The following is a 57671-nucleotide window of genomic DNA, read 5'->3' as shown; positions in this document are numbered from 1 at the left end:
TCTTTCAACTGTATTAGATATTGTTGAAAATCCGAAAAAATTAAACATCACTGAAGTAGATACCTCTGTTGCGGCACGTGCATTAGACGATGTTGATTTAGCTGTAGTAAACAATACTTATGCGGGTCAAGTGGGCTTAAATGCACAAGATAACGGTGTATTTGTAGAAGATAAAGATTCTCCATATGTGAACATTATCGTTTCTCGTACCGATAACAAAGACAGCAGAGCTGTTCAAGACTTCGTAAAATCTTACCAAACAGAAGAAGTTTACCAAGAAGCTAAAAAACACTTTAAAGATGGTGTTGTAAAAGGTTGGTAATTTCTACCGCACTTTCACGCATTACGAAATCCCTTGCTCTGCAAGGGATTTTCTTATCTAAGCTTGGGATATTTTTATGTCTTTTTTTACTTATTTCTATTTAGAAAACCGTATGTATTTTCAAGATTATTTTAAATACATCGCAATTTTTACTTTACTTGGTGCGCTTCTATTAGTCACAAGTTTATATCTGCGCCATCGTTTAGAAACCAAATACCGAGATCTCAGTATTATTTTTCTGCTCTTAATTATTCTCTTACTCGGTATTCAGTATAATCAATATGAACAAAATCAAGTATATGCAAATGATACTTCTCGCATTGTTACATTTTTGAACTCAGTAAAAACATCACAAAATTTACAATTTGAGGATCTACGAGTAAATAGCCAGAAAATTACAAATGGTATGATCTTAAATATTAAGGATAAATACTATCAGGTAAATTTTAATAATGATTTTACTGCTTATACACTCTCTGAAATCAATTTAGTCAACCCGAATATCAATATTATTGATAAGGAAAATAAATAATGGAAAGTTATTCATTTCTTGCTATAAAACTTACAATGGGCATTATTGGTCTTGTTTTACAGATTAATTTAATGGGTAAGGGAAACCTTGCTCCAACATCAGCCATGGATCAAGTACAAAATTATGTACTGGGCGGCATTATTGGCGCTGTCATTTATAATGACAATATTGGCATACTACAATTTTCCCTTGTTCTCATTTTATGGACATTATTAATTTTTACGCTACGTTTTATCAAAAATCATAACCGATTTGTGAAAAATATTATCGATGGAAGCCCAGTTTGGGTAATTTTAGATGGCAAAGTACAAACTAGTGAATGTATGAAAAATGGTATCTCAGCCCACGATTTAATGTTTAAACTCCGTGCAGCAGGCATATATGAAATCTCTACTGTAAAACGAGCTGTACTTGAACAAAATGGGCAACTCTCAATCATTCAATACGGAGATAAAGATTTACGCTATCCATTAATTATTGATGGGCAAATTGATTACGATATTCTTGATATTATCAACCGAGATGAAAATTGGGTTCATGCTGAATTAGATACTAATAAACTCACTGTAAATCAGGTATATATTGGTGAATATTTGAATGGTCAATTAATTACACACCTTTATGACCCAACCTAATCCACTGATGAAAGTCACGACCAATAATTTAAGTTATTGGTCTTTTTTTAAAATTTCTGTCTCAATATTTGACTTTTTTTCAGGCTAGCCCTACCAATGCTATAAAATTTCGTTACAATGAAAGCTCAGACAAAAATAATAAAAGACCCGGAAACAAACACAATGACAGGTGCACAACTCATCATGGAGTGCCTGAAAGCACACCATGTCACGACTCTTTTCGGCTATCCAGGCGGAGCAATCATGCCAACTTACGATGCCCTTTATGACGCAGGCTTAGATCACTTACTTTGTCGTAATGAACAAGGGGCTGCCATCGCAGCGATTGGTTATGCTCGTTCCACAGGAAAAGTAGGCGTCTGCATTGCAACATCAGGCCCTGGCGCCACCAATTTAGTCACTGGATTAGGCGATGCCATGATGGACTCCATTCCAGTTGTAGCCATTACCGGTCAAGTTTCCTCTCCATTAATCGGCACGGATGCGTTCCAAGAAGCTGATGTTCTAGGACTATCCCTTGCTTGCACTAAACACAGTTTTATCGTGCAAAGTACGGATGAATTAGCCGATGTTTTTGCGGAAGCCTTTGAAATTGCTCAAAGCGGACGCCCCGGCCCAGTTCTTATTGATGTGCCTCGCGATATTCAAGTTGGTAACGTGCCTGAGAATGTAAAAGCCTACGTTAAAACACTAGAAAAACCAACCGCACTTTCGGCAGATAAACTTGCTGAAGCAAAAGAATTATTAAAAAATGCTAAAAAACCTGTGCTTTATGTGGGGGGCGGCGTTGGTATGGCGAAGGCTGTTCCTGCCTTACGCGAATTTTTAGCTCAGACCCAAATGCCATCAGTCTCCACTTTAAAAGGTTTAGGTGCAATTGATCCAAACGATGATGTGTATATGGGAATGATTGGTATGCATGGTACAAAAGCTGCTAATTTTGCCGTGCAAGAATGTGATTTGTTGCTCGTCTGCGGTGCGCGTTTTGACGATCGTGTAACTGGTAAACTCGATACTTTTGCGCCTCATGCCAAAGTGATTCATTGTGATATTGATGCGGCAGAAATCCATAAATTACGCCGTGCAGATGTTGCATTACAAGGGGATTTAATTCAAGCACTTAATGCACTCAAACAATATCTTGATATTGAACCTTGGCGTGAACAAATCAGAAATTTCAAAGCAAAATTAGATTTCACTTATGTTGAAAATCAAGGCAACCGTCCGATTGATCCTTGGGCATTACTCAACACCCTATCTAATCGCAAACCAAATAATGCGGTAATTTGTACCGATGTAGGGCAGCATCAAATGTGGTCAGCGCAACACATGAAGCATTTTGCGCCAGAGAATTACATTACATCAGCAGGTTTCGGCACAATGGGATTTGGTCTGCCAGCCGCAGTGGGTGCAAAAAAAGCACGTCCGCAAGATGAAGTCATTTTGGTTACGGGTGATGGCTCACTCATGATGAATATCCAAGAATTAGGTTCTATCAAACGTGGCAATTTACCGGTAAAAATTTTGCTATTGGATAACCAACGCTTAGGTATGGTTCGTCAATGGCAAGATTTATTCTGGAATAAACGTCGCAGTGAAACCATTTTAGATGACAACCCAGATTTTGTGATGCTTGCTAATGCGTTCGGTATTCCTGCAGAACGTATTGAGTCAGCTGATGATGTGGATGCAGCACTCAACCGATTATTAAACAGCAAAACAGCCTATTTATTACAAGTATGTATTCCACCTGATGAATGTGTATGGCCACTTGTTCCACCGGGTGCATGTAACGCGGATATGGTAGAGGAGATGAACTAATGAATGAATATAAACTGGAACTCGTCGCTCGCCATCGTCCTGAAGTACTAGAACGCATTTTACGCGTAGCACGTCACCGTGGATTTACCGTTACAACAATGGACATGACACTGATTGAAACCCAAGTGCGCTTAAAATTCACCGTAAAATCCGACCGCACTTTGGATTTGTTGGTGAGTCAGTTGGAGAAGTTGCCTGATATCTTCAATATAGATAGAGTATTAAACTAATGGATAAATATTTACGATGTATTACCCAAGCGTTAGGGCTTATGATAATACTTGGCGGCTTTTTTAATAATGAGCCTATTTATTTGTTTATAGGGACACTCGTTGTAGTAGTGTTTGAAATATTATCTATTTATTATAAAGAAAACAGATTTATGTGGGCGACCTTATACGGTTCCGCAGTTGCAGTATTTTTTATTTCTTATTTTGCTCTTACATCTAGTTCAGATAACCTAATACAAGAAGTATTAGGTTATGAACCAGAGTTATTTCCAAAAACCCAAAAAGCCCTAACTATACTACTTATCTATGAATATGTTTTATATTTTTTAGGGATTATCTTTTCAATTCAGGCTCTATTCTGTGGCCTTGACCTATTACCAGTATTATATGATAGATATAAATTAGGAATAAAAGAGAGCTGTGAAGAAATGACCATTAAGCTAATGAACGTCTTTTATCCATTTATTTCTTTGTTTGCTCTTTATAGCTTATACATAACTCTATTTCCTACACAAATTATAAAAAATGAAAGTTTCTCGTATCTATCTTATCAGGAGCCAGAGACTAAAATTTCCTTGCTTAAAACAAAGGTTTATTTAATTTCAAAATATTTTGATTTATTAACATTTGATAAAAATAATGGGAGATGTCAAAACCTTACCCAATCAAAAGAAATGAATAGACTTTCGGGCAAATCATTTATCTATATTAGCAAAAGCAAAAATAATGATGAAATTAGTATTGATAAAAACAAATTAGATATACCTGAAGGATTTAAAGAAAAATTTGATTTTTTTGTAAATTTTGGAAAGATCGACAATAACCATCCATTTAGGATTAGAACTTATGAAATATATAAGCCTGACTGGGAAAGATATAAATGTAATTCTATTTAAAACTTGGAGAGATTATCAATGCCAAAACTACGTTCAGCGACCAGCACTCAAGGTCGTAATATGGCAGGTGCACGTGCCTTATGGCGTGCCACAGGAATGAAAGAAAATGACTTCGGCAAACCGATTATTGCGGTGGTGAACTCATTCACCCAATTTGTGCCGGGGCATGTTCACTTAAAAGATATGGGGCAGCTCGTCGCCAAAGAAATTGAAAAAGCCGGCGGTGTGGCGAAAGAATTTAACACCATCGCGGTGGACGATGGAATCGCGATGGGACACGGCGGAATGTTGTATTCACTGCCTTCACGCGACTTGATTGCGGACTCGGTGGAATACATGGTGAACGCCCACTGCGCGGACGCGATGGTGTGTATTTCCAACTGCGACAAAATTACTCCGGGAATGCTAATGGCAGCAATGCGTTTAAATATTCCGACGATTTTTGTTTCAGGTGGTCCGATGGAAGCAGGTAAAACTAAACTTTCCGATCAATTAATCCGCTTAGATTTGGTTGATGCGATGATTGAGGCAGCCGATCCGAATGTATCAGATGAACGTATTGATGTCATTGAGCGTAGTGCGTGCCCAACTTGTGGTTCTTGCTCTGGTATGTTTACCGCAAACTCAATGAACTGCTTAACTGAAGCCTTAGGTTTATCTTTACCTGGCAACGGTTCCATGTTAGCCACTCACGCAGACCGCAAAGAATTATTCTTAAAAGCTGGTCGTCAAATTGTTGAGCTGTGCAAACGTTATTACGAACAAGATGATGCAAGCGTATTGCCTCGTTCAATCGGTACTTTTGATGCCTTTGAAAATGCAATGAGCCTCGATATCGCAATGGGTGGTTCAAGTAATACTGTTTTACACTTATTAGCGGCAGCACAAGAAGCAGGCGTAGATTTTAAAATGGAAGATATTGACCGTTTATCGCGCAAAGTACCTTGTTTAAGCAAAATTGCACCAAACACCAATAAATACCACATGGAAGACGTACACCGTGCAGGCGGTATTATGGGATTATTGGGTGAATTAGATCGCGCTGGATTAATTCATAAAAATACACACACCGTGCTTGGAATGAGCATGGGAGAACAACTAGACCAATACGATATTATTCGCAATCAAGATGAAGAATTACATAAATTCTTCCGTGCAGGCCCTGCTGGCATCCGCACAACTCAAGCATTCTCACAAGATTGCCGTTGGGATACCGTCGATAATGATCGTGTAAACGGTTGTATTCGCAACAAAGAAAACGCAATTTCGCAAGAAGGTGGCTTAGCCGTATTATTCGGTAATCTCGCTGAAGACGGATGTATCGTTAAAACCGCCGGTGTAGATGAATCTATTTGGAAATTCACTGGCACTGCTATCGTATTTGAAAGCCAAGAAGATGCGGTTGCAGGCATTTTAGGTGGCAAAGTCAAAGAAGGGCATGTTGTTGTTATCCGTTACGAAGGCCCTAAAGGCGGACCAGGTATGCAAGAAATGTTATACCCAACCAGTTACTTAAAATCGATGGGCTTGGGCAAAAAATGCGCTTTATTAACGGATGGCCGTTTCTCTGGTGGTACATCAGGCTTGTCTATTGGACACGCTTCACCAGAAGCTGCTTCTGGCGGTGCAATTGGCTTAGTACGCGATGGCGATATGATCAACATTGATATTCCAAATCGTGCAATTAACTTAGAAATCAGTAATGAAGAACTCGCAGCACGCAGAACTGAACAAGATCAAAAAGGTTGGCAGCCTGCTAACCGTGAACGTGAAGTATCTTTCGCATTAAAAGTATTCGGTCACTTCGCCACCTCTGCGGACAAAGGTGCGGTACGCGATAAAACATTATTAAAATAATTTAATGGTTCCCCCTCCTTTATAAGAGGGGGATAAAACAAAGGAAAAACTAACCGCACTTCATCATCAAAACAAACACTATGAAAAACCTACTCACCAATCCTCAACCTTCTCAATCAGATTATATCAATGCCATTGTTAAACTTGGTTCACGCGTATATGAAGCCGCACAAGTGACCCCTTTACAAAAAATGGGAAAACTTTCTGAACGACTGCACAATAATATCTGGATTAAACGAGAAGACCGTCAGCCAGTAAATAGTTTTAAACTACGCGGTGCTTACGCAATGATTTCTAGCCTTTCAGCAGAACAAAAAGCAGCAGGCGTAATAGCGGCATCTGCAGGTAACCATGCACAAGGCGTGGCATTATCAGCGAAACAATTAGGCTTAAAAGCATTGATCGTCATGCCACAAAACACGCCAAGCATTAAAGTGGATGCAGTGCGTGGTTTTGGTGGTGAGGTGTTGTTGCATGGTGCTAATTTCGATGAAGCCAAAGCAAAAGCTATCGAGCTTTCAAAAGAAAAAAACATGACATTTATTCCACCATTCGATCATCCATTAGTGATCGCTGGACAGGGCACGTTAGCGATGGAAATGTTACAACAAGTGGCAGATTTGGATTATGTGTTTGTACAAGTCGGCGGTGGTGGCTTAGCTGCGGGTGTGGCAATTTTGCTTAAGCAATTTATGCCAGAAATTAAAATCATCGGTGTAGAATCAAAGGATTCAGCATGCTTAAAAGCCGCTCTCGATAAAGGCGAGCCAACAGATTTAACCCATGTTGGATTATTTGCGGATGGCGTTGCCGTAAAACGCATTGGTGACGAAACATTTCGCCTATGCCAACAATATCTTGATGATATGGTATTGGTCGATAGTGATGAAGTTTGCGCGGCAATGAAAGATTTGTTTGAGAACGTTCGTGCTGTTGCAGAACCATCAGGTGCGTTAGGTTTAGCCGGTTTGAAAAAATATGCCAAACAAAACCATATTGAAGGCAAAAATATGGCGGCAATTTTGTCTGGTGCAAACTTGAATTTCCACACATTACGTTATGTATCTGAGCGTTGTGAAATTGGTGAAAATCGAGAAGCTTTATTAGCCGTGACCATGCCTGAACAACCCGGTAGTTTCTTAAAATTTGCTTATGTATTAGGTAACCGAGCAGTAACCGAATTCAGTTACCGTTATGCGGATGATAAACGCGCTTGTGTGTTTGTTGGGGTAAGAACGACAAATGAGCAAGAAAAAGCAGACATTATTGCAGACCTCACTAAAAATGGTTTTGATGTTGAGGATATGTCTGATGATGATATTGCGAAAACGCATGTTCGCTATTTAATGGGTGGTCGTTCAGCCAATGATAATGAACGCTTATATACGTTCGAATTCCCAGAGCAAAAAGGTGCGTTATTGAAATTCTTGGAAACATTACAAAATCGTTGGAATATTTCATTATTCCACTATCGTGCCCACGGCGCGGACTATGGAAATATCCTTGCTGGTTTCCAAATTGAAGAACACGAACAAACAGAATTTGAACAGACTCTTGCCCAACTCAATTATGTTTTTGAAGATGTAACAGAAAGCAAATCTTATCGTTATTTTTTACGTTAATCTTATAAAAAAGGCGTGATATTTTTCACGCCTTTGTATTATTCAAATTCTAATTCCACCGCACTTTCGCCAAGTAAATTCACCAATTCCGTCAGAATTTCATCTGTTGGAATAATCGACCATTGCACGCCCAAACGTAACAAAGCACGACCTTTCAGACTTTGGTAATACACGTTAATCGGCAACGTTCCACCACTCACTGGCTCAAGTAATGCTTTAAGTTGTTTAATGAAACTTGGTGTAATTTGATGCTCAGAAAGGCTGATAGCTAAGGATTTGACATAACGAGAACGAGCCTCATCTAAGGCCATTAACTCTCGCACCGTCATTTTTAAGCCACCTGAGAAATCATCAACACTGATCTGTCCAGAAGCAATCACTACTGTATCTTTTTGTAACTTTTCACCAAATTGCTCTAAACTTTCACCAAATAAAGTTAAATCTAAACGACCAGAACGATCATCTAATGTTGCAATACCGAGTCGATTACCTTTTTTAGTCATAGCTATACGAGACGAAACTAATAATCCTGCGGCAGTACTTATTTGCCCACGACGATTTGGAGTCAAATCTTTTAAACGTATTGATGTGTAATGAGATAATTCTTTTAAATATCGGCTTACAGGATGACTACTTAAATAAAGCCCTAGTGTTTCACGCTCACCATCAAGAATTTGTTTTTCTGAGTAAGGTGGGGTATTCGCATAGGCATTCTCAACTTCTTCATGGGTTTCAGTCAGCACCCCAAACATATCCGTTTGTCCCATTGCTTCATCTTTAGCATGTTGATCAGATGCTTTAAGGGCATCTTCTAAATTCTTAGAAAGTGCGGCGCGATGTGGACCTAATTTATCAAAGGCACCTGACATAATTAGGCTTTCAAAAGTCCGGCGGTTAATTTTCTTCAAATCTACTCGAGCACATAAATCAAATAAGTCTTTGAAAATTCCCCCTTCATTTCTAGCAGTCACAAGTGCCTCAATAGGGCCTTCCCCCACACCTTTAATTGCGCCAATACCATATACAATTTCACCTTGGTCATTAACACTAAAATGATGCTTACCCACATTAATATCTGGTGGAGCAACCTTTAATCCCATACGTAAACATTCATCATATAAACCCACAATTTTATCCGTGTTATCCATTTCAGATGTCATTACCGCTGCCATAAATTCTGCAGGGAAATGAGTTTTGAGCCAAAGGGTTTGGTAAGACACCAAGGCATAAGCGGCAGAGTGAGATTTATTAAAACCATAGCCAGCAAATTTTTCCACCAAGTCGAAAATCTTCATGGAAAGCTCACCATCAACACCGTTTTTTACCGCCCCCTCTTTAAACACAGAACGCTGCTTTGCCATTTCCTCTGGTTTCTTTTTCCCCATCGCTCGACGCAATAAGTCTGCTCCACCCAACGTATAACCTGCCAACACTTGCGCAATCTGCATAACTTGCTCTTGATACAAAATAATACCGTAAGTTGGCTCAAGAATAGGCTTCAAGCTTTCATGTTGATATTCTGCATCAGGATAGGAGACTTCTTCTCGACCATGTTTACGATCAATAAAGTTATCCACCATGCCTGACTGCAAAGGACCAGGACGGAACAATGCTACCAACGCGATAATGTCTTCAAAACAGTCTGGCTGAAGGCGTTTGATCAAATCTTTCATACCACGAGATTCTAGCTGGAATACAGCTGTAGTTTCAGAACGTTTAAGCAGTTCAAAAGATTCATGATCATCTAGAGGGATCGCAGTAATATCAACAAGTGGCTTACCTTCTCGAGCCATGCGAGCATTGATCATATCTAATGCCCACTTAATGATAGTCAGAGTACGTAATCCCAAGAAATCAAACTTCACAAGCCCAGCATATTCCACATCGCTTTTATCAAAATGGGTAACAGGGTGAAGCCCTTCATTATCGCAATAAAGCGGCGCAAAATCCGTAATTAAAGTTGGAGAAATTACTACGCCTCCCGCATGTTTACCCGCATTACGGGTTACACCTTCCAACTTACGCGCCATATCTATTAATGCTTGTACCTCTTCATCACTGTCATACGCCACTTGCAATTGTGGCTCAACTTCAAACGCTTTTGCGAGCGTCATTCCTGGATCTGGAGGAATCAATTTCGAAATACGATCAACAAAACCATAAGGATGCCCCAATACGCGTCCTACATCGCGAATCACCGCTTTTGCCGCCATGGTACCAAAGGTGATAATTTGTGATACTGCACCGCGTCCGTAAGTTTCAGCAACATGCTCAATAACACGATCTCGACCATCCATACAGAAATCCACGTCAAAGTCAGGCATAGATACCCGTTCAGGATTTAAAAAACGCTCAAACAGCAAATCAAACTCAAGCGGATCTAAATCGGTAATTTTCAATGCATAGGCAACTAAAGAACCAGCCCCTGAACCTCGTCCTGGTCCCACTGGAATATCGTTATCTTTTGACCACTGAATAAACTCCATCACAATCAAGAAATAACCAGGGAATCCCATTTGGTTGATAACACCTAATTCTACTTCTAAACGTTCATCATATTCTGCCCGTCTTTCGGCCCTAATTTTCTCATCCGGAAATAGAAATGCTAAACGCTCCTCTAGTCCTTCTCTGGCTTTTTTTATTAAGAAATCCTCCGTGCTCAATTCACCCGTTGGAAATTTTGGTAAAAAATATTGACCAAGACGAAGCGTTACACTACAACGCTGAGCAATTAAAAGCGTATTTTCTAAAGCTGAGGGAATATCTGCAAATAACTCACACATTTCCTCTTCTGAACGGAAATATTGTTCGGAGGTATAACGTTTTGGGCGCTTAGGATCATCTAAAGTATAACCATCTCTAATCGCTACACGAATTTCGTGGGCTTCAAAATCATCTTGCTTGAGGAATACCACATCATTTGTAGCAACTAACGGTAAATGGTAATGTTCAGCTAATTTTAGTGCTGCTTGGATATAACTTTCTTCATCCGCTCTTCCTGTGCGGCTAAGAGCAAGATAAAAATGCTCGGGAAAAAATTCTTGATAAAATGCGACCGCACTTTCAATCTCATCAGCATTATCTTTTAATAATTTCTTTCCCACATCTCCCTGTATACCACCAGATAAGATAATCACCCCTTCTCGATAATCAATAAGCCAATCTTGATCAATATAAGGTAAGTCGTTATAACCTCGCTGGTAAGCCTTTGATAACAATAAAGTAATATTTTTATAGCCTTCATTATTTTTAGCCAACAAAGTCAGATCAAAGTATTCATCGCCACATAATGTACTTTTGACTTTTACATCTGCCCCGATAATTGGCTTCATCCCTAAAGAAAGCATCTCGCCATAAAAGCGCACCACACCGCAAAAATTTGTAAAATCCGTTAGTGCCATTGCAACCATTTCATTAGCAGCACAGGCTTTTACTAACGGTTTCACTTTGACGATACTGTCAATCATCGAAAAATCTGTGTGCGTGCGAAGATGGACGAAACGAGGCTGGGATGACATTGAAAATCCTTAAAGTGCGGTTAAATTTTGCCGTAAATATTTAGGCGGTATTATAGCGAATTTTTCAAACAAATGCCTATGCAACAAACGGCTTTCCTAATTAGCTCGGATAACCGATTGCGTGAACAAAAAATGTTAAGTAGATCAAAATTTTGATAATTATCCGTTCCCATTTTTGGTGATTTCGGCTAGTCTAGCAGCGATTTATTTATTTCAAGAGAATAAGGATGATCCTATGACAACTCTTTTTCATGTAGCGCAAAATTGGTTAAACCAAGACCCTGACGCAGAAACTCGTGCAGAATTAACCGCACTTTTAGATGCGGCAAAAGGCGGAGATAAAGCGGCAGAAGCAGAATTGCACGCACGTTTTGATGGTCGCTTACAATTTGGTACGGCTGGTTTACGTGGCCGTTTACAAGCTGGCTCAATGGGGATGAACCGAGTTTTAGTTTCTCAAGCTGCTGGCGGTTTAGCGGAATATTTAAAAGATTACGATAAAGAACCATCAATCGTAATTGGTTACGACGGCCGTAAAAACTCTGATGTTTTTGCCCGTGACACAGCTGAAATTATGGCGGGTGCAGGTGTAAAAGCTTATTTATTACCACGCAAATTACCTACGCCAGTTTTAGCTTATGCTATCCAATATTTTGATACCACTGCAGGTGTAATGGTGACAGCAAGCCATAATCCACCGGAAGATAACGGTTATAAAGTGTATTTAGGTAAAGCAAATGGCGGAGGTCAAATCGTTTCACCAGCGGATAAAGACATCGCAGCATTAATTGATAAAGTTGCGGCAGGCAATATCCAAGATTTACCACGTAGTGATAATTATGTGGTGTTAAATGATGAAGTGGTAGATGCCTACATTGCAAAAACAGCATCATTAGCTAAAGAGCCAGCTTGCGACATTAACTATGTTTATACCGCTATGCACGGTGTTGGCTATGAAGTTTTAAGTAAAACGCTAGCAAAAGCTGGCTTACCACAACCTCACGTGGTAGCAGATCAAGTTTGGCCAGATGGCACATTCCCAACCGTGAACTTCCCAAATCCAGAAGAAAAAGGCGCATTAGATTTAGCAATTAAAGTGGCAAAAGAAAAGAATGCTGAATTTATCATTGCTAATGACCCAGATGCAGACCGTTTAGCCGTTGCTGTGCCTGATGCACAAGGCAACTGGAAATCACTACACGGCAACGTGGTAGGCTGTTTCTTAGGTTGGTACTTAGCAAAACAATATCAAGGCAAACAAGGCACATTGGCTTGCTCACTTGTTTCTTCTCCTGCGCTCGCTGAAATTGCGAAAAAATACAGTTTCAAATCAGAAGAAACCTTAACCGGTTTCAAATATATCGGTAAAGTATCTGGCTTATTGTTTGGTTTTGAAGAAGCATTGGGCTATTTAGTTGACCCAGATAAAGTACGCGATAAAGACGGTATTTCTGCAGCAATCGTGTTCTTAGATCTTGTACGTAACTTGAAAAAACAAGGCAAAACTTTAGCAGATTATGCTGATGAATTTACTAAAGAATTTGGTGCTTATGTGAGTGGACAAATCTCTATTCGAGTAAGCGATCTTTCAGAAATTGGAAAATTAATGACCGCACTTCGTAACAATCCACCAGCAGAAATCGCTAGCGTGAAAGTGGCACAATTTATCGACCATACTAAAACAGATCGTCAAAGCGATATCCTTGTATTTAACTTGGAAAATGGCGGACGCTTAATTGCTCGTCCTTCAGGTACTGAACCAAAAATTAAATTCTACTTGGATACGCGCGGTAAAGATTCAAAAGATGCAGATCGCGTATTAGCAGAATTTGATGAAGGTGTTCGTCACATTCTTCGCCAAGATGCTTATGGCAAACAAGCTTGCTAATTAATCGCTTCTAAAAATAAAACGCACTTTGTAGAAAGTGCGTTTTTTATATCTGAAACCCAATAAATACCATCAAATAAAATTAGAATTACAAAGATGACTAATTGATTAATAAAAATTAGAATTTGAGATAGTTTGACTAATGGAATGGTTACATCGTTATACCCCATATAAACATTCCATTAGCCAACAACAACTAACAATATCACACCTAACAACAAGGTTGGTGGACAAAGAAGCGGACTGAAGCCCTCCATTTGCCCCACATCCAGTTATGGATGTTGTCCTATCATCAATGGCCACTTCATAATAAAGGTGAGCGACTCACTCGTTATCATTTCACTGATTAGGATATCGTTCGGGAATGTCAGACAACAGTCCGCCAAACCCAATAGGCAAGATGCACAGCTCTATGCCAAATGGCACAAACGTCCATTCTTGTGCCTAAATCTTGATTTATAGCTTGCTTCATTGACAACAAACTTACTGTGCAGATATATGGTATGACTTTTCACTTTTAGAAACTGTGATCTAGATCACAAAATTTGAAATACGATAAAATTCTTTTAGGCGCGCTATCGCACTTACGATATATCACTATACTAACAATGCAACGGCCTCACAGGCGATGCCTTCACTTCGCCCTGTAAAACCTAATTTTTCCGTGGTCGTGGCCTTTACATTGACTTGATCAATATCACATTGTAAATCCTCAGCAATTTTTACACGCATTGCATCAATATATGGGCGCATTTTGGGTGACTGAGCGATAATAGTTACATCAACATTCCCAATTTTATATCCCTTTTCTTGAACCTGACGAAAAGCTTCACGTAATAAACCACGACTATCTGCATTTTTATATTGCATATCTGTATCAGGGAAAAGTTTGCCAATATCACCTAGTGCTGCCGCGCCTAAAATTGCATCAGTCAAGGCATGTAAAGCCACATCGCCATCCGAATGTGCTATAAAACCAGTGTGATATGGTACTTCTACACCACCGATAATTAATGGGCGATTCTCTCCAAAAGCATGAACATCAAACCCATGTCCAATTCTCATCATAATTTATTCCTTGTTAAATAAAATTCAGCTAGAGCCAAATCCTCAGGACGCGTGACTTTCAAATTATCACTACGACCAGCCACCAAGTGTGGTCGAAAACCCGCATACTCCATTGCAGAAGCCTCATCCGTAATTTGAACCCCTTGCTGCAGGGCTGTAGAAAGTGCTTTTTTCAAGCGATCCACTTGAAAAAATTGTGGTGTTTGTGCCTGCCAAAGCTGACTACGATCTTCAGTCATAACTATACGTTGTTGATTGTCTGAACGCTTAATTGTGTCTGTTACGGGAATTGCTAAAATTGCCCCCTGTTCATCATCAATGGTTAATAATTTATCAATATCAGTATGCTGTAAACAAGGGCGAGCCGCATCATGTACTAGTACCCAAGCATTTTTATCACAAATTGCATTCAAACCATTTAGCACTGATTCAGCCCTCGTTTCACCACCTTCTACCAATTGAATTTTAGGTGAAAGTGATAAATTGGCTATATAAGGATCATCTTTACTCACGACTAATATAATCTTTGAAATCGCTGTATGAGTTAGCATGATATCAAGCGTATGTTCTAACAACGTTTTACCTAACAACGCTAGGTATTGTTTTGGTTTATCCGCTTGCATACGCGAGCCTACTCCAGCTGCAGGTAATACAACAACAATTGGACGATCCATTATTTATTCTCTTTCACAATGTGATAAAACACTTCATTTTCTTTTACCATACCATGCTGCATCCTTGCTCGTTCTTCAATCGATTCAAACCCCTTTGTTAATCCTTGAATCTCCGCATTAATACGTTGATTACGCTGAGAAAGTTTTTCATTTTCAGCATGATTTTCTACAATTTTTACCGCAGTTTCACGATAATCCCAAAATCCATTGCGCCCAAACCATAAATCATATTGAAACAGTGCCAATATAGCGAAAAGAATAAGAATCAAAAGTCGCATAATCTTTATCTTATACAAGAAAAAATGCTGATAGTTTACCGTGAAAAAAGAGGAAAGGCGATAGCATAAAAAAATGCTGTACATATTCGTCACAAAATGAAAAGAAAAAATGTGATCCATATCACAAACTAAAGAGATATTCAGAGAAGATGAAGTAAAAAACCAAAAGACTTGATATACTCCCCACAGTATTTAACTGCCTTAATATGGAGAATAATTTAACATGAAAACAACCTTAAAAATGACCGCACTTGCTGCAATTTCTGCTTTTGTTCTCGCTGGATGTAGTACTCATTCAATGGATTCAAAGGAACATGCTAATGCACAATTGCAACAACAAGCTGTTCTTGGATTAAACTGGATGCAAGATTCGGGTGAATACCAAGCATTAGCTTATCAAGCGTACAATGCAGCAAAAGTTGCCTTTGATCACGCAAAAGTTACTAAAGGAAAGAAAAAAGCGGTTGTTGTTGATTTAGATGAAACCATGTTAGATAACAGCCTTTATGCTGGTTGGCAAGTAAAAAACAATAAACCATTTGATGGAAAAGATTGGACGCGTTGGGTTGAAGCTCGCCAATCCCGAGCAATCCCTGGCGCAGTAGAATTTAATAATTATGTAAATTCACATAACGGTAAAATGTTTTACGTGACTAACCGTAAAGATAGCACAGAAAGAACCGGTACTATTGACGATATGAAACGTCTTGGCTTTAAAGGCTTAGATGATTCATCCTTTTACTTTAAAAAAGATAAATCTGCTAAAGCTGCGCGTTTTGCCGAGATTGAAAAACAAGGCTATGAGATTGTTCTTTACGCTGGCGATAACCTAGACGATTTTGGTGATACAGTCTACGGAAAAAGTAACAATGAACGTCGTTCATTTGTACAACAAAATCAGGCTAAATTTGGTAAAACCTTTATTGTATTACCTAATGCAAATTACGGTGGCTGGGAAGGTGGATTAGCTGACGGTTACTTTAAAAAAGATACCCAAGGCCAAATTAAAGCACGTCTAGATGCCGTACAAGCATGGGATGGTAAATAGTCTGCTTTATTAATAGTAGTTGATAAAAAATCTCCATTAAATGTTATTTAATGGAGATTTTATTTAACTTCTTGTTCTTGCAAATGCAGCCGCTTCTTCTATTAATTCATTACTTGGACGCTGATGCGTGTAAAGTTCAAATTGTTCAACCGCTTGTAAAACAATAACCTCAGTACCTGAAATAACCTTTTTCCCTTTAGATTCTGCATAACGGATAAAGGGGGTTTCAGCCGGAATAGCAACAACATCAAAAGCGATATTTGCAGAATTAATCATAGATTGTGGAAAAGCCAACTCAGTTTCTTCTTTTCCACCTTTCATGCCTATCGGGGTAACGTTTACCAAAATTTCTGCACACTGATTTACCAACGAATCAATATATTCATAACCATAAAGTGCGGCTAAATATCTCCCTGTTTTTGCATTGCGAGCATAAATTTTAACCTTCTCAAAGCCCTTATTTTTAAATGCAGCAACAACGGCCTTCGCCATCCCACCACTGCCTTGTACAATCACGGATGCATAATTATTTAGTTGATATTTCTTAATTAATTTTACAATAGCAATATAATCTGTGTTATAAGCACGTAAGAAACCATCATCATTCACAATAGTATTTACTGATTCTATCGCTTTTGCTGAAGAATGGATTTCATCTAAAAAAGGCATACAACTTTCTTTAAACGGCATAGAAACAGCACAACCACGAACACCTAATGCTCGTATACCTTTCACTGCATGTTCAATATCTTGTGTCGTAAAGGCTTTATAAATGAAATTTAATCCTAACTTTTCATATAAATAATTATGAAATGTGGTTCCAAAATTACCTGGTCGTCCTGACAACGACATACAGAGTTGAGTATCTTTATTTATCATTTTACTTTTCTAAATATTTAAATTCATACCATCATCAAGTCCAATAAAATATTGGTTCATATCAAATGCAGGTTTTGCAGCTTTATCTTGCCCAACAATTCTCGCCGGTACCCCAGCAGCTGTCGCGTATTCTGGTACAGGATGAAGCACAACTGAATTAGCCCCAATTTTGGCATATTTTCCTACTTCGATATTACCTAAAATTTTAGCACCAGCACCAATCATCACGCCCTCGCGTACTTTTGGATGACGATCACCGGATTCTTTACCTGTTCCGCCAAGTGTTACGCCTTGCAAAATAGACACATCATTCTCAATTATAGAGGTCTCCCCTACGACAATTCCTGTGGCATGATCAAACATGATGCCATGACCAATTTTAGCTGCAGGATGAATATCTACATCAAAGGCTACTGAAATCTGATTTTGCAAATAAAGCGCAAGCGCTTTTCGATTCTGATTCCACAAATAATGTGTAATCCGATAACTCTGAATAGCATGGAAACCTTTTAAATAAAGTAATGGCGTAGTCCACAATTCCACCGCTGGATCGCGCTGACGCACAGCTTTAATATCACTTGCTGCACAATCAATAATTGAAAGATTAGCTTGATAGGCTTCTTCAATGATTTCTCGTAAAGAGATCGCTGGCATAATAGGATTCGCTAATTTATTAGCAAGTAAATAACTCAACGCACTACCAAGATTTTGATGTTTCAAAATAGTAGAGTGAAAGAAACTTGCTAACATAGGCTCATGCTCTGCGAGCATTTTGGCCTCTTGACGGATGTACTGCCATACCTCTAATGTCATATTATATCCCCTTTCTCCGCCCATTTTATTGGCAAGCCTGGCCATATCTTAATTTATTCAACAAAAATTATAACGCAATATCAACTAAACATTAGCTAAACGAAATTGAAAAGGCACTATCACCCTTCCTTTTTCACCATTTTGTAATTGATAAAATTGCGGATAATTAAAATTACGCAAAATGATATTATAAGGATTATTATCTCCCTCATGCTTAGCATTTTGGTAAAGTTGATTAATCTCACGCACTTTATCATCCTTTTCACCATCACATCGGCGATAAATTTCAAGACGATTAGTTTCATCTAAAATATAAACATTGAAACTGTGATCTGGATTATCTTCAAAGAAAAACTGTAAGAAACCTTCTCGAGCAAATGCATCCATTTCTGCTGGATAACAACGGCTCTCTTGGCTCATTTCACTATCCTTAATAGGATTTTGTAAAACTTCATCAAAATCTACCGCACTTTTTATATCATCAAGAGCTGAATCACTCTGGATTTCTTGTAAAGTGATACCACGCTCTTCGAAGAAGAATTGCCAATTTTTACCGGCAACACGTAAACGAGAGGAATGACTTAATGATGTCTCTCCAACCTGAATACTCACACAACGATTAACTAACCCACTAACAAGCTGGCATAAATCTTGTCTATAACGTTTGCTATAACAATATACTTGAATCGAATCAGGTCGATTCACTCCACGATAAATTTTGTTAGAAAGCACTTTTAGAGCAAGCAAAATCGCATTTTGACCTTCAAAATGAAGGGTACGAATTTCATTCCAAATATTACGATAAGTAAAATCAATACTTCCTACAAGGCTTTGCTCCATTGCACCAAAACTAAATAAATCTCTTGATGAAATATCTGTTAATACTTCTTCTACATTCGCTGTTGGATCTACCGTCAGATTAATAGCAATAAACAAACTACGAATTTCACACTGATTTAATAAATCACTATTACTTGGTTGAGGCGCGACAGTACTTGGAAATGCTACTCGAAGATTACTTACAAAACGATGCAATGTTGCTGAACTAACCTTTTTACTGAAAATAGATAAGTGCGTCTTCTCAGTTAAAAGACGATTAAAATATGCCCATGCGACGAGTTTATTTAAGCTCTCACCATATTCAATCACTCGCTCTTTAGAAAACATAATATGATTTGGTGACTGATTAATAAGATACCAGCCATCTTTAAAATGCTTATTTCCTCTTACTTCTAAGAAGGTAATATGATCTTCCGACAAATTATGGGAAATTTGAGTGTTGAGTAAAGTGACCTTACCCGGAATTGCTTCAAAGGCCGTATAAAGTTTACGTGAAAGAATATTAATATCTTGTGGTACAACACTTGAGTGAATTCGATGTTTTCGAGCAAACTCAACTAAGTTACGGTAACTCAACATCAAAAACTTCACCACATTATCATGATTTTCTTTGACTGCTTTGATTTTCCAGAGTGGACGACAATTAAGGAATTGTACAGTTTCATCAGACCATTCCCATTCCCGTGCCAAAATTTCCATATAACGGATACGCCAATTATCTGCTTGGTAAAGCGCAAGATCCTTCGTTGCTTTCACATAAAAACAACGACGTACAAAATCAAGGCGCTTAAATTCAGAAAGTGCAGTTAAATATTGAGTAACTTTTGAAAGGATAGCAATATAAGGATCAAAATGGTGATCTGGATTAGCACAACCTGAAAGTAAATCGCGTTTAAAGGTGCGTGCAATTAAACAGGTATTGGGATACTCTTTAGAATAAGCTTCTAGTAGTAAAATTTTGAGTACTGATTTATAAGGAGAATCAATTCCTTTATAAAGCTGCCATAAGCTAGCCCCAAAATATTCACTTGCCGAGAATTGACCTAAACCGCCAAAATCAACCCAATCATTTGGATCGAGTTCCCCAGATTCAATCAGTCGTTCAACTTCTTTTTCATAATCCTTTTCGTTTTCAACCCATAAATGTAGCCATAACAAAGGTTTACCCGCTAAACGAACTGCTGACCGATAAAATTCATCCAACAGCAACATATACTGTGCGGATCCACTATTTTCAGCGGTGAGTGAATCAGCATAATGTTCATGGCGAAAGCGTTGTTGATCTACTAAATAGAAATTAATTTCTACATTAAACTGAGTAGCCCATTCAGAAATACGTTTAGCTTTTTTGGTGAGAAGCGCACATTCATCTGAACTAAGTCCATCACGGACACAAATCCAAGTATCTAAATCAGAAGATGAAGTTTGGCTAATAGAACCAAAACTCCCCATCACATACACACCTAAAATAGGAGGCAAAACAGATCGAAAATTTACCGCACTTTGATGATTTATATATTTACAATCGGCATAATTAATACCGTATTCATTAACAAGCCATCGCTTTTGATAATCAGAAATATGGAAACCGGAAACCCCTGATGGAGCATGAATGACATAGCCAGGAAGCTGTGGGTGATTACTCTGTAAAAGTAAAGGAACTATTGATAACACATGTTGAAACGCATCGCCAGAACCCAGTAACGCTCGTTCAAAACGACGTTTATCTAAAGCCTTTACCCATTGTTTGGCTCGTTCAAGATTATATTCCAAGCGGCGTCCTTACCAGAACAGCAAAATTTACCAGGTAATTTACCACTTGAGGTGTAGGAAAGCAAAAGAATTAAACGAAATAGCGCGGTACTATTCTATCATTCGATTTATTACACCTTAATCCAGAATATAGATGATTAAGGTGTAACATTTTCTTAACTAAGTATCCATCGACATACAGAGTAAGGTTAATGGGTGAATACAGGTCACATTGGATGACATATCAATTTGCCATTTACAGGTTTGGCATTCAGATATGACGTAATCAAACCCACCTTCGTTAATATTATCGAATAGGGTTTTACCAATAGATTGTGAAACTTCATAGTTTTCCGATTTAAAACCGTAAGTCCCAGCAATACCACAGCATTGGCTAGGTAACATAATGATTTCTAAACCAGGAATTTTTTTCAACACTTCCAAAGTATAAGGTGCCCAGCCCGCCTTATCTACGTGACAAGCGGTATGATAAGCCACTCTGAGTTTGAGCGGTTTCAGCGGTAATGTTTTACCTTCTTTGAAAAGTTGGTATAGGAATGGTGTCACCATATGAATATGCGGACGCACTTTAGCATTGTCAATACCTAAAATATGATGGTATTCATCACGCAGATTAAGTGAACAACTTGATGCTTCACTGATCACGTCTAGTCCATTTTCATCTACCATTTTTCCAATGTAATCGGTATTGAACTGTGCGATATTACGTGCACGTTCTGGGAAACCGTTCACCATTAATGGTAAACCACAGCATTTTTCTTTTTCTAGTAACATCACTCCAATGTTCATCGCATTGAACACTTTAAGGAATTCTTTACCAAGCTGCGGATTATTATAGTTCACATAGCAACCATGATAATACGCGACTTTACGCTCAAATTTTTGTTGGTCTTGTAACGCATTTTTCATATACCAGCTACGAAACGTGCCAAACGCATATTTAGGTAAAGTACGTTCTTTACTAATTTTAAGCGTTTTTTCCAACATAAATTTGGTAGCTTTTAGGCTTGTGATAGTGTTTACAATCGGCGCTAATGGCGTATTGATTTTCCCCATGACATCAGTGTTACTTAAAATCGCATCACGCAATTTATTCATTAACGGTTTTTTAGATTGTGCTAAGTGGTTATTACGTGCACGCACAATTAAATCACCGATTTTCACATCAGACGGACAAGCCACTTCACAACGTTTACAGTTGGTACAATATTTAAGTGCTTCATCGTAAAGTTCAGCAGATTTTAAGCGTAAACGCTCACCATCTGGGCCAGATTGTTTTGGACCAGGATAAAGCGGATTGTTGCGTGAAACCGGACAAACAGCGGTACAAGCCGTACATTTAATACAGCTTTCAAAACTTTCGTCGATATATTTATGGCTTTCAGGTGAATTAAGGGATTGTTTTGCACTATCAATGAGTCGTTGAATATTATTATCCATATTATTCCCCCTTATTTCGCCAAGATTTCGTCAGCAACCGCCAAGGCAGTTACAACAGCCACACCCGAACCACAACCAAGCTCAAGGGCATTAAACCCACCAATCACATTACCAACGGCATATAAATTCGTTAAATATTGACCGCTCTTTTGCACTTGGCATTGGGCATTAATTGCCACACCGGCAGATTGATAGGGTTGTGGATGAGCAAAACGATGAGCAGTCCAAGTGAAACGATCTTTATCGTTAAACCCTTCAACACCGATAATATCGGATTCAAAAACCGGCTCATAAATTTTATCGAATTCAGAAATGAGTCCTTTACTGAAGAAACTTCCTGAAGCTAGTACGAAATTATCAGCGATAATTTCTTCATCTTCGAGCAAGCGAGTGTTAATACAACGTACTTGATTTCCTTCAAATGTTGCACTCAATGCACTATCACCGTTAATCATTAAACCGCCAAGGGATTCAAATTTACGGCGTAATTGAATGCGTTGACGCATACCGAGTAATGATGGTGGCAACGTTGGCAATTCAAATAATGCGAGCTTAGTTGCATCACGAAGTGCGGTCATAAATTCTTGGTTTTCTAAACCAAAACAAGCCGGTAAAAATACGGCATCTGCGCCTTGCGCTGATTCAATAATTTCTTTAACGAGATCATTGAACGCAAGTTTGTGCTCTAGAAGTTGAGAGATGTTTACACTACGGAACTCACGAGCATTTTTGCGAAGTTCATCTAATTGTGGAATATTTAAGAAACCACTGGTCACCTCACAATGCTCAAATTGTGGATTTAACACCAAATTCGCCGCTAAAAGTTGAGGTTGAAAATCGTGATAACCTTCGATACCAAGCACTGCAATACGTTTATGCGGAAAACGTTCATTGCCTTGTACAGTTGGCACACTATTTGGTGAAAGCCACGCACCACGTAAACTGCCTAAGCCTGTTACACGCCAATGGTTCTTTTCCGTAGAACCAAGTAAATCAAGATTTAATTCATTGGCTAAACGTTCAAAATCTTGTGCTTTAGCAAGCACTTTCTCTGCGCCCAATAAACTATAAGGATGGGCTGGCAATTCATTACGAAGTGCGGTGATATTTTCTTTTAAATTTTCTACCGCGCGACCTTCTCCATTTTTGGTTGATGGCATACGGCTTAATAAATCTAAAGAGCCGGATGCAAAATCAATGGCTGCTTGACCGTTGTTGATAATCACGCAACGTTTGCCGCGTTGTTGAAGGGCGATGCCACAGGTTAAACCCGCCAAACCACCGCCAATAATGGCTACATCAAAATTCATTGCTATCCGTCCCTTGTTGTGCTTGTTCATCAAGTGGTTTCACATCATTTAAACCTAATACGCTACCATACATCCAAGATGTAAATTCGGCCTCACGAATAGCTTCACCCCAAGCAATTGGCTCAATACCTCGCCAGCGTTCTTCCATAAAGGCAGAAAGTTGAGTGGTTGATTGAGTTGGTGTTGCCACTTCAAAACGGTTCATTAAGCCTGCAGCACGGCATGCACAAAGCTCAGCTTGGCAAGTCCCCATACCAACACGTGTACGGCGACGTAAATCCACAATATTATTTACACCCAGTTCATCAATCGCGTAGCGGACTTCTCCTGCAGTTACCGCTTCACATTCACACACCATTGAACGATCTAAACGTTCTTTTTCAAGCAAACGAGTAGCGCGTGAACCATGACGATACACAGCAGAATAACGAATAGTACTTGGTAATGAAATGACTTTTTGATTGGTCTCTTGACGGCTTTCAGTAGAGCCTGGCAAAGGTTGCTCCGCAGTGACACAACGTGCCGTTTTATTGAGTTTTTTACAAACAAGGTCGGTCGCCCATTCAGCCATCAAACGATAAGTCATTAACTTACCGCCAGTGATAGTAATAAAACCATCTAAGCCATCACGTTCTGCGTGGTCAAGTAGCACAATACCACGGCTCACATTACGACCTGATGGATCATCATCACTTGCAACTAATGGACGCACCCCAGCATAAGCACGTAATACGCGAGTATGACGCAAGCTCGGTGCGAGTTTTTCACCTTCACGGAAAAGAATATCCACTTCTTCTGGCGTCACTTGCATGTTATCGATTTGATCATAAGGAACACGACTTGATGTTGTACCAATAACACAAATTGTGTCGCCTGGAACAAGAATATCCGCATCAGCTGGTTTACGACAGCGGTTAATTACAAGTTTATTAATACGATGGCCCATTACGAGCAATGCACCTTTCGCGGGGAACATCTTGATTTTGAGATCAGCATATTCCGCAATCCCTTGTCCCCAAATACCACCAGCATTCACAACAAGTGGTGCAAAAAATTGGCGTTCTCTACGATTTTTATGATCGTACACATTCACACCAATTACTTTTCCACCTTCACGAATCAAATTTTTTACTTCGCAATAAGTAAACATTTTTGCGCCATTTTCTGTCGCATCCATCATATTAGAAGCTGTTAAACGGAATGGGTCAATCGAACCATCTGGCACAACAACAGCGCCCACTAAATCTGGATTTACAGAAGGCTCCATAATTTTAGCTAAGTCAGGATCAATGGCTTGCGCATCAATTCCAGATTTTGCACAACTCTCAAGGAAGGTTTTTTGATAGTCGAGAGAATCTTCAGGCAAAGTGATAAATAAGCCTTCCGTTTCATCTACGCAATGACGCGCAATTTTGCGCAAAATACGGTTTTCTTTAATACATTCTTCAGCAGATTCTTGATCGTTCACGGCATAACGTGCGCCACTGTGTAATAATCCGTGGTTACGTCCTGTCGCACCGGTCGCAATATCGCGGCGTTCCAATAAAATACAATCAATACCACGAAGTGCACAGTCACGCGCAATACCTGCACCGGTTGCGCCACCACCGATAATAATGACATCGGTACTGAGTGGCGAAAAATCTCCAACATCTTTGTACATGCTAGGCGATAATCCCATGTTTACCCCCAATTCCCAAAATTTAACAAAAAAGTAATATAAAAAATACAGAGAGTATTGTATTTAAGTATGCTTAAATTAACAACATTTTGAGCGGAAAAGAAAATGAATTTGTGAAGTTGATCACAATAATTTTCGCATTCGCTCAGACAAAGTAAAATTTTTGTGAAACACTTCACATTTTTGCATTTTACTACTTTCTTATTTTTTATTTTCTTTTATGATGCACCACATCCCTTACTATCTGAAGGGTAAATTTCAATAACACATAATTACAAAGTTGGAGAAAAATTATGTTTGGTCCATTTAAACCCGCTCCGCATATTGCGGAACTTCCAGCGGAAAAAATTGATTCCACGTATAGACGCTTACGTTGGCAAGTATTCGCAGGGATCTTCTTTGGTTATGCCGCATACTATTTCGTGCGTGCAAACTTTGACTTAGCACAACCTGGTTTAATTCAAGCTGGTCTTTATACAAAAGCTGAGCTTGGTGTAATCGGTTCTGCAGCTGGTCTTGCTTACGGTTTATCAAAATTCGTCATGGCTGGTATGTCTGACCGTTCTAACCCTCGCGTATTCCTACCATTTGGTCTATTACTATCTGGTTTATGTATGACCTTAATGGGCCTATTCCCATGGGCAACCTCTGGCATCGCTATCATGTGGGCGATGATCTTCTTAAATGGTTGGTTCCAAGGTATGGGATGGCCTCCATGTGGTCGTACAATGGTACACTGGTGGTCTAAATCAGAACGCGGTACTATCGTATCTATCTGGAATACAGCACACAATATTGGTGGTATGATGCCTGGTGCAATGGTGCTATTAGCAAGTGCCGTCTTCTTCAGCACTCATGGTATCGAAGCACAAGCAAAAGATATTTGGCAACAATCCCTATACTATCCTGGTATTGCAGCAATGATCTGTGCAATTCCAGTTTACTTCGTAATGCGTGATACTCCACAATCTTGTGGTTTACCATCAATCGAAAAATGGCGTAATGACTACCCTGATGACTATAACGAAAAAACTTACGAAAACGATTTAAGCACAAAAGAGATCTTCGTAACTTATGTATTGAAAAACAAATTGTTATGGTACATCGCACTTGCTAACGTGTTCGTATACTTAATCCGCTACGGCGTATTAAAATGGTCTCCGGTTTACTTAAGTGAAGTAAAACACTTCAACATCAAGGGTACCGCATGGGCATACACAATCTATGAATTAGCAGCGGTTCCAGGTACTTTATTATGTGGTTGGGTATCAGATAAAGTATTCAAAGGTAAACGTGGTTTAACCGGTTTCATCTTCATGATCTTAACCACTGCAGCGGTTGTTGCATACTGGATGAACCCAGCTACACCAGAAGCTGAATTAGCAAACTATAGCGCATGGTATCAAAACCCATACCAATTAACTGACTTCATTTTAATGACTTTAATCGGTTTCTTAATCTATGGTCCTGTAATGTTAATCGGTTTACATGCTCTTGAGTTAGCACCGAAAAAAGCAGCAGGTACTGCAGCAGGTTTCACCGGTTTATTCGGTTACTTAGGTGGTACAGTTTCTGCATCTGCAGTTATCGGTTGGGCTGCTCAACATTACGGATGGGACGGTGGTTTCTACGTAATGATCGGCGGTGGCGTATTAGCGGTGTTATTACTCTTAATCGTAATGGTTGAAGAAGGAAAACACAAAGCGAAATTAGGCGATACTTACGGTACTAAATAATTAGCTTAAAAAAGGCGGCGAGCAAATTGCTTAGTCGCCTTTTTTGTAACTAAAATCTAAAAAACCCATAAAAATTTACCGCACTCTTAAGGAGAAAATACTTATGAAACTTAAAACTTTAGCACTTTCTCTATTAGCAGCTGGCGTGCTAGCAGGTTGCAGCAGCCATTCATCAAGCATGGCAAACACCCAAATGAAATCAGACAAAATTATTATTGCTCACCGTGGTGCTAGCGGTTATTTACCAGAGCATACTTTAGAATCTAAAGCACTTGCGTTTGCACAACATGCTGATTATTTAGAGCAAGATTTAGCCATGACTAAGGATGGTCGTTTAGTGGTTATTCACGATCACTTTTTAGATGGCTTGACTGATGTAGCGAAAAAATTCCCACATCGTCACCGTAAAGATGGTCGTTACTATGTCATCGACTTTACCTTAAAAGAAATTCAAAGTTTAGAAATGACAGAAAACTTTGAAACCAAAGATGGCAAACAAGCACAAGTTTATCCTGGTCGTTTCCCACTTTGGAAATCACACTTCAGAATTCACACCTTTGAAGATGAAATTGAATTTATCCAAGGCTTAGAAAAATCTACTGGCAAAAAAGTAGGGATTTATCCAGAAATCAAAGCACCTTGGTTTCACCATCAAAATGGTAAAGATATTGCCGCTGAAACGCTCAAAGTGTTGAAAAAATATGGCTATGATAAGAAAACCGATATGGTTTACTTACAAACTTTCGACTTTAATGAGTTAAAACGTATCAAAACAGAATTACTTCCCAAAATGGGCATGGATTTGAAATTAGTTCAATTAGTGGCTTATACAGATTGGAAAGAAACGCAAGAAAAAGATGCGAAAGGTAAATGGGTAAACTACGATTACGATTGGATGTTTAAACCAGGTGCAATGGCAGAAGTGGTGAAATATGCTGATGGTGTTGGTCCAGGTTGGTATATGTTAGTAGATAAAGAACAATCTAAACCAGGCAACATTGTATACACACCATTAGTAAAAGAGCTTGCTCAATACAAAGTTGAACTTCATCCATACACAGTGCGTAAAGACGCATTGCCAGAATTCTTCACAGATGTAAATCAAATGTACGATGCATTATTGAATAAATCAGGTGCAACAGGCGTATTTACTGATTTCCCAGATACGGGCGTGGAATTCTTAAAAGGGAAAAAATAATATCCCTCATAACCGTGGGTAAACATACCCACGGTTAACTAGGTTTCTATATCGTAGAAACTAAAAATCTACTCTAACAGAGTAACATCATAATCAATCTAGGTGTTCTAATCTAGAATTCAAATAAGGAGGCTATTTCAAAACACTCCGTATTCTTTTTTAATAAATTCTTCTTCCCCTTTATTTAGGGAAAACACCCTTTATTTCAACCGCACTTCTAAGGAGTGATCTATGGATAAATCATTAAAAGCGAACTGTATTGGCGAGTTTTTAGGTACAGCCTTATTGATTTTCTTTGGTGTGGGCTGCGTTGCAGCACTAAAAGTAGCAGGCGCTAGTTTTAGCTTGTGGGAAATCAGCATTATGTGGGGGATGGGCGTTGCACTTGCAGTATATGCAACAGCAGGGTTATCTGGTGCACATTTAAACCCAGCAGTAACCATTGCCCTTTGGAAATTTGCTTGCTTTGATGGCAAAAAAGTAATTCCTTACATCATTTCACAAATGCTCGGCGCATTCTTTGCTGCAGCATTAGTTTATGCCTTATACCGCAATGTTTTTATCGATTATGAAACAGCCCACAATATTGTTCGTGGTACACAAGAAAGTTTAAGCCTTGCGGGTACATTCTCCACTTACCCTCATCCAAGTTTAAGCATTGGTGGAGCCTTTGCTGTAGAATTCGTGATTACTGCAATTCTTATGGCATTAATTATGGCATTAACTGACGATGGAAACGGTGTGCCTCGTGGTCCACTTGCCCCATTATTAATTGGTGTATTAATCGCAGTTCTCGGCGGTGCTATGGGCCCATTGACAGGTTTTGCCATGAATCCAGCACGTGACTTCGGACCAAAATTCTTTGCTTATCTCGCTGGCTGGGGCGAACTCGCTTTAACTGGCGGACGCGAAATCCCTTATTTTATCGTTCCAATGGTTGCACCTGTTTTAGGCGCATTAGCTGGTGCATGGTTATACAAAAAAGCAATTGGCGGCAATTTACCTTGTAATTGCGGCTGCGAATAATTATTTGAAGGAGCAATACTATGACAGACAAAAAATACATCATTGCATTAGACCAAGGCACAACAAGCTCTCGCGCAGTATTATTAGATCATAATGCGAATGTGGTTGAAATTGCACAACGTGAATTTACACAAATTTACCCTCAAGCAGGCTGGGTAGAACATAACCCAATGGAAATTTGGGCAACTCAAAGTTCAACCTTAAACGAAGTCGTTGCAAAAGCAGGCATTACATCTGATGAAATCGCCGCTATCGGTATCACCAACCAACGTGAAACCACCATTGTATGGGAAAAAACAACTGGTACGCCTGTTTACAACGCTATTGTATGGCAATGCCGCCGTACTGCAGACATTACCGATAAATTAAAGGCCGATGGTCATGAAGAATACATTCGTAATACCACTGGCTTAGTGGTTGACCCTTACTTCTCTGGTACAAAAGTAAAATGGATTTTGGATAACGTTGAAGGTGCTCGAGAAAAAGCAGAACGTGGCGAATTATTATTTGGTACCATTGATACTTGGCTTGTATGGAAACTGACTCAAGGCCGAGTGCACGTAACCGATTACACCAACGCATCTCGTACCATGTTATTCAACATTCATACCAAACAATGGGACGACAAGATGCTTGAAATCTTGAATATTCCACGTTCAATGTTACCTGAAGTACGCAACTCTTCTGAAATTTACGGCCAAACCAATATCGGTGGTAAAGGCGGTGTTCGTATTCCTGTTGCAGGGATTGCGGGCGACCAACAAGCTGCTCTTTACGGACATCTTTGCGTACATGCTGGTCAAGCCAAAAACACTTACGGCACTGGTTGCTTCATGTTGCTCCACACAGGTAACAAAGCCATTACATCCAAAAATGGACTACTCACAACTATTGCTTGTAATGCAAAAGGTGAACCAGAATATGCCTTAGAAGGTTCTGTATTTATCGCAGGTGCATCAATCCAATGGCTCCGTGATGAACTCAAAATTGTTCACGATAGTTTTGACTCAGAATACTTCGCACAAAAAGTGACTGATAGTAATGGCGTATATGTTGTTCCTGCTTTCACGGGTTTAGGTGCACCATATTGGGATCCATATGCGCGCGGTGCGATTTTTGGTCTTTCTCGCGGCGCAAATCGTAATCATATTGTTCGTGCAACCTTAGAATCTATTGCTTACCAAACCCGTGATGTCTTAGAGGCTATGCAATCAGATTCGGGTGAACGCCTACAATATCTCCGTGTGGATGGTGGCGCGACAAACAATAACTTCTTAATGCAATTCCAAGCAGACATTTTAGATGTAAATGTGGAACGCCCTGTAGTGAAAGAAGTAACCGCGTTAGGTGCCGCTTATCTTGCTGGTTTAGCAACAGGCTTCTGGAAAGATTTAGACGAGCTTCGTGATAAAGCCCGTGTAGAACGCACATTCAGTCCAGACAGCGACAATGAAAAACGCGAACATCGCTACAAAGGCTGGAAAAAAGCCGTTAAACGCTCATTAGAATGGGCAAAAGAGGATGAAGAATAATTTTTTATTGTCTATTTTTAAATGTTCATTATTACTTCAAAACGATCGTAAGTGCGGTCGTTTTTTATTGGTTTTTTTATCTCAAATCAGTAAACTAAAGATATTATTTTCTCAATGGAGAATCATCATGAAACCTTATCTCATTGCCCCCTCTATTTTGTCTGCCGATCTTGCTCGACTTGGAGATGATGTACAACGTGTGCTTAATGCTGGCGCAGATGTCATTCATTTCGATGTGATGGATAACCATTATGTGCCTAATCTTACTTTTGGCCCCGCAGTATGCCAGTCCTTACGTGATTATGGGATTACTGCGCCAATTGATGTACATTTAATGGTAAAACCTGTGGATAGAATTATTCCTGACTTTGCTGAAGCTGGGGCAAACTATATTACATTTCATCCAGAATCTAGCGAACATATTGACCGCACTTTACAACTCATTCGTGATCACGGTTGTAAATCTGGCTTAGTTTTTAACCCTGCAACACCACTAAGTTATTTAGATTATGTGCTAGACAAAATTGACATTGTATTATTAATGTCAGTAAACCCAGGTTTTGGTGGTCAATCCTTTATTCCTGCAACCTTACAAAAACTTCAACAAGCACGTAAAATTATTGATAACAGTGGCTATGATATTCGTCTGGAAGTTGATGGTGGTGTTAAAGTCGATAATATTGCAGAAATTGCTGCTGCAGGTGCTGATATGTTTGTGGCGGGCTCAGCCATTTTTGGAAAATCAGATTATAGACAAGTAATAGATCAAATGCGTACACAATTATCAAATGTGAAAGCCCAATAATATTTTTAGAAGAGATAACAAATGAATACACAATTTAAACTTATTGGATTTGATTTAGACGGAACCTTAGTAAATAGCCTGCCAGATTTAGCCTTATCAGTAAACTCTGCATTAACTGAATTTAGCTTACCTCAAGCATCCGAAGAATTAGTACTCACTTGGATCGGCAACGGTGCACCTGTCTTAATTGCCCGAGCATTAGATTGGGCTTGTGCTCAAAGCGGTCGAGAATTAACAGCGTCCGAGATTGAAAAAGTAAAGGCGCGGTTTAATTTTTACTACGGTGAAAATTTATGCAATATCAGCCGTTTATATCCCAATGTGAAGGAAACTTTAGAAAATTTAAAAGAAAAAGGCTATACGCTTACAGTCGTAACAAATAAGCCAACACGTCATGTTCAACCTGTCTTGGCCGCATTCAGTATTGATCATTTATTTAGCGAAATGCTTGGTGGACAATCACTACCTGCGATCAAACCCCATCCAGGGCCACTTTATTATTTATGTGGAAAATTCGGTGTTGAACCACGCCAAATACTTTTTGTTGGTGATTCTAAAAATGATATTCTTGCTGCACACGCAGCAGGTTGCCCCGCTGTCGGATTAACCTATGGGTATAACTATAACATGCCTATTAGCGATTCCAACCCAGATTGGGTATTCGATGATTTTTCTCAGCTATTAACAATTTTGTAAGATATCTTTAAAATGGGGCGGCAGTTTTCCGCCCTAACTCAATCTAAAGATTCAACATTCCTTCCAACGTTTCCTGCGCAATCATCCAATCTGCTTCCACTATTTCTAACGACTTTTTCACTGTCACTTGTTCATTCAAAAGTGCGGTTAATTTTTCTTTATTTTCTGCATTATAAAGCTCTGAATCCGACAGCTGATTTTCGATCTCTACAAGTTGTTGAGAGTACTTATCCATTTTGTCTTCCAACTGAACAATTTTTTTACGAAATGGTGCGGTTTGTTGACGTAATTCCGCCTCACGGCGTTTTTGTTCTTTACGATTTTGGTTAGAAGTAGCATTTTCTGTAGCTTCAATTTCATCATTAGATTTGGATATCAATTGACTATTTTGTTCGGTTAACCATTTCTGATAATCGTCTAAGTCCCCCTTAAATTCTTCCACTTGTTTATCATGTACTAAATAAAATTCTTCTACCGTATTACGTAGTAAATGACGATCGTGAGAGACAACAACTAGCGAACCTTCGTAATCAACCAAGGCTTCTGTTAAAGCTTGGCGCATATCTAAATCCAAGTGGTTAGTTGGCTCATCCAATAACAGCAAATTTGGGCGTTGCCATACAATTAATGCTAAAACTAATCTCGCTTTTTCACCACCGGAAAAGGACTTCACCGCTTGATTCACTTTATCTCCGTGAAAAGCAAAACTACCAAGATAATCACGTACCTGTTGTTCAGTTTGTTCTGGTGCGATTTTTTGCATATGCCAAAGCGCAGATTCTTCCGCACGAAGCGTATCCAACTGATGTTGAGCAAAATAACCAAGCTGTACACCTTTAGCAAGTTGAACATTGCCTGAAAGTGCGGTCAGCTCTCCAGCTAAAAGTTTAATCAAAGTTGATTTACCTGCACCATTTTTCCCCAATAAACCAATGCGTGAACCTGGCACAAGATTAAGTTTAATTTTACTCAAAATTTCAACCACACTTTCCCCTTCTCCATAACCCGCACTAGCTTGTTCAATCATCACTAAAGGGCTTGGCAAAGTAGCAGGGGAACGAAATGCAAAGGTGAAGGGATTATCTGCATAAGCTGGTGCAATAAGTTCCATTCGTTCTAACGCTTTCACTCGACTTTGCGCCTGTTTTGCCTTAGTCGCTTTTGCCTTAAAGCGATCAATATAGTTTTGTAAATGAGCAATTTTTTGTTGTTGCTGTCGATACATCGCAACCTGTTGTGCAAGTTTAGTCGCGCGCTGCACCTCAAAAGACGAATAATCACCGGTGTATTCATTCAGTTTTTGATGTTCAATATGCAAAATTTTATTCACGATCGGATCAAGAAAATCACGGTCGTGAGAAATCAGCACCAATGTGCCTTGATAATTCACTAACCAACGTTCCAACCAAATCACTGCCTCCAAATCTAAGTGGTTCGTCGGCTCATCAAGTAACAATAAATCTGACGGGCAAAGCAACGCCTGTGCTAAATTCAATCTCATTCGCCAACCACCGGAGAAGGATTTCACAGCATGACTGGTTTCTACCTGAGTAAAGCCCAAACCATGTAAAAGTGTTTCCGCACGAGAGCGAATTGTCCACGCATTAATAGCATCAAGTCTATCGTGAATACGTGCAATCGCATTACCATCGTTTTGTTCATTCGCCCAAGCTAATTCTTGCTGTAAGCGGCAATATTCTCGATCACCTTGAATTACATAATCAATTGCAGAAACATCCAGTGCAGGCGTTTCTTGATTCACCCAAGATACCGCCCAATTTGATGGATAAGTCACATCTCCGCCTTCTGGCTGAAGTTCTTTTTTTAACAACGCCAAAAGAGAGGATTTACCACAACCATTTTTACCCACTAAACCAACTTTTTGTTTAGGGGTAATCGTAGCTACCGCATTGTCGAGTAATTCCGTTTGTCCACGCTTTAAGGAAATATTATTAAATACAATCATTTTTCTAAAACACATCTTAATTTTTGCTTATTTTGCAACATTATGTTCAATATGCAAAACTTATTACAAAATCAATTTCAATCAGTAAGAAATAACTACTTACGGCAGATTTATTTTGTTGTTACTAGGCAAATTAGGTAGAATAAGCCAAATTTTATACTGGAGATTATGAATGAAAAAACAAGCAATTTTAGCCGCACTTTTAGGTACATTCTTACTAACAGGATGTGCAAATAAACCTGATGGAGAACGTAATGACTCCCTTGAAGGGTTCAATAGAACAATGTGGAAGTTTAACTATAATGTGATGGATCGTTATGTTCTTGAACCTGTAGCTAAGGGCTGGAATAATTACGTCCCTAAGCGCGTTTCTTCAGGCCTTACAAGTATGGCGAACAATCTTGATGAGCCTGTAAGCTTTGTAAACCGATTAATTGAAGGTGAACCGAAAAAAGCCTTTGTACATTTTAACCGTTTTTGGATCAACACTATATTTGGTTTAGGTGGTTTTGTTGATTTTGCGAGTGCAAGTAAAGAATTACGCATTGATCACCAACGCGGATTTGGTGAAACACTTGGAAGCTATGGCGTTGATGCTGGCACATATATTGTTTTACCTATCTATAATGCCACTACACCGCGCCAATTAACTGGTGCCGTAGTAGATGCCGCTTATATGTATCCTTTCTGGGAATGGATAGGCGGGCCATGGTCCCTCGTTAAATATGGTGTTCAAGCTGTAGATACCCGTGCTAAAAATCTCGATAACGCAGAGCTATTACGTCAAGCCCAAGATCCATACGTAACATTTCGCGAGGCTTATTACCAAAATCTTCAATTCAAGGTCAGTAATGGAAAATCTGAAGATCATCAAGAGACACTTCCTGATGATGTGCTAAAAGAAATTGATCAATAAACAAAAGTGCGGTAATTTTCTCCGCACTTTCATCAATCAAGGAGAAAACCATGACAACAATTATTCATACCGAGCATGCCCCTGCAGCAATTGGCCCTTATGTTCAAGCCATTGATTTAGGCAATTTAGTACTTACATCGGGTCAAATTCCTGTCAATCCAACAACAGGAGATATACCAACAGATATCGTAGCGCAAGCACGCCAATCCTTAGAAAATATAAAAGCAATCATTGAACAAGCAGGTTTAACTGTAGCAGATATTGTCAAAACAACAGTTTTTGTAAAAGATCTCAATGACTTCGCAGCAGTAAATGCTGAATATGAACGTTTTTTCAAAGAAAATCATCATCCTCACTTTCCCGCACGCTCTTGCGTAGAAGTAGCGCGATTACCAAAAGATGTAGGGTTAGAAATTGAAGCCATTGCAATACGAAAATAATAACTTCTGCAACCAATTATCAAAAATGCGGTCATAAACTTGCGTGTTTCTGACCGCATTTTTATATAAATATTTCTATTCTACCTTGAATTTTAATAACCCTTCCCCACTAAAAGAGGAAGATTAATCCTAACTTAGAGAGAACATATTATGATGCGTATTCTTCTTTTCCTTGCTACCAATATGGCCGTTATGTTGGTGTTGGGAATTATTTTAAGTGTCACAGGTATAGCTGGAAACAGTACCAGTGGTATTTTAATTATGGCCTTACTATTTGGTTTTGCCGGATCTTTGATTTCTTTATTTCTGTCAAAAACAATGGCATTGCGTTCAGTTGATGGCGAAGTTATTACTCAACCTCGTAACCAAACAGAACATTGGTTAATGGACACCGTTGCTCGACAAGCACAACTTGCGGGGATTCCAATGCCAGAAGTAGCAATTTACCATTCACCAGATGTCAACGCTTTTGCAACAGGTGCAACAAAAAGTAATTCATTAGTCGCAGTGAGTACTGGCTTATTGAATAACATGACAGAAGCCGAAGCGGAAGCCGTACTTGCTCATGAGATTTCTCATATAGCAAATGGTGATATGGTAACTATGGCCTTATTACAAGGTGTGTTAAATACTTTTGTAATTTTCTTATCACGTATTATTGCAACAGCAGTCGCAAGCTCACGTAATAATAACGGTGAGGAAACGCGTAGTTCTAGCTTATATTTTTTAGTGTCAATGGTGTTAGAGATGGTATTTGGCGTACTTGCCAGCATTATTGCAATGTGGTTCTCACGTTATCGTGAATTTCGAGCAGATGCGGGTTCTGCAAGCCTTGTCGGCAAAGAAAAAATGATTATGGCATTACAGCGTTTACAACAATTACATGAACCACAAAACCTTGAAGGCTCACTCAATGCTTTCATGATTAATGGCAAACGTAGTGAACTCTTTATGAGCCATCCACCGCTTGAAAAACGCATTGAAGCATTACGTAATCTTTAAAAAATAGATAAAAAATCGGTCACCCTTTCATGATGACCGATTTTTTTATTTTCCTTTCTTCACCCAATATTTGAATGGCGGTGTTCCTACTTCACTTTGCAACAACGTATGATCCATAAATTGACAAAAACTAGGAATATCACGCATTGTGGCTGGATCATCAGCAATAATAAGCAATACCTCTCCCTCATTTAAATGACGAATATTTTTACGTACAAGCATGACAGGTTCTGGGCAACGAAGCCCCATGGTATCAAGGGTTTGAGTAATAATAATTTCAGACATTTTCTTTTTTATCATTAAAAATGTGCGGTAAAAACCACAGTATTTTTACCTCACTCTATAACTTAGCTTAACGTCTTGGTAAATAGCGAATAGGATCAACTGATTTACCTTTATAACGAATCTCAAAATGAAGCTTCACAGTATTTGTACCGGAGCTACCCATTTTTGCGATTTCTTGACCAGCTTTGACTTCTTGTTGATCGGTTACAAGAATTTTGTCGTTATGCGCATAAGCACTTAAGAAATCATCATTATGTTTGATGATGATTAAATTACCGTAACCACGTAAAGCATTGCCAGCATACACGACGCGACCTGACGCAGCTGCTTTTACAGCCTGTCCACGAGAACCACTAATATCAATTCCTTTATTTCCACCATCAGTATCTGAGAAACCTTGGATAATATTACCTGAAGTCGGCCATTGCCATGCAACATTCGATGCAATTGGTGCAACAACATGTGCATTAATCGGTGTGCTATTGGTGTTATCTACTGGCGTAGTTGGTACTGATGGCGTTGTAGCAGGAGCAACTGGTGTTGTCGCAACCGGTACCATTGCTGGTGCGCTATTCGCTACACCTGCACCAGATTTAATTGGGCCAATGATTGTGCCATCTGATCCTATTTGCGTACCGTTTGCACCTGGCGTATAGGTGACTGCCGGTTCTGCAGATGTTGCCGGTACAGCCGCAGTAGTTGTTGTCGTTGCTGCCACAGGTTGTTTTACAGGAACCGTTGTTGTCACGGTTTTTGTACCACAATTAGAGATTTTTAAAGTTTGTCCTAGACTCAAACTATAAGGCTCAGTCATGTTGTTCAATGCAGCTAATTCTTTTACATCAATGCCTGCCAAGTAGGCGATTAAGAACATGGTATCGCCTTTGTTCACTTTATAGGTATTGCCTTTGTAAGAGCCTTTTTCAATTTGGCTATAATCTGGTGCATTGGTATTTGGATTGCGTGGAACATTAATATGTTGCGAACTTACGCAATCAGAAACAGTTTTAGTGATTGTTTTTGTTTGCACAGCTGGCGCTGGAGCTGGTGTTGGCGCTGCTGGTTTTGGTGCAGGCTGAAAAGCTGGCTGTGCAGGTTTGAATGCTGGTTGAGCAGGCGCTGCAGGCATGGCAGGCTGTTGATAGGTTGGTTGGAAATTTGGCTGTGGAGTTTGCACGCCTGTTGGTACGCCGCCCATCGCTGGTACCGTGTTTTTTTGAATCTCAGGTTGCCAAGAACCACCCGCACTTTCGCCATTTACTGGTTGCATGATGCCAGGGGAAAGATTGCCATCAGCATTGCTGATTGGAGCAGGAGAATTAGAAGTACAAGCCGATAATACAACAAGACTCAAAGGGAGTAAGAGAAATGATTTTTTCATAGTAATTCCTTATTGTTCCTTTATTATTTCGTTTGCGCTGGCATTGTATTTTTTTGAATTTCTGGCATAAAGCTACCACCAGCAACTGCGCCTGTGCCTTCTACTGGTTGCATGATGCCGTTTGGCAACGCATCTGGATCTTTTGCTTGTTCTGATGCACATCCAACTAATACGAATCCAGTCATTAAAATAAGACCTAATTTATTCATTTTTTATCCTAGTTTTTCAATATAAAGTAAGCAATGACAGCCAGCGCAACGACTGACCAACCAATAATTTCAATAGATTTTCGCAATTTTGCTGCGAATTTTTCACCGCCCCACGCGGCTAATTTTGCCACCAGCAAGAAACGCGCTAAACGTGAAACAAATGCCGTGATGGCAAAAGGGAAAAATGCCATTTGCATTACGCCAGAGCAGAGAGTAAACACCTTGTAAGGAATTGGGCTAAACCCAGCCACAAACACAACTAATACGCCCCATTGCTCAAACCAATTTATGGCTTTTGCCCAATGCGCACCATATCCCCATTGTTGTACAATGTTTTCCACCCAGTCCGTTGCATAATAACCAATTGCATAACCGATAACCCCACCGATGACAGAAGCAATTGCCGTATAAAATGCAAATTTCACCGCACTTTTTGGCTTTGACATAGACATTGGGATCAACATCACATCGGGCGGAATAGGAAAAAATATCGCCTCGATAAAACTAACAAAAGAGAGCCAGAAAGTCGCAAAACGGTGCGTTGACCATTGCATGGTTTTATCATACATCGTACCGAAAATTTTCATATTTCTTCTCTATTTGGTAAAACGCGCCATTATTCCTGCTCTAACCAATCTTGTAAAGCCGAAAGTGAATGATGTGCAGTAAGATCTGCCTGAATTGGCGTGATAGACACATAACCATTTTTCACCGCATGGAAATCTGTTCCCTCGCTTTCATCCTTAGGTAATGCTGAAGGGCCAATCCAATAAATGGTTTCATCACGAGGATCCCTTTGTTTAATGACTTCTGCAGACGACGCACGGTAACCCAAACGACACACCTTGTAACCCTTTAATTCTTCAAAAGGTAAATCCGGCACATTAATATTAATAATTTCACGAGGATTTAATAATTGATGATGTAATTTTGGAATGAGATCACACACGACTCGCGCTGCTGTTTCATAATGTTGACGACCATCTAATGAGACTGCAATAGCAGGCAGCCCTAAATGGCGACCTTCAAGGGCTGCGGCTAATGTGCCTGAATAAATCGTATCATCGCCCATATTACAACCCGCATTAATGCCCGATACCACTAAATCCACTTGGCCAGATAAAAACCCGTTTAACGCTAAATGTACACAATCTGCTGGTGTACCATTCACACAATAATCGCCATTGTCTAAATGGCGTGGGCGCAGTGGCTCCACTAATGTGAGCGAGCTTGATGCTGCACTTCGATTACGATCGGGTGCAACAACAATGACTTCGGCAATTTTTCTTAATTCTGTTGCTAAAACTTGAATGCCTTCCGCGTGAAAACCGTCATCATTACTGACTAAAATTCGCATTGTACTTCCTTATGCTTCTGTATAATTTACTAACTCACGAACTAATGCCGTGGCATAACTGCCTGCTGGCAAATAAAATTTCAAACGCAAGCCCTCTGGCTCAAATGCCCAAGAAAAATCTTTTGCTTTCATTAATAATGGACGACGCGCTGCCTTCATTCTCTCTTGTTTCATTAAAGGATCGAAAACTGAATGTTGATTTACGATTTCATTTTCAATATTGCTTGCTGCCAACACATCTTCGCCAATTAAAGGGGCGGTGAGTAAAATATCTTGATTTTCTAACCTCACTTGCAATGCATTTAAGTCTTCTTTTTCATCCGCCTTGAACCAACTGTGCGAACCGGCTAATTGCACAATATCGTTTGGCAAAACTTGATTCGTTGTGCCCTTTTCGATACGAGCAGCCACAACTAAATTAAAAATTTCACTGCGCGCGGCGGAAAGATAAAAACTGCGTTTTTTGCGATCTTTTACCTTAATTTCTCCTTGCGCCCAACGCAATGCTTGCGTGAGGTTATGACCATCCCGGCCAAAACGTTGTTCCGTAAAATAATTTGGGAAACCAAAATTTGCCACAAAATCCAACCGCGCTTTAAGCTCATCAGATTCTTCTGCACCGCGTAATAAAATATCGAAATAATTTCCCTCAAGACTACCCGTGCGAATTTTTCGGTTATGTCGAGTAACCGTTAAAATCTCTACACCATCTAATTCAAATTGACTGAAATCGGGCGTTTCCATTCCTGGCATTTGTAAACAAAACCATTGTTCTGTCACCGCTCGACGATCTTTCAACCCCGCATATCCCATATTGCGTTCAGAAACACCGGCAAATTTAGCTAATTTTTCGCCAACAAATAAGGTGTTGCAATCTGTTTTGCGTACATACAAGGCAACAAACTCACCTTCGCCTGACATTTCATAGCCTAAATGCTCTTTTACAATAAAATCCGCACATTCAGCCTTTAAAAGTGCGGTGGTTTTTGGCGGTGTTTTTAATGCCAAATAAGGGAGTTGTTCGAGCATGGTTAAGGGTTCTTTTTTATAGAAAATAACTGCGCGAAATTTTATGCGACTTTTGGTGATTTATCCACTAAAATAACCGCACTTTTATTCTTGTTGAAGGATTTTATTATGTCAAAATTGGCTGAGTTACAAGCAGAAACCCGTGAAATTATCACTGATTTACTTAACGATGGTAGTGACCCGGATGCGCTTTACATTATTGAGCATCACATTGCTCATCACGATTTTGATTTGTTAGAAAAAATCGCGGTAGATGCGTTTAAAGCTGGTTATGAAGTTTCCGAAGCAGAAGAATTTGAAGATGATGATGGCAAACCAATTTTCTGCTTTGACATTATCAGTGAAGTAGAATTAAAAGCGGAAATTATTGATGCGCAACAAAAAGAAATCCTTCCGTTATTAGAAAAACATAAAGGCATTTATGATGGTTGGGGCACCTATTTTGAAGACCCGAATGCCGATGACGATGAATACGGTGATGATGGGGAATTTTTTGATGACGAGGATGTCGAAGAGCCTCGTGTGCATTAATCATTCTTTTTAACCGCACTTATTAAGTGCGGTTATTTTTTTAGGAGTTTCAATATGAAATTAAAATCTCTTTCTTTAGCGTTATTGGCGTTGCCTTTTGCTGCGCCCGCATTGGCGGATAATCCGCAAAGTGCGGTGCAAAATAATATTATTTCTTTTAATGCTGAAGTCGAAAAAGAAGTTTCACGAGATTTGTTACAGGTTACGCTTTTTTATCAAGCGGAAGGTACTTCACTTTCAACCTTAAATAAAACGATCAATGAGAAATTAAGCAAAGCACTTTCTATCGCGAAAAACGAAAGTGCGGTAGAAATTAAAGATCATTTTCGTCATACCAGTGTGCGTTATAACAATCAAGGCAAGCAATCTGGTTGGATTGATCGTGTAGAACTTGTATTAGAAAGCAAAGATTTCCAAGCTATCTCCAAAGTGATTAGCGAGCTTGATGGTGTTATGACGGTGGAAAGTACGAATGCACTTATTTCATCAGAAAAATTAATGAGTTTAGAAAATGAATTAACTCAAGCTGCATTGGATAAATTTAAAAACAAAGCCACATTAATTCAAAATTCATTGAATATGAAAGGCTATCAAATTTTAGATTTAGATGTCTCCTCCGTGAATGAACAAACCATGAGCCCACGACCTTATATGATGGCGATGGCAAAATCTGCCGATATGAGTGCAGTGGATTCTTCTAGCGATGCTTATCTTGAAAATGGTAAAGAGAAAATAAAAGCGCGCATTAGTGCGCGAATTGCATTGCGCGCGGAATAATTTTCGCTACAATGGTACAACTTTTTTTAACCGATTTTTTTATAAGGAAAACATAATGAAAGTAGCAAAAAATGTAGTGGTGAGCATTGCTTACCAAGTTCGCACACAAGATGGCGTATTGGTCGATGAAGCACCAGCAAATCAACCACTAGAATATTTACAAGGCCACAATAATTTAGTGATCGGTCTTGAAAAAGCGCTTGAAGGTAAAGAAGTTGGCGACAAATTTGAAGTACGTGTACAACCTGAAGAAGGTTACGGTGCATACAGCGAAAATATGGTTCAACGTGTACCAAAAGATGTATTCCAAGGTGTTGATGAACTTGAAGTTGGCATGCGTTTCTTAGCGGATACTGACATTGGCCCAGTTCCAGTGGTGATTACTGAAATCGATGGTAATGAAGTTGTGGTTGATGGAAATCACATGTTAGCGGGTCAAGAATTACACTTCACGGTTGAAGTTGTCGCAACGCGTGAAGCAACGTTAGAAGAAATCGCACATGGCCACGTTCACGGTGCACATAGCCACCACCACGATGATGACGAAGAAGGTCACGGTTGTGGCTGTGGTGGTCATCATCACCATCACGACCATGATCACGAGCACAGCGGATGCTGCGGCGGTGGTCACGGGCACGGACATGGTCACGGCAGCTGTGGCTGCGGCGGTCATTAATTAAAAACAGCCCAAAATATTACCGCACTTTAGTAATGAAGTCTGCTATTGCTTTCTGAAATAACAATCCGCACGTAAAACGTGCGGTTTTTAGGCTCCCCTATAAGGGCCTATACTTCACAAGCCCCTCAAGGGGCTTGTGAGAGCTGACAACCGCGTCTAATTATTTCCTTGATTACCCCTTAAAGGGGTCAACATGTTCTTTCGTTGATAAATTATCTTGAACCATATCTTCTTTTTCTTGGTTTCTCATATAATCCTCTACCACTTTTGTATTTAACCCTACTGTACTTACAAAAAATCCTTTCGCCCAGAAATGCCTATTTCCATATCTATATTTTAAGTTCGCGTGTCTTTCAAAAATCATTAGCGCAGACTTCCCCTTCAAATAGCCCATAAAACCTGATACTGATATTTTAGGTGGGATTTTTAAGAGCATATGGATATGGTCTGGCATTGCATGCGCTTCTATTATCTCCACATTTTTATAGCCACATAACTGCCTCAATATTTGACCTATATCTGCTCTTAACTTTCCATAAATTGCTTTTCTTCTGTACTTCGGGATAAATACAATGTGATACTTACAGTTCCATTTTGTGTGTGATAGACTTGAATCGTCATTGGTTTTACTTACCATGATAATCCTCCTATATGTTGAATTTTGGTTGTCAGCCTTGTTCATTATATAGCGAGGATTTTTTCTGTTCATCGCTTAAGCTATTTGACTCCATACGCATAGCGTATGGTTTTTATAGCCAGACTTTTGTCTGGCTATAATAAAAAACACGATGAAAAATCATCGTGTTTTTTTTGTATCCTTGTATTAATACCTATCTTATAAAATATGGGCAAACTCTTCTAGCATTTCTTTTGGCCATACGCTTGATTGTACTTCACCAATATGTTTTTTACGAAGTAAAAGCATCGCTAAGCGAGATTGGCCGATACCACCGCCGATAGTTAATGGTAATTTTCCGTTTAATAAATCTTGGTGCCAATCCATTTTTAAACGGTCTTCATCACCCGTTATACCAACTTGTAAACGTAATGCACTTTCATCTACGCGGATACCCATTGAGGAAAGTTCAAATGCTTTGCCTAATTGATCATTCCATACCAAAATATCACCGTTTAAGCCTTTATAGCCATTTTCAGATTCAGTCGTCCAGTCATCATAGTCAGGTGCACGACCATCATGAGGTTTGCCATCTGAAAGTTTACCGCCAATCCCAATCAAGAATACTGCGCCGTATTCTTTACAAATTGCGTTTTCACGCTCTTTACTGCTTAAATCTGGATAGCGTTTTACTAAATCTTCGCTATGCACAAAGGTAATGTGTTTTGGAAGAATTGAAGGAATATCAAAGCGTGCTTCTACGGCTAATTCCGTTAAGCGAATAGCACGATAAATAGAATTTACCGTTTCTTTTAAGTATTCAAAATTACGACGACCTTCAGGAATCACTTTTTCCCAGTCCCATTGATCCACATAAACAGAGTGAGTTGGATCAAGAGAGTCTTCATCTGGACGTAATGCTTTCATATGAACAAACAAGCCTTCGCCTTCTTTAAAATTGAAGCGAGCAAGGGTATGGCGTTTCCATTTTGCTAGGGAATGCACCACTTCAAATACTGCATTTGGAATACATTTCACGTTAACCTGAACGGCTTTTTCAATACCAGATAAGTTATCTTGCATTCCGTTACCCACTTGGCTCAAGATCGGACCTTGTACTTCAATAATGCCAAGTTGTTCAATAAGGTTTTGGGTGAAGGTATTCTTCACAAAGCTGATTTCTTGTTGTTGTAAAATAAATGTCTTTTTCATTTTTATAACCTTTTTAATCTGTTGTTTTATTTGTTACGTATTATTTAATAAAACCGAGCATTATTTCAAGTATTTTATTTACTTTCTTTTATAAATTAAATATTATCTAATCCAAGGTGTAAAAATTAAATAAAATCTAAAGGAGATGATTTTATGCACAACATTGATAATTTAGATCAGCAAATCTTACGTGTACTCACCAAAGATGCGAGAACTCCCTATGCCGAAATGGCTAAAAACTTTGGAGTAAGCCCAGGAACAATCCATGTACGTGTAGAAAAAATGCGCCAATCCGGCATTATTGAAGGCACGAAGGTGATTATTGATGAGCGTAAATTAGGTTATGACGTATGCTGTTTTATCGGCATTATTCTAAAAAGCGCAAAAGATTATGAGAAAGTGATCAAAAAGCTAGAAAGTTTCGATGAAGTAGTGGAAGCCTATTATACAACGGGCAATTACTCAATTTTCTTAAAGGTGATGACACACACAATTGCAGAATTACATTCCGTTCTGGCAACTAAAATTCAGCTAATTGATGAGATTCAATCTACAGAAACACTGATTTCAATGCAAAATCCAATTTTAAGAGATATTAAGCCATAAAATAAAAGTGCGGTGAACATTCACCACACTTTTTTGCTTGATAAGAAAACTATGCCTTCACATTCTCTTCCAAAAATGCCAATAGCTCATCTTTAGCAATCATTTTCTTTTCACCGGTACGACGGTTCTTATATTCAATTTCACCGTTATCTAGGTTTTTCTCACCGATTACAACCATATGCGGTACACCAATGAGTTCCATGTCTGCAAACATCACGCCTGGGCGTTCTTTACGATCATCAAAAATCACATCTACGCCTTGTGATTGTAAAGTGCGGTAAAGTTCTTCAGCGTATTTTTGCACGGCTTCAGATTTGTGCATGTTCATTGGCACAATCGCTATAGTAAATGGTGCAATTTCATCTGAAGGCCAAATAATACCGCGATCATCATGATGCTGTTCAATCGCTGAAGCCACCACACGAGTCACGCCGATGCCATAGCAACCCATTATCATCACAAGAGGTTTACCATCTTCGCCTTGAACGGTCGCTTTCATTGCTTCAGAGTATTTTTTACCAAGTTGGAAAATATGTCCCACTTCAATCCCGCGTTTGATTTGAAGCACGCCTTTACCATCTGGGCTTGGGTCGCCTTCCACCACGTTACGCAAGTCGAACACTTCTGGCATTGCAACATCGCGCTCCCAGTTTACATTGAAGTAATGTTTTCCATCGATATTCGCACCACAGCTAAAATCAGACATTAACGCTACAGTGCGGTCAATAATTGCAGGAATATTAAGATTTACCGCACCTAATGAACCCACGCTTGCCCCAATTTTTGCTTTGATTTCTGCTTCGTCAGCGAACTCAAGAGGATCTGCCACTAACGGGTGTTTTTGTGCTTTGATCTCGTTTAATTCGTGGTCGCCGCGAATAATTAAAGCAACAAGCGGTTGATTTTCATCAGCACCTTTCACAATCAAGGTTTTCACGGTTTTTTCAATCGGCAGATTGAATTGTTCGACAAGTTCGGAAATGGTTTTCGCATTTGGCGTATCTACTAAGGTCATTTCTGCAGTTGGCGCTTGACGCTCACCGATAGCTACCGCTTCAGCAAGCTCAATGTTCGCAGCAAAATCTGATTCGGTAGAGAACACCACATCATCTTCACCGCTGGAAGCTAACACTTGGAACTCATGCGAAGCTGCCCCCCCAATAGACCCCGTATCCGCTTGTACCGCTCTGAAATCTAAGCCTAAACGGTTAAAAATGTTACTGTACACTTGGTACATCACATCATAGGTTTCTTGTAAACTTTCTTGTGTCGTGTGAAACGAGTAGGCATCTTTCATAATAAATTCACGCGAACGCATCACACCAAAACGAGGACGTACTTCATCACGGAATTTAGTTTGAATTTGGTATAAGTTCAGTGGAAGTTGTTTATATGAAGAAACTTCTCGGCGCACTAAATCAGTAATCACTTCTTCGTGAGTTGGCCCAAGTACAAAGTTACGGTTTCCGCGGTCTTCAAAACGAAGGAGCTCAGGGCCATATTGCTCCCAACGACCAGACTCTTCCCATAATTCCGCAGGTTGCACCACTGGCATTAATACCTCAATTGCACCACCTTTGTTCATCTCTTCGCGAATAATCTTTTCTACTTTTTTCAATACGCGAATACCAGTAGGTAGCCAGTTATATAAACCTGATGCCATTGGGCGAATCATACCTGCACGCAACATTAATTGGTGGCTCACGACCTGAGCATCATTTGGTGTTTCTTTAAGGGTGGAGAATAAATATTGACTTGTACGCATTGTTTAACCTTAGATTCTAAGAACTGAAAAAATTGGCGCAAGTATAACAAAAAGTGCGGTGATTTTTAACCGCACTTTCGATACTTACTCATTATTTTGCGCTTTCGCCAAAATTGCTCTATGTTCCTGAATCAATGCCATAAAAGGCTGGCCAAACCGTTCTAATTTGATAGAGCCCACGCCATTAATTTGCAGCATTTCAATATTGCTTGTTGGCATATATTGTGCCATTTCTTGCAAAGTCGCATCATTAAAGACAATGTACGGCGGAATATTTTCTTTATCGGCAATTTGTTTGCGTAAGAAACGCAGGCGTGCAAATAAATCTTTATCATAATTTGCAACACTTTGGCGTTGTGGATTATGGGCGATTTTACTTATTGAGGAAATTCGAGGCATTGCCAGTTCTAATGGTTCTTCACCTTTCAGAATCGTTTTTGCACTTTCAGTAAGTTGCAACGTTGGATTTAATTCACTAATGACCTGTTGCACAAAACCCAAATGAATAAGCTGACGAATGACAGACTGCCAATGCTCTTTGCTTTTATCTTTTCCAATGCCATACACTGAAAGTTTATCGTGCTGGCGTTCAATAATTTTTTGATTGTGCATGCCACGCAACACCGCAATCACATAATGTGCACCGAAACATTGCCCCACTCGATAAATAGTAGACATTATTTTTTGCGCATCGACTAATCCATCATATTTTTTAGGAGGGTCAAGGCAAATATCACAGTTATTGCATGGTATTTGTCGATGTTCACCAAAATAATTGAGAAGAACTAAACGGCGACAAGTCTGGCTTTCCGCAAATTCACCAATAGCTTCTAATTTATGCTGCTCAATCTGACGCTGTGGCGTTTCTGGTTTTTCTAAGAGAATTTTTTGCAACCAAGCGTAATCCGCCGGCTCATAAAACAAAACGGCCTCTGCTGGTAAATCATCACGTCCTGCTCGCCCCGTTTCCTGATAGTAAGATTCAATGCTGCGAGGTAAATCAAAATGGGCAACAAACCGCACATTGGATTTATTAATCCCCATTCCAAAAGCAATGGTTGCGACGACTACTTGAACATTATCACGCTGAAAATCCTGTTGCACGCGCTCACGCAGTGCCGTTTCCATTCCCGCATGATAAGCTGCAGCAGAGACGCCTTTATTACGTAAACTTTCTGCAATTCGCTCAACCTTATTTCTGCTGTTGCAATAAATAATCCCACTCTTGCCCTTTTGAGCTAACACAAAATGTGTTAGTTGCTCCATTGGTTTATATTTTTCTTCTAAGGTATAACGAATGTTCGGTCGATCAAAACTACCAATATATTTATGCGGATTTTCCAGATTGAGGTGAGTCAAAATATCTTGGCGAGTCGCATAATCTGCTGTCGCGGTAAGCGCCATAATCGGCGCATGAGGGAAACTAGCTTTTAAACCGCCAAGCTGGGTATATTCAGGGCGAAAATCATGCCCCCATTGAGAAATGCAATGTGCTTCATCAATCGCAATAAAGTTGACTTTGCTATAAGAAATAAGTTGAAAGAAGCTGTTCGTCATCACTTTTTCTGGCGACACATAAAGGAGTTTAAGTTGCCCAGAAATAAGTTTATTTTGTACTTGTTGCTGCTGTTCTAAAGTCTGACTAGAATTAAGAAAATCCGCCTCAATTCCATTAGCTTGAAGCTGATCCACTTGATCTTTCATCAAGGAAATCAGAGGAGAAATCACTAAAGTTAAACCCTCAAAACAAAGTGCGGGAATTTGATAACAAAGCGATTTGCCATTCCCCGTTGCCATTACCACCAAAGCATCTTGTCCGTTTAACGCGGCATTGATGACTTCTTCCTGCCCTTTACGGAAAGATTGATAACCAAAAACCGATTTCAAAACAGAAAGTGCGGTCGGTTTTTCTATTATTTTTGGTGATAAAGGAGAATCAAGCATCTTAGAACTGCACATTCTCGCCATGTGCAGCACAAGCTTCTACTAAACAATCCCAAAAACGTTTTCCGTCGTTAGAAACCCAGTCGCCATTTTTAAAAGCAAAATGAAAACCACCTAATTTACTCGCAATCCAAAGCTCAAGTAATGGCTCTTGCTTGTTAATCACTATTTGTGTGCGATTATCAAAGGTGATTGTAAATACTGAACCTTGCGTTTCACAATCTACATCCGCACCTTGCGCTTCTAATTCTTCTTCAATTTTTTGCCAAACTCGTTCAATATTTTGGTGAAATTCTGCAATATTCATAAAATGTTCCTGTTTAAATCTGATAGAATGCAGCAAATTATAAAGCCTTTCTTAAGCTTGTGAAAGGCGGATTTACCGATAAATAAGAGAGAGAAAAATGAAAAAACTACTATCAATTTTAGTGCTTAGTGCAATTTGCATTGTAGCAACAGGATGCGGCGTAAAAGGTCCTTTATATTTCCCAGAAAAAGAACAAGCACAACAAACCAAATAAGCGATTATCCAATTACAATCCCCAAAAAACAGGAACACAACATGAATTTCTTCCAATATAAAAATAATAAGCTTTATGCTGAAGATATTCCGGTTCAACAACTTGCTGAACAATTCGGTACACCTCTTTATGTATATTCTCGTGCAACACTTGAACGCCATTGGCATGCTTTTGACTCAGCCTTCGGTAAGCGTCCTCACCTAATTTGCTTTGCTGTAAAATCTTGCTCGAATATCGGCGTGTTAAACATCATGGCAAAACTAGGTTCGGGTTTCGATATTGTCTCGCAAGGCGAACTTGAACGTGTACTTGCAGCTGGTGGCGAAGCATCAAAAGTGGTCTTTTCGGGCGTAGCTAAATCCCGAGAAGAAATTATTCGTGCACTAGAAGTTGGAATCCGTTGCTTTAATGTAGAATCAGTTTCTGAACTCAAAAATATTAACCAGATCGCAGGCGAGATGGGGAAAATAGCGCCAATATCTTTACGAGTGAATCCAGATGTTGATGCGCATACACACCCTTATATCTCAACAGGATTAAAAGAAAATAAATTTGGTGTAAGCGTAAATGAAGCTAGAGAAGTATATAAATTAGCCTCAACGCTACCAAACATAAAAATAACAGGGATGGATTGCCACATAGGCTCACAGCTCACGGAATTACAACCATTCTTAGATGCAACAGATCGCTTAATTGTCCTAATGGAACAATTAAAAGAAGATGGAATTATATTAAAACATCTCGATCTGGGCGGTGGTTTAGGCGTGACTTATACGGATGAAACACCACCGCATCCAAGCGATTACGCAAATGCATTGTTAGAAAAACTAAAAAATTATCCTGAACTTGAAATTATTCTTGAACCAGGTAGAGCAATTTCTGCAAATGCGGGAATTTTAGTAGCCAAAGTGCAATATCTAAAAAATAATGAAAGTCGTAATTTCGCGATTACCGACACAGGAATGAACGATATGATCCGCCCTGCGTTGTATGAGGCTTATATGAATATCGTAGAAATTGACCGCACTTTAGCAAGAGAAAAAGCCATTTATGATGTTGTGGGGCCAGTTTGCGAAACGTCTGATTTCTTGGGTAAACAACGGGAACTTTCTATTGCAGAAGGTGATTATATTGCTCAATGCTCAGCTGGCGCCTATGGAGCAAGCATGTCATCAAACTATAACTCGAGACCCCGTACTGCAGAAGTTTTAGTAGATGGCGATAAATCCTATTTAATTCGTCGTCGAGAAAATTTACAAGAGCTATGGGTATTAGAATCAACCATTTAATCACCTTTTGATTAAGTTTTAATCTAACCATATAATTTATTCACTTATAATATACCTAAAAAACAGTAACTTTATGCGTAAAATCAAATTTCTATTGGTTCGCCATTGGAACTAATAGAAATTATTTATAGAATGGCACGTTTATCGTCACTAAGGGGGAATTTATGCAAGAAAAACTAAGCGTTTTATTAATTGACGATCATCCATTAATGCGTCGTGGCATTAAACAACTTATAGAATTAGACGATAACTTTGAAGTGGTGGCTGACGTAGGCAGCGGTACAGAAGGGATTTCTGTGGCATTACAAACATCACCTGATGTGATCATTTTAGATCTCAACATGAAAGGACTTTCAGGGTTAGATACGCTCAAAGGATTACGCGCAGAAGGCGTTGATGCGCGAATCTTAATTTTAACTGTCTCTGATGCTAAAAATGATATTTATACGTTAATTGACGCCGGTGCTGATGGCTATTTGCTAAAGGATACAGAACCCGAAACCTTACTAGAACAAATTAAGCAAATAGCGCAAGGTGAAGTGATCTTAAGTGATTCTATTAAAGATTTATTACTTGAACGAAGACATGAGCAAAATCCATTAGATAGCTTAACAGATCGTGAAATGGATGTACTTCGTCAAATTGCGACAGGATTATCAAACAAACAAATTGCAGCTCAACTGTTTATTTCAGAAGAAACCGTGAAAGTACATATTCGTAATTTATTACGTAAACTCAATGTGCACTCTCGTGTAGCCGCAACTGTACTCTTTTTTGAACAAAACAATAAATAGTTTACAAAAATGCGCAAGGTTAAAAAGCCAAGCGCATTTTTCTACTGAGCATTTTCTACTTGAATAAAGAATCCTTTATCATTCAAAATAACGCTGTAATCTGTTTGATAACTTTTGCTCTCAGTCACCACTAAAGCATGGCAACTTCTAATACCTTTTTGTGGATAAAATTGCGTTTCTCTTGCTTGAAGAATTTGTTTCACCATCATACTGGTTTTAGTTGAATCGCCTTGCTGCTTAAATGCATCAGATAGCACTTTTGATACAGAAAAATCATTACATTGTGGCACGATCACTGGCTTATAAACTGATTTATCCTTTACTGTTTTTTCATGTTTTGTTGAAACAACTGTTGTCGTTTTTTTCTCAATAGATGTCTTAGGTTTCGAGCTAATTTCCTTTACCAAAGCTTTAGGCTTTTTGTCTGTCAATTTCACAGCTTGTTTTTTATTTTTAGTACTCATTTTCTTGGTTAGAACTAATTTAGTTTCTTTCGTTTTTTTAGTTTGTTGTTTTTTATCTAAAGATTTGGTTACTACAATTTTTTTATTTATTTGATTTTTATGTACTGGTGCTGCAGTAACTGATGTCGTAAAAAATGGCAACAACACCAAAATGAACGTTATCAATTTTCTCATTCATGTCTCCTTAAACATAAAGTGCGGTTAAAATTAACCGCACTTTGAATGCTAAATAAAAAAAGTAAAGCGATAAATTAAAGGTAGTAGTGTTCTACATAATTTAATTTATCATCTAGTTTTAATACTAAAGGTTGACCTGTTGGAATTTCAAAATCCATAATTTCAGCATCAGAAATACCGATAATATGTTTTGCCAACGCACGGAGTGAGTTACCGTGAGCAACCACTAAAACGCGTTTACCAGAAAGCATTGCTGGTGCAATTTGGTCTTCCCAGAATGGAAGTGCACGCTCTAAAGTAATTTTTAAGTTTTCTGCATTTGGCACAACGTCAGACGGAATATTTGCGTAACGACGGTCATTATGTGCAGAATTTGGATCTTGTGGATCTAAATCTGGTGGAGAAATGTCATAAGAACGACGCCAAATATGAACTTGTTCGTCACCGTATTGTTCCGCAGTCGCTTTTTTATCTAAACCTTGTAAAGCACCATAATGACGTTCATTTAAACGCCAGTTTTTCACTTGAGGAATCCATAATTGATGGGATTCTTCTAACACGATGTTACAAGTTTTGATTGCACGAGTTAGCACAGATGTAAATGCGATATCAAACTCATATCCAGCATCTAATAATTTTTTGCCCGCTGCTTTTGCTTCTTCTACGCCGCGTTCTGTTAAATTTACATCACGCCAGCCAGTGAACAAGTTTTTCGCATTCCATTCACTAAAACCGTGACGGATAAATACTAATTCCATAAAAATCTCCTAAAATTTAAGTAAAAGATAACTCGCACTTTATAGCAAAAATTGAGTATGTTTAAAAGCAAAAAGGCGAGTTTTCCTGATCTTTAGCAAAAAATAGGAGCTAAACTTTTTCGCCTTTTAACAAATATGATAAGATTTGTGCGATTTTAAGAATTTAGGAAAAATTATGCTGTATTCGGGATTAAACAAAAAAATATCGCCATTTTTCACCGCACTTTTTGGCTGCGGTTTGTTGATTTTTTCCCCAATAAGCCATGCGTCCGATCTTAACCAAATTCAAAAGCAAATTAAGCAACAAGAATCTAAAATTGCTGAACAAAAACGCGAGCAAGCTAAGTTACAAGCTAATTTGAAAAACCATGAAAGTAAAATTAATGCTGTCGTGGGGGAGTTACATGAAACAGAAATGAGCTTGAAAGAAATTCGTAAGCAAATTTCTGATTCAGATAAACAACTCAAACAATTGGAAAAACAAGAATCTGAACAAAAATCACGATTAGCGAAACAAATGGATATGATTTATCGCTCAGGTTTAAATCCTTCCGTCATTGAAAGAATGTTTTCTAAAAATGCGGAAAAAGCAGAACGCATGAAAGTGTACTATCAACATTTAAACCAAGTTCGAATAGAAATAATTGATAGTTTAAAAGCAACACAAGCTCAAATTGTATCCCAAAAAGAATCCATTTTAGGTCAGCAAAAAAATCATCGAGATCAACTTTTAACGCAAAAAAAACAGCAACAAGAATTACAAAAATCACAGCAAGAACGTCAATCTACACTAAATGAACTTAATAAAAATTTAGCGAGAGATCAAAATAAATTAGATAGCCTAAAGGCTAATGAACAAGCGCTCCGTCAAGAAATTCAACGAGCAGAAAAAGCGGCCTTAGAACAAGAAAAAAGAGAGCGAGAAGCACTTTCACAACGACAAAAAGCTGAAGAAAAACGGACTTCAAAGCCTTATCAACCGACAGCACAAGAACGTCAATTGCTTAACAGCACAAGTGGTTTAGGGATTGCAAAAAAACAATATTCTGCACCAGTTTCAGGCCCAGCTTTACATAATTTTGGAACTATTCAGGCAGGTGAAGTTCGTTGGAAAGGTATGGTTATTGGTGCCTCAGCTGGAACTGCAGTCAAAGCGATTGCGGCTGGACGTGTCATTTTAGCTGGGTATTTAAATGGCTACGGTTATATGGTCATCGTCAAACATGGTGAAACCGACTTAAGTTTGTATGGTTTTAATCAAGCCGTATTGGTAAAAGTTGGTCAACTTGTTTCTGCAGGACAAACTATTGCTCAAGTGGGCAATACTGGTGAAATCTCTCGTTCCGCACTCTATTTTGGAATTAGCCGAAAAGGCACACCAGTGAATCCAACTGGATGGATCCGTTAATGAAACTTCTCATAAAAAGTGCGGTGAAAAATTTCATCATTTTTTCTACCGCACTTTATACTTCCATCTCCCTTGCACAAAATAAACTTGCAATTGTTATTGATGATGTAGGCTATCATCTCAAAGAAGATGCGGCTATTTTTGCAATGCCGCGTGAAATTTCCGTAGCAATTATTCCTGCTGCGCCTCATGCTCAAGCACGAAATCAAGAAGCAAAATCTCAAGGTCGAGACATTTTAATTCATATGCCGATGCAACCAGTAAGTGCGGTGAAAATAGAAGATGGAGGACTACATTTAGGAATGTCTTCAGCTCAGGTCAATGATCGGGTAAATACAGCCAAAAATATCGTGAATTATGCCATTGGCATGAATAATCACATGGGCAGTGCGGCTACGGCCGATCCCCAATTAATGACTTATTTAATGACCGCACTTCAAGAAAAACATTTGTTCTTTTTAGATAGTCGAACAATAGGAAAATCTGTAGCAGGGAAAATAGCAAAAGAACAAGGTGTTCGTTCCTTAGATCGTCATATATTTTTAGATGACAGTAACGAACTAGCTAACGTTCAACATCAATTTCAAGCTGCAATTCAATATGCAAGGAAACATGGTACAGCGATTGCGATAGGACATCCTCGTCCAAATACCATTGCGGTGTTACAAACAGGAATTAACAATTTACCTGAAGATATCCAACTTGTTGGAATGGGCAACTTATGGCGTAATGAAAAAGTAATCCCGCCTAAACCATTTATTTTATTATTTACAGAAATGCCTGCGCCAACCTCAATGGAACCTTTTGACCCCGTAGGATTGCTACGTGGAATTCCAAAATAAAAACCTGATTTTACAATCAGGTTTTTGTCTTATTTAGAAAGTGCATTTCTTAATCTACCTTGATGTCTTTCTAATAATTCCTTCGCCTCTAATTTTGATAAATTACTTAAAATCATCATAATTGCAAGCTTGGCATTTTGCTCTGCTTCAATTAATGTCTGCTCAGCGAGCACTTTATCACAATCTGTTGCTTGCATCACAATACGCACAGCACGTGCTTTAAGCTTTTCATTACTGGCTTGTACATCGACCATCAAATTTTCGTAACATTTACCCAATAAAATCATACTTGCCGTAGTCAGCATATTCAGTACCATTTTTTGTGCTGTGCCAGATTTTAAGCGGCTAGACCCAGTCAATATTTCAGGGCCAACAATAGTTTCTATCGCAATATCGGCTATCTCAGCCATCGCAGATTTTGGATTACTCACAATAGAAATTGTCAAAGCACCGAGAGATTTAGCGTATTGAAGACCTGCAATAACATAAGGTGTGCGGCCACTTGCAGCGATTCCTACTAATACATCATTTTTTGAGAAATTTATACTTTGTAGCTCCTCAAATACAGCTTGCGTATTGTCTTCCGCCCCTTCTACGGGATGACGGATAGCATGTTCGCCCCCCGCAATAATACCTTTGACCATTTCCGAAGATACACCAAATGTAGGAGGACATTCTGACGCATCCAATACGCCGAGACGACCGCTCGTCCCAGCCCCAATATATACTAGACGCCCGCCCTGTTGAAAAGCATAAACGATTTTATCTACCGCTAACGAAATCTCAGGCAAACATGCTTCAATAGCTAAAGGAACTTGTTTATCTTCCTTATTCATTAATTGAACAATATCTAAAGCACTTTGACGATCAATATCAACTGAATTCGGATTTCTTTGCTCCGTAATTAACGTGGATAAACTTTTTAATATAATGTCATTCATATTTTGATCTTAGTCTTTAGGAAAAATAGCCCCCAAACTAACCGCACTTTTTGCGCCAGTTACGCTAGGCAGATTTGCTGGTAAATTGTTCATTCGACAATAAGCTAACCAAGCAAAAGCAGCGGCTTCTACATAATCAATATCAAAACCTTGCTCTGTCGTTGTACCAACCTGCCAATCGGGTAAATTATCATGCAATCCACGCATAATTAAGCTATTCTTTGCGCCGCCGCCACATACCAGTAAACGTTTTGGTAAATCTGTTTGGAGTTGATTTAGTGCATTAACAATGCTTGTCACTGTCAATTCAACAAGCGTCGCTTGCACATCTTCTGGGAGTAATGTCATTTTAGAGCAAAGTGCGGTAAGTTTTTCAGATGCTTTTTCCACTTTGTCAATTAACCAATCAAGATTAAATAACTCTCTCCCTGTACTTTTGGGAGCCGGTAAAGAGAAAAAAGGTTCATTTAATAATTCCTCAAGCAGAACTTGATTCACGTTGCCTTTCGAAGCCCACTCACCATTTTTGTCATAGCGAAGACCTTGGTGTTTTTCTATCCATTGATCTAATAGTGTATTACCTGGCCCCGTATCAAACCCAATTACAGGTTGATTAGGAAACAATATAGAAACATTACTAATCCCACCAATATTTAAAACAACTGTGGCAAAATTAGGATTTGAGAATACAGCTTTGTGGAAAGCGGGTACAAGAGGAGCCCCTTGTCCGCCTAAAGCCATATCTTTACGACGAAAATCACCAATAACCGATATTCCTGTTTTAGCTGCCAATAAATTCATATCGCCGAGTTGCATTGTGAAAGGAAATGCAGAAGCAGGAGAATGCCATACTGTCTGTCCATGACAACCAACAGCTTCAATTTGACTTGGAATAAGATTATATTTTTGTAGAAAAGTATTTACACAATCACAATACAGTAAAGCAAGCTCATGATCGAGTTTGCCTAAATTTTGTAGAGTAGTTTCACCAGTTTGAATGAGTTTGGTTAATGTCTGACGTAAATTTTCTGGCATAGGAAAAAAATCAGATAAGATAAGTCGAGGCTCTAGAGAAAAATCAACAAGAACAACATCCACTCCATCTAGACTAGTTCCAGACATCATGCCAAGATAATATTGAGATTTCATACTAATTATTTTTATATTTAAAATTTGATAATTATATATCTAATTCAAAAAGAAAAATAAATAGAATTATTAAATAATATGAAAAAGGTATGAGTATAAAGATATTTTATGATTAATTGAAAAGAATATTTTAATGGCAGGGGCGGAGAGGCTCGAACTCCCAACACCCGGTTTTGGAGACCGGTGCTCTACCAATTGAACTACGCCCCTATTGGTATGAATAAATTGGCGGAATGGACGGGACTCGAACCCGCGACCCCCTGCGTGACAGGCAGGTATTCTAACCAGCTGAACTACCACTCCGCTAAATGTGGTAATTGGCAGTGCCTTACTCTCACATGGGGATACCCCACACTACCATCAGCGTTACAACATTTCACTTCTGAGTTCGGTATGGTATCAGGTGGATCTATTGCACTATCTCTGCCAAAAATTTTTATTTTTTTAATTTACTCAATGAATAAACTAAAAAAATAAACCTGGCGGTGCCCTACT

The 57671-nt window shown here is 39.0% G+C and carries 55 protein-coding genes, 2 tRNA genes and 1 rRNA gene (1 of these 58 running past the window's edge); 28 read left to right on the top strand and 30 right to left on the bottom strand.

The window, feature by feature from the left end; genetic code table 11:
- The 8 genes from A9501_RS05465 to ilvA all read left to right on the top strand — a co-directional run.
- Positions 1-322, top strand: the end of a protein-coding gene (locus A9501_RS05465; protein ID WP_065265210.1) for a MetQ/NlpA family lipoprotein. Its footprint begins 500 nt before the window's first position; 322 of the gene's 822 nt are visible here — the last part of the coding sequence; its start codon lies off the left edge, out of view; its stop codon occupies positions 320-322.
- Between the two features lie 76 nt (positions 323-398).
- Positions 399-854, top strand: coding sequence for a DUF3290 family protein (locus A9501_RS05460; RefSeq protein ID WP_065265209.1), 456 nt, complete (start codon positions 399-401; stop codon positions 852-854).
- Entirely contained in the window at positions 854-1489 is a 636-nt protein-coding gene (locus tag A9501_RS05455) for a DUF421 domain-containing protein (RefSeq protein ID WP_065265208.1), read from the top strand. Before A9501_RS05460 ends, A9501_RS05455 begins: the two co-directional genes overlap by 1 nt.
- A gap of 162 nt (positions 1490-1651) precedes the next feature.
- Positions 1652-3310 carry an acetolactate synthase 2 catalytic subunit gene (ilvG, locus tag A9501_RS05450; RefSeq protein ID WP_065265207.1) on the top strand — a complete coding sequence of 553 codons (1659 nt, stop codon included), beginning with the start codon at positions 1652-1654 and terminating at the stop codon, positions 3308-3310.
- Positions 3310-3540 (top strand): acetolactate synthase 2 small subunit, encoded by a 231-nt coding sequence (gene ilvM / locus A9501_RS05445; protein ID WP_065265206.1) that lies wholly within the window; start codon positions 3310-3312, stop codon positions 3538-3540. Before ilvG ends, ilvM begins: the two co-directional genes overlap by 1 nt.
- Positions 3540-4436 carry a hypothetical protein gene (locus A9501_RS05440; protein ID WP_065265205.1) on the top strand — a complete coding sequence of 299 codons (897 nt, stop codon included), beginning with the start codon at positions 3540-3542 and terminating at the stop codon, positions 4434-4436. Before ilvM ends, A9501_RS05440 begins: the two co-directional genes overlap by 1 nt.
- An 18-nt stretch (positions 4437-4454) precedes the next feature.
- Positions 4455-6293, top strand: coding sequence for a dihydroxy-acid dehydratase (ilvD, locus tag A9501_RS05435; protein WP_065265204.1), 1839 nt, complete (start codon positions 4455-4457; stop codon positions 6291-6293).
- A gap of 80 nt (positions 6294-6373) precedes the next feature.
- Complete coding sequence (gene ilvA / locus A9501_RS05430) at positions 6374-7915, top strand: threonine ammonia-lyase, biosynthetic (RefSeq protein WP_065265203.1); 1542 nt, start codon at positions 6374-6376, stop codon at positions 7913-7915.
- Positions 7916-7953: 38 nt separating this feature from the next.
- Here ilvA and dnaE read toward each other — a convergent pair whose 3' ends face one another.
- Positions 7954-11433, bottom strand: a complete 3480-nt coding sequence (gene dnaE, locus A9501_RS05425) for a DNA polymerase III subunit alpha (protein ID WP_065265202.1) — start codon at positions 11431-11433, stop codon at positions 7954-7956.
- A 235-nt stretch (positions 11434-11668) separates the two neighbouring features.
- Between dnaE and A9501_RS05420 the strand changes: the two genes are divergently transcribed.
- On the top strand, positions 11669-13321 hold the full coding sequence (locus A9501_RS05420) for a phospho-sugar mutase (protein WP_065265201.1): 1653 nt from the start codon (positions 11669-11671) through the stop codon (positions 13319-13321).
- On the opposite strand, the gene A9501_RS09730 is transcribed toward A9501_RS05420, so the two are convergent.
- The 4 genes from A9501_RS09730 to ftsB form a co-directional block, all read right to left on the bottom strand.
- A complete protein-coding gene (locus A9501_RS09730; RefSeq protein ID WP_179855787.1) occupies positions 13318-13491 on the bottom strand; it encodes a hypothetical protein in 174 nt (57 codons plus the stop codon). The two genes, A9501_RS05420 and A9501_RS09730, sit on opposite strands and share 4 nt — an antisense overlap.
- A 427-nt stretch (positions 13492-13918) precedes the next feature.
- On the bottom strand, positions 13919-14389 hold the full coding sequence (gene ispF / locus A9501_RS05415; protein ID WP_065265200.1) for a 2-C-methyl-D-erythritol 2,4-cyclodiphosphate synthase: 471 nt from the start codon (positions 14387-14389) through the stop codon (positions 13919-13921).
- Positions 14386-15063 carry a 2-C-methyl-D-erythritol 4-phosphate cytidylyltransferase gene (gene ispD, locus A9501_RS05410; RefSeq protein ID WP_065265199.1) on the bottom strand — a complete coding sequence of 226 codons (678 nt, stop codon included), beginning with the start codon at positions 15061-15063 and terminating at the stop codon, positions 14386-14388. The genes ispF and ispD overlap by 4 nt, the downstream gene beginning before the upstream one ends.
- Positions 15063-15341: a cell division protein FtsB gene (gene ftsB / locus A9501_RS05405; RefSeq protein ID WP_048953088.1), complete on the bottom strand. Its 279-nt coding sequence runs from the start codon at positions 15339-15341 to the stop codon at positions 15063-15065. The genes ispD and ftsB overlap by 1 nt, the downstream gene beginning before the upstream one ends.
- A 223-nt stretch (positions 15342-15564) precedes the next feature.
- On the opposite strand from ftsB, the gene A9501_RS05400 reads away from it, so the two are divergent.
- Positions 15565-16389 (top strand): 5'-nucleotidase, lipoprotein e(P4) family, encoded by an 825-nt coding sequence (locus A9501_RS05400; RefSeq protein WP_065265198.1) that lies wholly within the window; start codon positions 15565-15567, stop codon positions 16387-16389.
- Positions 16390-16452: 63 nt separating this feature from the next.
- Here A9501_RS05400 and A9501_RS05395 read toward each other — a convergent pair whose 3' ends face one another.
- The 6 genes from A9501_RS05395 to glpA form a co-directional block, all read right to left on the bottom strand.
- Positions 16453-17268: a shikimate 5-dehydrogenase gene (locus A9501_RS05395; RefSeq protein WP_065265197.1), complete on the bottom strand. Its 816-nt coding sequence runs from the start codon at positions 17266-17268 to the stop codon at positions 16453-16455.
- A gap of 9 nt (positions 17269-17277) precedes the next feature.
- A complete protein-coding gene (gene cysE / locus A9501_RS05390) occupies positions 17278-18081 on the bottom strand; it encodes a serine O-acetyltransferase (protein ID WP_065265196.1) in 804 nt (267 codons plus the stop codon).
- Between the two features lie 84 nt (positions 18082-18165).
- Positions 18166-20694, bottom strand: a complete 2529-nt coding sequence (locus A9501_RS05385; RefSeq protein ID WP_065265195.1) for a class I adenylate cyclase — start codon at positions 20692-20694, stop codon at positions 18166-18168.
- A 159-nt stretch (positions 20695-20853) separates the two neighbouring features.
- Entirely contained in the window at positions 20854-22134 is a 1281-nt protein-coding gene (glpC, locus tag A9501_RS05380; RefSeq protein ID WP_065265194.1) for an anaerobic glycerol-3-phosphate dehydrogenase subunit GlpC, read from the bottom strand.
- Positions 22135-22145: 11 nt separating this feature from the next.
- The gene (glpB, locus tag A9501_RS05375; protein ID WP_065265193.1) at positions 22146-23444 is read right to left on the bottom strand and encodes a glycerol-3-phosphate dehydrogenase subunit GlpB; all 1299 of its coding nucleotides are present in this window, start codon (positions 23442-23444) and stop codon (positions 22146-22148) included.
- Positions 23434-25125 carry an anaerobic glycerol-3-phosphate dehydrogenase subunit A gene (gene glpA, locus A9501_RS05370; RefSeq protein WP_005629395.1) on the bottom strand — a complete coding sequence of 564 codons (1692 nt, stop codon included), beginning with the start codon at positions 25123-25125 and terminating at the stop codon, positions 23434-23436. The genes glpB and glpA overlap by 11 nt, the downstream gene beginning before the upstream one ends.
- Before the next feature lie 293 nt (positions 25126-25418).
- On the opposite strand from glpA, the gene glpT reads away from it, so the two are divergent.
- The 6 genes from glpT (at position 25419) to A9501_RS05340 (ending at position 32118) form a co-directional block, all read left to right on the top strand.
- Positions 25419-26861 (top strand): glycerol-3-phosphate transporter, encoded by a 1443-nt coding sequence (gene glpT, locus A9501_RS05365; RefSeq protein WP_005644150.1) that lies wholly within the window; start codon positions 25419-25421, stop codon positions 26859-26861.
- 103 nt (positions 26862-26964) lie between these two features.
- Positions 26965-28059 (top strand): glycerophosphodiester phosphodiesterase, encoded by a 1095-nt coding sequence (gene glpQ, locus A9501_RS05360; protein WP_005626929.1) that lies wholly within the window; start codon positions 26965-26967, stop codon positions 28057-28059.
- Positions 28060-28290: 231 nt separating this feature from the next.
- Entirely contained in the window at positions 28291-29085 is a 795-nt protein-coding gene (locus A9501_RS05355; protein ID WP_005644040.1) for an MIP/aquaporin family protein, read from the top strand.
- A gap of 20 nt (positions 29086-29105) precedes the next feature.
- Positions 29106-30617, top strand: a complete 1512-nt coding sequence (gene glpK, locus A9501_RS05350; RefSeq protein ID WP_065265192.1) for a glycerol kinase GlpK — start codon at positions 29106-29108, stop codon at positions 30615-30617.
- Between the two features lie 127 nt (positions 30618-30744).
- The gene (gene rpe, locus A9501_RS05345; protein WP_065265191.1) at positions 30745-31422 is read left to right on the top strand and encodes a ribulose-phosphate 3-epimerase; all 678 of its coding nucleotides are present in this window, start codon (positions 30745-30747) and stop codon (positions 31420-31422) included.
- Between the two features lie 21 nt (positions 31423-31443).
- Positions 31444-32118: a phosphoglycolate phosphatase gene (locus A9501_RS05340; protein ID WP_065265190.1), complete on the top strand. Its 675-nt coding sequence runs from the start codon at positions 31444-31446 to the stop codon at positions 32116-32118.
- 43 nt (positions 32119-32161) lie between these two features.
- Here the strand turns inward: A9501_RS05340 and A9501_RS05335 are convergent, their stop codons facing one another.
- Positions 32162-34084 (bottom strand): ABC transporter ATP-binding protein, encoded by a 1923-nt coding sequence (locus A9501_RS05335; protein ID WP_048953123.1) that lies wholly within the window; start codon positions 34082-34084, stop codon positions 32162-32164.
- A gap of 172 nt (positions 34085-34256) precedes the next feature.
- Between A9501_RS05335 and A9501_RS05330 the strand changes: the two genes are divergently transcribed.
- The 3 genes from A9501_RS05330 (at position 34257) to htpX (ending at position 36442) form a co-directional block, all read left to right on the top strand.
- A complete protein-coding gene (locus tag A9501_RS05330; protein ID WP_048953101.1) occupies positions 34257-35000 on the top strand; it encodes an MlaA family lipoprotein in 744 nt (247 codons plus the stop codon).
- A 50-nt stretch (positions 35001-35050) separates the two neighbouring features.
- Positions 35051-35440: a RidA family protein gene (locus A9501_RS05325; protein ID WP_048953102.1), complete on the top strand. Its 390-nt coding sequence runs from the start codon at positions 35051-35053 to the stop codon at positions 35438-35440.
- A 147-nt stretch (positions 35441-35587) separates the two neighbouring features.
- A complete protein-coding gene (gene htpX, locus A9501_RS05320; protein ID WP_164994248.1) occupies positions 35588-36442 on the top strand; it encodes a protease HtpX in 855 nt (284 codons plus the stop codon).
- A gap of 45 nt (positions 36443-36487) precedes the next feature.
- Here the strand turns inward: htpX and tusA are convergent, their stop codons facing one another.
- The 6 genes from tusA to truD form a co-directional block, all read right to left on the bottom strand.
- Complete coding sequence (tusA, locus tag A9501_RS05315) at positions 36488-36727, bottom strand: sulfurtransferase TusA (protein WP_065265189.1); 240 nt, start codon at positions 36725-36727, stop codon at positions 36488-36490.
- A 67-nt stretch (positions 36728-36794) separates the two neighbouring features.
- Positions 36795-38108: a murein hydrolase activator NlpD gene (gene nlpD / locus A9501_RS05310; RefSeq protein ID WP_065265188.1), complete on the bottom strand. Its 1314-nt coding sequence runs from the start codon at positions 38106-38108 to the stop codon at positions 36795-36797.
- Positions 38109-38131: 23 nt separating this feature from the next.
- Complete coding sequence (locus A9501_RS05305; protein ID WP_046949370.1) at positions 38132-38317, bottom strand: hypothetical protein; 186 nt, start codon at positions 38315-38317, stop codon at positions 38132-38134.
- An 8-nt stretch (positions 38318-38325) separates the two neighbouring features.
- Complete coding sequence (locus tag A9501_RS05300; RefSeq protein ID WP_065246487.1) at positions 38326-38904, bottom strand: YqaA family protein; 579 nt, start codon at positions 38902-38904, stop codon at positions 38326-38328.
- 29 nt (positions 38905-38933) lie between these two features.
- Entirely contained in the window at positions 38934-39674 is a 741-nt protein-coding gene (gene surE, locus A9501_RS05295) for a 5'/3'-nucleotidase SurE (protein WP_065265187.1), read from the bottom strand.
- Positions 39675-39683: 9 nt separating this feature from the next.
- The gene (truD, locus tag A9501_RS05290) at positions 39684-40703 is read right to left on the bottom strand and encodes a tRNA pseudouridine(13) synthase TruD (RefSeq protein ID WP_065265186.1); all 1020 of its coding nucleotides are present in this window, start codon (positions 40701-40703) and stop codon (positions 39684-39686) included.
- A 108-nt stretch (positions 40704-40811) separates the two neighbouring features.
- Here truD and rraB point away from each other — a divergent pair, with 108 nt between their 5' ends.
- Genes rraB through slyD form a run of 3 tightly spaced genes read left to right on the top strand, consistent with a single transcriptional unit; the run spans position 40812 to position 42687 of the window.
- A complete protein-coding gene (gene rraB, locus A9501_RS05285; RefSeq protein WP_032826463.1) occupies positions 40812-41234 on the top strand; it encodes a ribonuclease E inhibitor RraB in 423 nt (140 codons plus the stop codon).
- Positions 41235-41288: 54 nt separating this feature from the next.
- Positions 41289-42011, top strand: coding sequence for an SIMPL domain-containing protein (locus A9501_RS05280; protein WP_065265185.1), 723 nt, complete (start codon positions 41289-41291; stop codon positions 42009-42011).
- Between the two features lie 55 nt (positions 42012-42066).
- Positions 42067-42687: a peptidylprolyl isomerase gene (slyD, locus tag A9501_RS05275; RefSeq protein WP_065265184.1), complete on the top strand. Its 621-nt coding sequence runs from the start codon at positions 42067-42069 to the stop codon at positions 42685-42687.
- 175 nt (positions 42688-42862) lie between these two features.
- Here slyD and tnpA read toward each other — a convergent pair whose 3' ends face one another.
- Positions 42863-43327, bottom strand: a complete 465-nt coding sequence (gene tnpA, locus A9501_RS05270) for an IS200/IS605 family transposase (protein WP_065265183.1) — start codon at positions 43325-43327, stop codon at positions 42863-42865.
- A gap of 198 nt (positions 43328-43525) precedes the next feature.
- On the bottom strand, positions 43526-44518 hold the full coding sequence (gene asnA / locus A9501_RS05265; RefSeq protein WP_048953111.1) for an aspartate--ammonia ligase: 993 nt from the start codon (positions 44516-44518) through the stop codon (positions 43526-43528).
- A gap of 153 nt (positions 44519-44671) precedes the next feature.
- Between asnA and asnC the strand changes: the two genes are divergently transcribed.
- Positions 44672-45124: a transcriptional regulator AsnC gene (gene asnC, locus A9501_RS05260; protein ID WP_065265182.1), complete on the top strand. Its 453-nt coding sequence runs from the start codon at positions 44672-44674 to the stop codon at positions 45122-45124.
- Positions 45125-45173: 49 nt separating this feature from the next.
- Here asnC and proS read toward each other — a convergent pair whose 3' ends face one another.
- The 3 genes from proS to cyaY form a co-directional block, all read right to left on the bottom strand.
- A complete protein-coding gene (gene proS / locus A9501_RS05255) occupies positions 45174-46889 on the bottom strand; it encodes a proline--tRNA ligase (RefSeq protein ID WP_065265181.1) in 1716 nt (571 codons plus the stop codon).
- A gap of 84 nt (positions 46890-46973) precedes the next feature.
- A complete protein-coding gene (recQ, locus tag A9501_RS05250; RefSeq protein ID WP_065265180.1) occupies positions 46974-48833 on the bottom strand; it encodes a DNA helicase RecQ in 1860 nt (619 codons plus the stop codon).
- 1 nt (position 48834) lies between these two features.
- Entirely contained in the window at positions 48835-49140 is a 306-nt protein-coding gene (cyaY, locus tag A9501_RS05245; RefSeq protein ID WP_065265179.1) for an iron donor protein CyaY, read from the bottom strand.
- Positions 49141-49237: 97 nt separating this feature from the next.
- Here cyaY and lptM point away from each other — a divergent pair, with 97 nt between their 5' ends.
- From lptM to A9501_RS05235, 3 genes are all read left to right on the top strand, one after another.
- A complete protein-coding gene (lptM, locus tag A9501_RS09830; RefSeq protein WP_005639040.1) occupies positions 49238-49354 on the top strand; it encodes an LPS translocon maturation chaperone LptM in 117 nt (38 codons plus the stop codon).
- Positions 49355-49395: 41 nt separating this feature from the next.
- Positions 49396-50643 (top strand): diaminopimelate decarboxylase, encoded by a 1248-nt coding sequence (lysA, locus tag A9501_RS05240; protein ID WP_065265178.1) that lies wholly within the window; start codon positions 49396-49398, stop codon positions 50641-50643.
- A gap of 164 nt (positions 50644-50807) precedes the next feature.
- Positions 50808-51437 carry a response regulator gene (locus A9501_RS05235; RefSeq protein WP_048953116.1) on the top strand — a complete coding sequence of 210 codons (630 nt, stop codon included), beginning with the start codon at positions 50808-50810 and terminating at the stop codon, positions 51435-51437.
- A gap of 41 nt (positions 51438-51478) precedes the next feature.
- On the opposite strand, the gene A9501_RS05230 is transcribed toward A9501_RS05235, so the two are convergent.
- The gene (locus tag A9501_RS05230; protein WP_065265177.1) at positions 51479-52075 is read right to left on the bottom strand and encodes a hypothetical protein; all 597 of its coding nucleotides are present in this window, start codon (positions 52073-52075) and stop codon (positions 51479-51481) included.
- Positions 52076-52152: 77 nt separating this feature from the next.
- Complete coding sequence (locus tag A9501_RS05225; RefSeq protein WP_005625827.1) at positions 52153-52836, bottom strand: 2,3-diphosphoglycerate-dependent phosphoglycerate mutase; 684 nt, start codon at positions 52834-52836, stop codon at positions 52153-52155.
- A 175-nt stretch (positions 52837-53011) separates the two neighbouring features.
- Between A9501_RS05225 and envC the strand changes: the two genes are divergently transcribed.
- Both envC and A9501_RS05215 read left to right on the top strand, forming a co-directional pair.
- Entirely contained in the window at positions 53012-54244 is a 1233-nt protein-coding gene (envC, locus tag A9501_RS05220) for a murein hydrolase activator EnvC (protein ID WP_005634577.1), read from the top strand.
- Positions 54244-55086 (top strand): divergent polysaccharide deacetylase family protein, encoded by an 843-nt coding sequence (locus tag A9501_RS05215; RefSeq protein ID WP_032828005.1) that lies wholly within the window; start codon positions 54244-54246, stop codon positions 55084-55086. Before envC ends, A9501_RS05215 begins: the two co-directional genes overlap by 1 nt.
- Positions 55087-55115: 29 nt before the next feature.
- Here the strand turns inward: A9501_RS05215 and murQ are convergent, their stop codons facing one another.
- The 5 genes from murQ to rrf form a co-directional block, all read right to left on the bottom strand.
- Complete coding sequence (gene murQ / locus A9501_RS05210) at positions 55116-56027, bottom strand: N-acetylmuramic acid 6-phosphate etherase (RefSeq protein WP_005634581.1); 912 nt, start codon at positions 56025-56027, stop codon at positions 55116-55118.
- Positions 56028-56036: 9 nt separating this feature from the next.
- The gene (locus A9501_RS05205; RefSeq protein WP_065265176.1) at positions 56037-57176 is read right to left on the bottom strand and encodes an anhydro-N-acetylmuramic acid kinase; all 1140 of its coding nucleotides are present in this window, start codon (positions 57174-57176) and stop codon (positions 56037-56039) included.
- 134 nt (positions 57177-57310) lie between these two features.
- A tRNA-Trp gene (locus A9501_RS05200) sits at positions 57311-57386 on the bottom strand.
- A 16-nt stretch (positions 57387-57402) separates the two neighbouring features.
- A tRNA-Asp gene (locus tag A9501_RS05195) sits at positions 57403-57479 on the bottom strand.
- A 12-nt stretch (positions 57480-57491) separates the two neighbouring features.
- Positions 57492-57607, bottom strand: a 5S ribosomal RNA gene (gene rrf / locus A9501_RS05190).
- Positions 57608-57671 lie beyond the last annotated feature (64 nt).

The organism is Haemophilus sp. CCUG 66565 (assembly GCF_001679495.1).
Lineage (GTDB): Bacteria > Pseudomonadota > Gammaproteobacteria > Enterobacterales > Pasteurellaceae > Haemophilus > Haemophilus haemolyticus_K.
The sequence above is the reverse complement of the archived record's forward strand: the minus strand, read 5'-3'. Positions and strand labels throughout refer to the sequence as shown.

Bases quoted from the DNA above. Each gene is read 5' to 3' on its own strand.
- A9501_RS05460 (WP_065265209.1), top strand. From the start codon at position 399: ATGTCTTTTTTTACTTATTTCTATTTAGAAAACCGTATGTATTTTCAA.
- A9501_RS05455 (WP_065265208.1), top strand. From the start codon at position 854: ATGGAAAGTTATTCATTTCTTGCTATAAAACTTACAATGGGCATTATT.
- ilvG (WP_065265207.1), top strand. From the start codon at position 1,652: ATGACAGGTGCACAACTCATCATGGAGTGCCTGAAAGCACACCATGTC.
- ilvM (WP_065265206.1), top strand. From the start codon at position 3,310: ATGAATGAATATAAACTGGAACTCGTCGCTCGCCATCGTCCTGAAGTA.
- A9501_RS05440 (WP_065265205.1), top strand. From the start codon at position 3,540: ATGGATAAATATTTACGATGTATTACCCAAGCGTTAGGGCTTATGATA.
- ilvD (WP_065265204.1), top strand. From the start codon at position 4,455: ATGCCAAAACTACGTTCAGCGACCAGCACTCAAGGTCGTAATATGGCA.
- ilvA (WP_065265203.1), top strand. From the start codon at position 6,374: ATGAAAAACCTACTCACCAATCCTCAACCTTCTCAATCAGATTATATC.
- dnaE (WP_065265202.1), bottom strand. From the start codon at position 11,433: ATGTCATCCCAGCCTCGTTTCGTCCATCTTCGCACGCACACAGATTTT.
- A9501_RS05420 (WP_065265201.1), top strand. From the start codon at position 11,669: ATGACAACTCTTTTTCATGTAGCGCAAAATTGGTTAAACCAAGACCCT.
- A9501_RS09730 (WP_179855787.1), bottom strand. From the start codon at position 13,491: ATGGGGTATAACGATGTAACCATTCCATTAGTCAAACTATCTCAAATT.
- ispF (WP_065265200.1), bottom strand. From the start codon at position 14,389: ATGATGAGAATTGGACATGGGTTTGATGTTCATGCTTTTGGAGAGAAT.
- ispD (WP_065265199.1), bottom strand. From the start codon at position 15,063: ATGGATCGTCCAATTGTTGTTGTATTACCTGCAGCTGGAGTAGGCTCG.
- ftsB (WP_048953088.1), bottom strand. From the start codon at position 15,341: ATGCGACTTTTGATTCTTATTCTTTTCGCTATATTGGCACTGTTTCAA.
- A9501_RS05400 (WP_065265198.1), top strand. From the start codon at position 15,565: ATGAAAACAACCTTAAAAATGACCGCACTTGCTGCAATTTCTGCTTTT.
- A9501_RS05395 (WP_065265197.1), bottom strand. From the start codon at position 17,268: ATGATAAATAAAGATACTCAACTCTGTATGTCGTTGTCAGGACGACCA.
- cysE (WP_065265196.1), bottom strand. From the start codon at position 18,081: ATGACATTAGAGGTATGGCAGTACATCCGTCAAGAGGCCAAAATGCTC.
- glpC (WP_065265194.1), bottom strand. From the start codon at position 22,134: ATGGATAATAATATTCAACGACTCATTGATAGTGCAAAACAATCCCTT.
- glpB (WP_065265193.1), bottom strand. From the start codon at position 23,444: ATGAATTTTGATGTAGCCATTATTGGCGGTGGTTTGGCGGGTTTAACC.
- glpA (WP_005629395.1), bottom strand. From the start codon at position 25,125: ATGGGATTATCGCCTAGCATGTACAAAGATGTTGGAGATTTTTCGCCA.
- glpT (WP_005644150.1), top strand. From the start codon at position 25,419: ATGTTTGGTCCATTTAAACCCGCTCCGCATATTGCGGAACTTCCAGCG.
- glpQ (WP_005626929.1), top strand. From the start codon at position 26,965: ATGAAACTTAAAACTTTAGCACTTTCTCTATTAGCAGCTGGCGTGCTA.
- A9501_RS05355 (WP_005644040.1), top strand. From the start codon at position 28,291: ATGGATAAATCATTAAAAGCGAACTGTATTGGCGAGTTTTTAGGTACA.
- glpK (WP_065265192.1), top strand. From the start codon at position 29,106: ATGACAGACAAAAAATACATCATTGCATTAGACCAAGGCACAACAAGC.
- rpe (WP_065265191.1), top strand. From the start codon at position 30,745: ATGAAACCTTATCTCATTGCCCCCTCTATTTTGTCTGCCGATCTTGCT.
- A9501_RS05340 (WP_065265190.1), top strand. From the start codon at position 31,444: ATGAATACACAATTTAAACTTATTGGATTTGATTTAGACGGAACCTTA.
- A9501_RS05335 (WP_048953123.1), bottom strand. From the start codon at position 34,084: ATGATTGTATTTAATAATATTTCCTTAAAGCGTGGACAAACGGAATTA.
- A9501_RS05330 (WP_048953101.1), top strand. From the start codon at position 34,257: ATGAAAAAACAAGCAATTTTAGCCGCACTTTTAGGTACATTCTTACTA.
- A9501_RS05325 (WP_048953102.1), top strand. From the start codon at position 35,051: ATGACAACAATTATTCATACCGAGCATGCCCCTGCAGCAATTGGCCCT.
- tusA (WP_065265189.1), bottom strand. From the start codon at position 36,727: ATGTCTGAAATTATTATTACTCAAACCCTTGATACCATGGGGCTTCGT.
- nlpD (WP_065265188.1), bottom strand. From the start codon at position 38,108: ATGAAAAAATCATTTCTCTTACTCCCTTTGAGTCTTGTTGTATTATCG.
- A9501_RS05305 (WP_046949370.1), bottom strand. From the start codon at position 38,317: ATGAATAAATTAGGTCTTATTTTAATGACTGGATTCGTATTAGTTGGA.
- A9501_RS05300 (WP_065246487.1), bottom strand. From the start codon at position 38,904: ATGAAAATTTTCGGTACGATGTATGATAAAACCATGCAATGGTCAACG.
- surE (WP_065265187.1), bottom strand. From the start codon at position 39,674: ATGCGAATTTTAGTCAGTAATGATGACGGTTTTCACGCGGAAGGCATT.
- truD (WP_065265186.1), bottom strand. From the start codon at position 40,703: ATGCTCGAACAACTCCCTTATTTGGCATTAAAAACACCGCCAAAAACC.
- rraB (WP_032826463.1), top strand. From the start codon at position 40,812: ATGTCAAAATTGGCTGAGTTACAAGCAGAAACCCGTGAAATTATCACT.
- A9501_RS05280 (WP_065265185.1), top strand. From the start codon at position 41,289: ATGAAATTAAAATCTCTTTCTTTAGCGTTATTGGCGTTGCCTTTTGCT.
- slyD (WP_065265184.1), top strand. From the start codon at position 42,067: ATGAAAGTAGCAAAAAATGTAGTGGTGAGCATTGCTTACCAAGTTCGC.
- tnpA (WP_065265183.1), bottom strand. From the start codon at position 43,327: ATGGTAAGTAAAACCAATGACGATTCAAGTCTATCACACACAAAATGG.
- asnA (WP_048953111.1), bottom strand. From the start codon at position 44,518: ATGAAAAAGACATTTATTTTACAACAACAAGAAATCAGCTTTGTGAAG.
- asnC (WP_065265182.1), top strand. From the start codon at position 44,672: ATGCACAACATTGATAATTTAGATCAGCAAATCTTACGTGTACTCACC.
- proS (WP_065265181.1), bottom strand. From the start codon at position 46,889: ATGCGTACAAGTCAATATTTATTCTCCACCCTTAAAGAAACACCAAAT.
- recQ (WP_065265180.1), bottom strand. From the start codon at position 48,833: ATGCTTGATTCTCCTTTATCACCAAAAATAATAGAAAAACCGACCGCA.
- cyaY (WP_065265179.1), bottom strand. From the start codon at position 49,140: ATGAATATTGCAGAATTTCACCAAAATATTGAACGAGTTTGGCAAAAA.
- lptM (WP_005639040.1), top strand. From the start codon at position 49,238: ATGAAAAAACTACTATCAATTTTAGTGCTTAGTGCAATTTGCATTGTA.
- lysA (WP_065265178.1), top strand. From the start codon at position 49,396: ATGAATTTCTTCCAATATAAAAATAATAAGCTTTATGCTGAAGATATT.
- A9501_RS05235 (WP_048953116.1), top strand. From the start codon at position 50,808: ATGCAAGAAAAACTAAGCGTTTTATTAATTGACGATCATCCATTAATG.
- A9501_RS05230 (WP_065265177.1), bottom strand. From the start codon at position 52,075: ATGAGAAAATTGATAACGTTCATTTTGGTGTTGTTGCCATTTTTTACG.
- A9501_RS05225 (WP_005625827.1), bottom strand. From the start codon at position 52,836: ATGGAATTAGTATTTATCCGTCACGGTTTTAGTGAATGGAATGCGAAA.
- envC (WP_005634577.1), top strand. From the start codon at position 53,012: ATGCTGTATTCGGGATTAAACAAAAAAATATCGCCATTTTTCACCGCA.
- A9501_RS05215 (WP_032828005.1), top strand. From the start codon at position 54,244: ATGAAACTTCTCATAAAAAGTGCGGTGAAAAATTTCATCATTTTTTCT.
- murQ (WP_005634581.1), bottom strand. From the start codon at position 56,027: ATGAATGACATTATATTAAAAAGTTTATCCACGTTAATTACGGAGCAA.
- A9501_RS05205 (WP_065265176.1), bottom strand. From the start codon at position 57,176: ATGAAATCTCAATATTATCTTGGCATGATGTCTGGAACTAGTCTAGAT.